This window comes from Stenotrophomonas sp. YJH_SMC_80 (genome assembly GCF_059372495.1).
Window position 1 is genome coordinate 228,210 of sequence record NZ_JCAFVP010000004.1, and the last position, 56,709, is coordinate 284,918.

Here is a 56,709-nt window from a genome sequence, read left to right on the forward strand (position 1 = left end):
CGGTGCGCCGGGGAACAGGTAGTAGTCACCGCCGCTGCTGCCGGTATCGCGCCAGTAGAAGCGGTTGAACACGTTGTCCACCGACAGGTTCCAGGTCACTGCGCGCTCGCGCAGGCGATGCTGGAAACGCAGGCCAGCGTCGAACACTGAATAGTCGGGTGCGCGCACGCCACCGTCGGCGCGGGCCACGTTGGCACCGGCATAGCGCCAGCCGCCGGTCACGTCCAGGCCCTGCACGAACGGCAGCGCATAGGCCAGGTGCACGCTGGCGCGCACCTTCGGCAGGTTCACCAGCTGATGGCCTTCATAGGCCGGCGTGCCGGTGTCGCGCGCGCGCGCCGGCAGCACGCTGGCGCTGGCCACGATCTGCAGCGCATCGGTCAGCTGGCCGTTGGCGGTCAGCTCCAGGCCGGTGTGGGTCTGCGTGCCTTCCTCGACGAAGGTGTAGCCGACGTCGCTGCTGTCCGGCTTGGCGTACTGGTACGGCTGCGAAATGCGGAACACGGCCGCGCCCAGGGTCAGCGCTTCGACCGGCACGTACTTCACGCCCACTTCCAGCTGCCGCGACTGCACGGACGGCAGGAAGGTGTCGGCGTTGCTGGTCCAGAACGGCGCTTCCTGGCCCAGCGAAATGCCGCGCACGTAGCTGGCATAGGCATTGAGCTGGTCGGTGGCCTTCCACACCACCGCAGTCTGCGGCAGGAAGCGCGACAGGCGGCTGTGCCGCTGCGGGGTGCCACGCTTGTCGTAGGCGCGCTCATCGAGGCGCACGAAGCGGCCACCGGCCAGCCACTGCCAGTCATCGCCGAAGCTCATCCGGTCCAGCGCGAAGAACGCGGTCTGGCGGCTGTCCAGGCGCCGTGCGGACGGTCCCGGCATCTTCGGCGACGGCGCGAATACCGGCACCGGTGCTTCGTGGATGTTGGTGGTGCCGACGTACTCGTTGACGCTCGGGCGCTTGTCCACGGTGCGCCGGAAGTAGTCGGCACCGACGGTCAGCTCATGGCCGACGCTGCCGGTCTCGAAGCGGCCACGCAGCTCCGCACGGGCCTGCTGGTTGCGGCGGGTGTCGTCCGGGCTGCGGTAGTCGTAGACGTCATAGTCGCCGTTGGGCGCGAAGTAGTTGCCTGGCACGCTGCCATCGGCGCACAGCACGGCGTAGTAGCAGCCGTAGGCGAAGGCGACGTTGTCATCGATCACCGAACGGCTGTGGCCGACCGAGATGCGCGACTGCCAGGCCTCGTTGAAGTCGTAGGTATGCAGCGCGGTGATGTTGGTGCTGGCGATATCCACCGGGCGCTGCCACGGCTGGTAACCCAGCAGGTGTTCGCGGTCGACGCCACGCGGCAGGTCGCGTGCGCCCAGCAGTTGGTAGCCGGACACCGAACGCTGCGAGCTGGTCTGGTAGTTGGCATCCACTTCCAGCTTGCCGCGTTCGCCAATCAGCCAGTCGGCGGCCAGCGAGTAGAAGTTGCGGCGACCGTCGGCGTGCTCGACATAGGAGTTGCTGGAATCCCATGCGGCATTCAGGCGCAGGCCGAAACGCGGGGTGATCCAGTGGCCGACATCGACGGCGACGTAGCGCGAGCCTTCCGAATCGGTACCGAGCGTGGCGGTGCGCACTTCGGCCGGGCGCTTGCCGATGTAGTTGATGATGCCGCCCGGCGCCATCACGCCTGCGGCCAGGCCGGCTTCACCCTTGAGGATCTCCACCGACTGCACGTTCTCCAGCGCCAGGCGCTGTTCGCCGGCGATGGACAGGCCGTTGAAGCGGTAGCCGGTGGCGGCGTCCAGGGCGAAGCCACGGATGGCGATGTTCTGGTAGTAACCCACCGGCGCATACGCATCACCCAGCGAGGCATCGTTGCTGGCCAGCTCGGACAGCGAACGCACCTGGCGACGGTCCAGGTAATCGCGCTCAAGCACGTTCACCGAGGCCGGCGTGTCCTTCCAGCTGCCGCCACCGAAGGCGTTCACGCGTGAGGTATCGGCCTTCGGTTTGCCGGCCTGCACGCGTACCGCCGCCAGTTCGGTGGGCGAGCGCTCGGCGCCGGTGGCAGCCGCATCAGGGGACGCATCGGCCTCGCTGGCGTGCAGTGGCAGCGCAGCGCAGAGGGCGAGGGAGAGCAGGGTGGGGCGCAGGCAGCGGTTCATTCGGTTCGTCTTCGGACAACAAGGGAGACGAAGCGACGGCGCGCAGGTGCACAGGGCCCATGATGGGGGGTGTGGCTGCGGCTCAAAGCTCCCTACGCCGGTGCAAACCGGATCAGGTTCCAAGGGACTCTCTCAGCCTGGCAGATCCAGGCACCCCCGCTTCAGGTGACCATTTCACTACAAATGGTACGGATTTGCGAGCCGGCGTTCTTCAGGCTGCGGGGTCCAGGCTGCGGGGTCAGATCCCTTTCCGCAGGAAAGGGACCTGATCCCAATGGTGCGCCAACCGGGTCACGCCGCCGCGTGCAGCGCCTGCAGCAGTGCCTGTCCCGGCGCGCTGTGGAACCACGCCGGATGCCCCAGCATGAAGGGCTGCCACGCGACGTCGGCATTGGCGGTCGAGCCGGTGACGCCTTCGAAGTACTCCACTTCGGACAGTGCGAAGTCGAAATGGACCATCGGCAGCAGGTCGGCCAGCAGGTGCACGCGTGCCGCCGACAGCGGCAGCACCTGGCGGTAGCCGTCGAGCAGGGCCAGCGCGATATCGATGCGCACCGCCTCCATGCCGCGCTCCAGTTCCAGCCACGCCACCGCGTTGCGCTCGATCGCCGTGGCGAGGTCGAACAGCGCACTGGTGGGCGAGGCCAGGCCAAAATCCAGCACGGTACTGATCTGCCCATCGCGCCACAGCAGGTTGGAAACGTGCCAGTCGTTGTGCGCCCACAATCGTGGCTCATCGCGCAGGCGCTCGGCCAGGCCGGCATGCCACGGCAGCACGTCGCGCTGCAGCTGCGCTTCCCATGGAATGCGCGCGAGATAGCGGGCCAGCCCGGGACGCTCGTGCAGCTCTGCCTTGATGGCCGCGATCGGATCGTCGGCACGGATCAGATCGTCGCGCGCGACCAGCACATGGGTGCTGCGTTGGGGCGCGTGGTAGCTGGCGGCGGCCCGGTGCAGCTGCGCGAGTGTGCGCCCGGCTTCGCGGGCCTGCGCGACATCGGTCAGCAGCGACCACGACACGGCGTCGCGGTACAGGTCCTCGCCGACGCCGATCGCATGCAGCTCGAACGTCCATTCGCCATGTTCGGCCGCAGTGTGGCCATCGGCCGCTGGCAGCACCTGCACCACCGGTACGCCCGCTGCGGCGAGATGGGCGATGAAGTGGTGCTCTTCTTCCAGGCAGGCCGCACTGCGCACGCTGTGGTGATGGCGCTTGACGAACACCGCGCCGTTCGCGCCGTTGACGATGGCGGCAGCCGACAGCGGCCGCGGGCTGTGCCAGCGCGGTTCGCTGCCGATGTGCAGCTGCGGGTAGCGCTGGCGCAGCCACGCGATGTCCGCCGCGCTGATCGGTGGCCAGTCGGCAGCGACCTCGTCGTTGTTGAGGCCCTGCACGCGGTGGGAGGAAGAAGTCATGCCGCAGCCCCAGTGGGGAAAGTCACATCCAAGGCTGCGCATTCAACGCCATGCACGCGGCCAACGCAAACGGGCGGGTCATCGACCCGCCCGTCCGTGCATCGGCATGGAAGATGCCGCGCTGCTTACCAGCCGCGATGGCGACCGCGGTCGTGGTAGTAGCGGTTGTCGTAGTAGCGCTCGCGTTGCCAGCGACGGTCATCACCGCGGTCGTAGTAGCCGCTGCGGTAGTAGCCACGGTCGTAACGGCGATCGTAGCGGTCGTCGTAACGGCGATTGTCGTAGTAACGGCGGTCGCGGCGGTCGGAGGTGGTCAGGTTGCCGATCGCGCCGCCGGCCACGGCGCCGCCGACGGTGGCAGCGGGATCGCCGTTGGAGAGCAGGTTGCCGGCCACGCCACCGACCACGGCACCGACCAGGGTGCGCTTGTCCTTCCTCGACATCGCGCTGGCATCGCTGACCACGGCGACACCGGCCACCAGTGCCAGGGCCATCGCCAGACCACGGAAGCTGAGTGTGGAAGTACTGAGCATGTTCGTTCTCCTGTGAGGTGCATGCCACGCTGGGCAGGGAGGGCGCGGGCGCCCCGGCTGCCGTGGAGACCACGCTGACGTTCCAACATTGCCGGAACATTGCCTGGTCCACCGTGCGGCTTGCGCATTCATCTAGCGGCAGGCGGCATGAAGCAAGGCTGAAAGCGGCCTCGGCCGCTCAGCTGGCAGAAAGGGAAAAGGCCACGCGGACGTGGCCCTCCCTTCTCTGCCAAGGCGTTGCGGGCTCAGACGCCCATCGCCTTCTGTGCCTGCCGGGCCTGCTCCTGCTGGGCGTCCTGCTGCTGGTGCAGCACGTTAGGCGCGCCCTGCACGGCACCGCTGCTGAGCGCGATGCTCTGCTCGCTGGCGGCTCGGGTCTCCACCGCCACGCGGCTGGCCGCCGGGTCACCGATCGTGCCCTGCACGGCAAACAGGCGTTCACCGTTCGGGCTGGGCACCACCGAGTCGATGCGCTGCAGGCCGGCGGCATGCGCCTCCTTGGTCAGGGCCGCGGCGGCGCTTTCCAGCGCGTGGCGATCCTTGAAGGTGCCGGCCGGCAACAGTTCCAGACCCTTGCTGGCCTGGATGAAGAGCGGATTGCGCGGGTGCCGTTCGTCGTTCAGCAGCGGGCGCTCGCGGGCTTCCTTGATGGCCTCCAGCGTCTTCGCCCCGACAATGCCGTCGACCACCAGGCCGTTGTCCTTCTGCAACTGGCGCACCGCCGCGTCGGTGTTGCGGCCGAAGCGGCCATCCTCGACCAGCGGTTTGCCGTCGGCACCGACATAGCCGAGGTGGCCCAGCTGCTCCTGCACCTTGCGCACGCCTTCGCTGTGCGCGCCCTGCTTGTACAGTTCGGCGTGCGGGGTGGCAGCGGCCTTGTGCTCGGCGGCAGGCTTGCCCTGGGCCTGCTCGTGCGACGGGGTGCGGTTTTCCAGCAGGTCGCGCGCCTTGGACAGCGGATCGGAGGCGTACAGCTTCCAGTTCGGGTGCTCCTTCACCTGCTTGAGGTAGTCCTCCACCGGCATGGTGTGCACGCCCTTGCTGCCGGTGGACTGGCTGATCAGCAGCTTGTCGGTGGTGGGGTCGCGCACCACCATCACGATGTGGTCGATGCCGTTCCAGTGCTCATGGCGGGTCTTGGCCGTATCCAGGCCGATGATCATGCCTTCCTTCAGCGCACCGGGCTTGAGGATCGCGTCGCGGTCAAGCAGCACGCCGGACTGGTCGAATGCCTTGCGCACGATGCCGCCGGAACCCAGGTTGCCCAGGTCGATGCGATCGGCCTTGCTGAAGACCGCATGCCCGGCCTTCTGGTTGATCTCGTCCATGGTGCGGTTCTGCAGCGTGCCGACCCAGCCGGAGCAGTCGATGTAACCCTGCTCCACGTTCTTGCCGGTCTTGCCCGGTACGTACAGCGCGTGACCCGGAATGTTGATGGCGTACTTCACGTGGTCGTACTTCACGCCGGCCTCGTAGGCGGCCTGCAGTTCGATGCCCGGCTTCGGTGTGGCAGCCGCCGTTGCGGTTGCCGCCAGCGTGGCTGCACCCGCCGCCACGGCTGCGCTGGCCTGTGCAGGCGCGGCCGGGGCCTGGCCCTGGCCCTGCGCCACCGCCTGCGGCTCGATGTTCTTTTCCGGAATGCTGATCGCCGCGTACTTGTGGATGTAGTAGCTGGAGAACGTCCGCGCCAGGTCGCCATCGTTCATGCCGCGCATCTCGGCCAGGGTGTGGCCGGTCAGCGCCTTCGCGTCGGAACCGATCTGGTTCAGCACGTTGCGGCGCATGTTGATCTCTTCGCCGTGGCCGTTGCGGACCACGCCGAAGGTGCCGGTGGCAATCGCGGTCTGCACCGAGCCATAGCCGGCGCTGCCCTGCTGGTGGGCCAGGTACAGGTCCAGGCCGGTCGGCGTACTGCCTCCGGACAGGTACGGGTGGCCGGTGCGCTCGTTGCGGCGTGCCATCGAGTCCAGGTTGTCCTGGTACATCTTTGCGGCCGCTTCGGTGTTGCGGGTCGGGTCGAACTCGTGGCCGGTCAGGTGGTACTGGCGCGCGGAGCCGGGCACGAACTGGAACAGGCCCTTGGCGCCGGACGAGGTGTTGTGGGCGCGCTCGTTGAAGGTGCCGCCGGTCTCGATGTGCGCGAAGCGCATGAAGTCATCGACCGGAAGGCCTTTCTGCCGGGCGACCTGCTCGACGATGTCCAGGACTTCCTTTCTGCTGTAGTCATGCTGTGCCATGACGTTTTCCTCGGGGTTGATGGAGCGGCGCATGCCGCGAATCGCCAACCGGACTCATCCGTGAGTCAAGAACATGTCGGTCAACAGGAAACCCGCGCGTGGGCGGGTGCTATCAGGGCGCGATGTACTGCTGGGTCGCGCTGTCGAAGGTGTAGTGCACGGCGTCGCCGGCGCCCAGTGCACGGGTCTTGCCGGGGCCTTCGATGGTGGTGCCCTTGAAGGTCACGGTCAGTCGCGGCAGGCCGTTGCCGTCGGCAGCGAAGGCCAGTTCGCCATCGCTGTCGGTGCAGGGCATCACGTTGCCTTCGTCGCAGGCGGCGCTGTTGTCCTCGCCCGTACGCACCGAGCCGACATAGCGCCAGACCTTGCTGTCCACGTCGTCTTCGCTGCGCTTGGGGTTGAACAGCAGCAGTGCATAGCCGGTGCTGCTGATGCCGCGGTCGAAGCTGCTGGTCGGCACCGCCAGCAGCAGGCGACCGTCGGCGGTGCGATGTTCAAGCGGCTTGCGCCGGGTATCGACATCGTCGGCCTTGTCGTACGCGCCCAGCGCGCCGATGGTCCATTCCTGACCACGGAACTTCCATGGCTTCTTCGCGTCGGCGCCGGCCAGCACGAAAGTGGCCTCGGCGAGGTTGGCGCGATCATCCGGGCCGGCCGGCGTCTGCTCGCCCGGCTTGCCGTAGTGCTCGCGGGTATCCCAGGAGAAACCCGTGTAATACGTGGTGCCATCGAGGGTGAAGGTGTGGCCGAACCAGAAGGTCGCCACGCTGCCGTTCTGGACCTCGTAGGAGGTCGCGCCATCACCGTCCACCTGGTAGGTGAAATACATCACGGTCGGCGCGTCGGGCGGGGTGACGGCGGTGTCGGGAGAGGTGTTCTGCATCGGGGCAACATCCTGTCGGGGCGCATCGGCAGCCTGCACGGGGGCGCCAGGCTGGGAGGACGAGGGGGCCGGATCGGCGGCGCTGCAGGCCGCAGCGGAAAGAGAGACGAGCAGGCACGCCGCGAATGCGCGCAGGGGCCGCAACGGCAGGGTCCAACATGGCTCGGGGGGGTGATGCATGCGCCTCTCCATGGTCAGCGTTGCCGGGCCAGACGGCCGGCAGGAAACCGCACCCCATCCACCTGGGACGGGAGCGAGGACATGAGCCGGTCGATTCCTTCGACCTCGCATTGAAAACCCATGCCGGGTCATCTTGGCACAGAACGGCGGCCGGTCAAAGAGGGCGGTGACAGATGCCCTTACAGTGTGATCTGGTTCTCAGATCTTGCCGTCGCGCAGGTAGTCGAACAATTCGGCGTCGCCCTTCAGGCCCAGTTTGAGCATGGCGTCGCCTTTCTGCCGGCTGATGGTGCTGACGCTCTTGTGCAGCTGCAGCGAGATCTCCTTCACCGTCATGCCGGTGCCGAGCAGCCGCAGCACTTCCACCTCGCGTGGCGACAACGGCTTGCCGTCGCCCTCGCGCATGCGCCAGCTGCCCGCAGCCTCGACCCGCTCACGCAGGCTCCGGCTGATGTAGGGCTGGCCCCGATAGACCGCCTGGATGGCCTGCGGCAGTTCGTCCATCGACGAGCTCTTGTCGACCAGGCCGAGCACGCCGCTGTCGAGCACCATGCGCAGGATCGCCAGGTTGTTGGAGACGCTGAGCATCAGCACCGGCAGGTCGGGGAAGCGGCGGCGGATCATGCCGATCATGGCGAAGCCGTCGGCCTGTGGGCTGCCTGGCATGGAATAGTCGGTCACCAGCAGGTCGCAGGGTTGGCTGCCGAGCAGGGCCATCAGCGCCTGCGCGCTGTCAGCCTCGCCGACCACGCGGCCGACCCCGCTCGATTCGATGACGGCGCGGGTACCGATACGGACCACAGGGTGGTCGTCTGCGATGATGATGCGCAAGCTCATTGCTCTAGTATGGCCACCGGGCAAGCCGGGCCGCGACCATCGCGGCCCTGTCAGGATTCTAGGAGATCGACGCCGATGCGTAGCTGGGCTGTTCGCGGGCTGGTCCTGCTGCTGGCCGTGCTGGTGCTGCCCGTGGCGCTGGCACAGGCAGTGCCCGGGCTGTTGCCGCTCAGTCCCCTGCAGCGCGAGTACCTCGCCGCCCATCCAAGCATCGTCGTGGGCCAGTATGACAGCGGCTGGCCGCCGTTCGAGTCCCTCCGTGATGGCCAGCAGGTTGGCCTGGGGCCGGATTATCTGTCGCTTCTCGCCCGTCAGCTGGGTGTGAAGGTCGAGGCGAGGCGTTATTCCGACTGGACATCCGTGCTGGATGCGGCCTGTCGTGGCGAGATCGACGTGGTAATGAATGTCGGTCTCAGTGCCGACCGCACCCAGTGCATGGTCTATACCGCTGCCTATGGCGAGGCGCCGTTGGCGCTGGTGGGGAGGCCGGGCGATCTGCGTGCTTCGAACATGCCCGACCTGGACGGATTGCGGGTGGTCATCGAGCAGGATTTCCTGACCGGCCCGCAGGTGCGGGCACGTTTCCCGCGTGCGGTGCAGCTTGTCGCAAACAGCTCGTTGGCTGCGCTGCAGATGGTCAGAGACGACAAAGCTGATGTCTACATAGGCAATGCCTACGTTGCCACCGAGCTGATCGCACGCCAGCACCTGCAGGGTGTCGTCCTGCTGCGTCCGAGCGACCTGCCTCCCGAACGGATGCACTTCGGCGTTCCCAACAGCAAGCAACCGCTGGCCGAAGCGCTGGACCTGGCGCTGGCCGCGACCAGCCAGGCCCAGCGCGATGCACTGGCACAACGCTGGCTGCCCCTGCCGCAGTGGTCGGCATCGGCGCAGCTGGCGCTCAGCCAGGCCGAGAAGCGGGTTCTGCAACAGCCGTTGAAGATCGGCTTCGCGCCGAACGCCGCCCCATTGTCGTTCGCCGACGAGGATGGCAGGCCCACCGGCCTGGCCAGCGAGTACCTGGCGCGGCTGATGCAGGCCGGTGCCAACCTGCAGGCGCAGAACAGCCATGACTGGTATGAGGTGCGCGAGAAGGCGCGCCGCGGCGAGCTGCAGGCGGTGATGGGCATTCCCGTTGATTCGCACTATCTGGGCCCGGACTGGGTGTACAGCCAACCCTTCATCAGCGTGCCGAACGTGATCGTCAGCCGCCACGACAGCCCGGCGCTGCTGGGCCTGTCCGACCTCCAGGACAAGCGCGTACTGCTGTCGGATCCGGAGCGCGTACGCGGTTACGTGCTGCAGCAGGCGCCGCAGGCCAGGATCGTCGCCGCGCGCAGCGCCGAACAGGCCATGCAACGCCTGATCGATGGTGAGGCCGACGCCTACGTGGGCAATCTGGCCCTGGTCGACCACCTGCTGCGCACGCGTTTCCCGGGACGCCTGCAGGTTGCCGCGCCCGCGGGCTTCAACGACCAGCTGGCACTGGCCGTGGAGCGCCGGCATGCGGCGCTCGCCACGACCTTCGATCGCTTGCTGCTGCAGATGACGCCACGCGAGCGCGAAGCGCTGCGCGGCGACTGGCTGGCGGTGGAGTACCACAACGGCATCGACTGGCGAAGCACGCTGCGCTGGGGTGTACCGCTGCTGCTGGTGCTGCTGACCGCGCTGCTGGTGCATGGCATCGGCTACTGGCGCCTGCGCCGCGAGGTGGCCGGGCGCCGCCAGCTGGAGCAGCGCCTGGCCGAAGTGACCGACAACCTGCCTGCCGTGGTCTACCAGGCCCGTCGCGAGGTTGATGGCACGCTCCGCTTCCCGTTCATTGCCGGTGACCTCCAGGCGCTGTTCGGGATCACCCGACAGCAGGCTGAGCAGGACGCCACGATGTTGCTGGAACGCGTCGAAGAGGACGATCGCGCGCGCATCCTGCAGGCGGTCGAACAGGCCGCGCACCAGTTCGCACCGCTCATGCTGGAATTCCGCCTGCGGGGCAATGGAGCAGGCCCGCGTTGGGTGCGCACCCAGGCGCAACCCTATGCCGCCGAAGCCGGTGTGGTGACCTGGAGTGGCTACTGGGTGGATGCCAGCGAGGCTCGTGCACAAGCGGATGCCCTGACCGCAGCCAAGGCCGAGGCCGAGCAGGCGGCCGAGGCGAAATCCCGCTTCCTGGCCACCATGAGCCATGAGATCCGCACGCCGATGAGTGGCGTGCTGGGGATGCTGGAAGTGCTCGCGCACTCACCGCTGGATGCAGAACAGAAACGCATCCTTGGCGTGATCGAGGATTCGGCGCAGATGCTCCGGCAGATCCTTGACGACATCCTTGACTACTCGCGGCTGGAGGCCAACGCATTGCGGCTGGAGCCGGTACCGCAGCCGCTGCGGCCGTTGCTGGAAAGCGTGTGCCGGTTGTTGTCGGCGCAGGCCAGCGCACGTGGGCTGGACCTGCACGTGCAGATTGATCCGCAGCTGGCAGCCGCGCACGAAGTGGATGGCGTGCGCCTGCGCCAGATCGTGTTCAACCTGCTCAGCAACGCCATCAAGTTCACCGTGCGCGGCGAAGTGCGGCTGCAGCTGGAAGTGCTGGGGCCGACCGCCGAAGACGGCAGCCAGCCGCTCTGCCTGAGCGTCACCGATACCGGCATCGGCATCGCACCGGAACAGCTGCAGCACCTGTTTGCGCCGTTCACCCAGGCCGGTGCGTACATCCAGCGCGACCATGGTGGAACCGGCCTGGGCCTGAGCATCTGCCAGCGCCTGGTGCAGATGATGGATGGCGAGCTGGAACTGCACAGCACGCTGGGCGAGGGCACCCGCGCCGAGGTGCGGCTGTCGCTGGTGGAAGCCGGCAGCAGTGATGTTGAAGCGCTGGTCGCCGAGCAGGAACAGGCGGCGCTGCTGCCGCCGGCGTTGCGCCAGGCACGCGTGCTGGTCATCGAAGATCATCCGACCAACCAGGCGATGATGGCCTGGCGGCTGCAGCAGCTGGGTGTGCCGCATGTGCTGGTCGGCGATGGCCAGCAGGGGCTGGATCGCCTGGCATCGGAGCACTTTGATCTGGTCATTACCGATTGCCGGATGCCGGTACTGGATGGTTTCGCCTTCACCCGCCTGCTGCGCGAACGCGAAGGCCGCAACGGCCAGCCGCGGCTGACCGTACTGGCGCTGACCGCCAGCGTGCTGGACGACGATGCACGTCGTTGCCGTGAAGCCGGGATGGATGAGGTGCTGGCCAAGCCATTGTCATTGGCGACACTGCGCGCGGCACTGCTGCGCTGGTTGCCGCAGGCGCAGGGGCAACGGTTCGAGGAGCCGCTGGCCGAGTCCGCTGCCGTCGATGACAGGACGCTGCCCGATCTGGACAGCCTGCAGCGGCGCTTCGGCTCACGTGCGGTCGCCGAGCAGTTGCGCGACAGCCTGCTGCAGGCCAGTGCAGGTGACCTGGCCGCTGTGCAGCGCGCGCTGGAGGCCGGCGACCGTGAGGCTGCCGCGCTGCACCTGCATCGCCAGGCCGGTGGCTTGGGCGCGGTGGGAGCGACGGTGCTGGCCGCGCAGGCCAATGCACTGGTCGAGCGCCTGCAGGATGCGGCCGAGACCGATCCGGTGCCGCTGTTCACCGCGGTGGCGGCATTCGTGGCGCGGCTGCAACAGCAGTTGCAGCGCCTGGCTCACTGAGCCGACTGCTGCTGCAGGTAGGCGATCACCAGCGCACGGCGTTCGGCGCTGGGGAAGGCGTTGTACATGCGTGTGCCCGGTACAACATGGGTGGGTGACTGCAGGAACGCATCCAGGGTCTGCGCGGACCAGGTGATGTCGGCGCGGCGCATGCCGTCGGAATAGCCGTAGTCGGGTAGGCTGCCGGCGCGACGGCCGATCACGCCGTGCAGGTTCGGGCCGAAGCGGTGGATGCCGCCAGGCTGCACGGTGTGGCAGCCGGCACACAACTCGAACGCGCGTTGCATGGCCTGCTGCTGCGCCTGTTCCGGCGTGGCGGGCGCTGCAGGCGGGCGCTGGCAGGCCGTGGCGGCCAGGGCCACGGCAACAGCGATGAGCAGGAATGATGCACGCATGGGCGGGCAGGATAGCGGTGCGTGGCAAGCGACGGGCTGCGACGCTCGGTCGCAGCCCGTGGCGTTCACATGCCCGAGTAGTTCGGGCCCCCGCCGCCCTGCGGGGTCACCCACACGATGTTCTGGGTGGGGTCCTTGATGTCGCAGGTCTTGCAGTGCACGCAGTTCTGCGCGTTGATCTGCAGGCGCGCGCTGTCGGCTTCGCCGACGAACTCGTACACGCCGGCCGGGCAGTAGCGCGCTTCCGGGCCTGCGTACTCGGCCAGGTTCACCTTCACCGGAATGCTCGGGTCCTTCAGCGTCAGGTGGCTGGGCTGGTTCTCGTCGTGGTTGGTGCTGCTCAGGAACACCGAGCTGAGCCGGTCGAAGGTCAGCACGCCATCCGGCTTCGGGTAGGCGATGCGGGTGTGCTTGGCCGCCGGTTCCAGGCAGGCGTGGTCGGGCTGGGTGCGGTGCAGGGTCCACGGCGGGTTGCGCACGCCCAGCTTGGGAAGCAGCCACTGCTCCACGCCGGTCATCAGCGTGGCCACGGTCTGGCCCTTCTTGAACCACTGCTTGAAGTTCTTGGCCTGCTGCAGTTCGGTGAACAGCCAGCTGGCTTCGAACGCCGTCGGGTAGGCACTCAGTTCATCGTGCTGGCGGTCGGCGGCCAGTGCATCGAACGCGGCGTCGGCGCACAGCATGCCGGTCTTGATCGCGGCGTGGCTGCCCTTGATGCGGCTGGCGTTGAGGTAGCCGGCCTCGCAGCCGACCAGCGCGCCACCGGGGAACACCGTCTTCGGCAGCGACAACAGGCCACCGGCGGTGATCGCACGCGCGCCGTAACCGATGCGGGTGCCACCCTCCAGGTGCTTGCGGATGGACGGATGGGTCTTGAAACGCTGGAACTCTTCAAACGGGCTCAGCCACGGGTTCCTGTAGTCCAGGCCGACCACGTAGCCGATGGCGACCTTGCCGCCGTCGGCGTGGTACAGGAACGCGCCGCCGTAGGTGTCGCTGTCCAGCGGCCAGCCGGCGGCATGCACCACCAGGCCCGGCTCATGCTTGGCCGGGTCGATCTGCCACAGTTCCTTGATGCCGATGCCGTAGGCCTGCGGGTCCTTGCCTTCGTCCAGCTTGTAGCGGGCGATCAGCTGGCGGCCCAGGTGGCCGCGTGCGCCTTCGGCGAAGATCGTGTACCTGGCGTGCAGCGCCATGCCGCGCTCGAAGGCCGGGCCGATGCTGCCGTCCTTCTCGATGCCCATGTCGCCGGTGGCCACGCCGATCACTTCGCCGGTGTCGCCGTACAGCACCTCGGCGGCGGCGAAGCCGGGGAAGATCGCCACTTCCAGCGCCTCGGCCTGCTGCGCCAGCCAGCGGGTCACTTCGCCCAGGCTGATGATGTAGTTGCCTTCGTTGTGGAAGCACTCCGGCAGCAGCGCGTTGGGCGTGCTGCGTGCGCCGGTTTCGCTGAGGAACAGGAATTCGTCGCGGGTGACCTTCTGCTTCAGCGGTGCGCCACGCTCGGCCCAGTCCGGGAACAGTTCGGTCAGCGCGCGCGGATCCATCACCGCGCCGGACAGCACGTGCGCGCCTGGTTCGGACCCCTTCTCCAGCACGCACACCGACAATTCGCGGCCGGCTTCGATCGCGCGCTGGCGCAGGCGGATCGCGGTGGCCAGGCCGGCGGGGCCGGCGCCGACGATCACCACGTCGAATTCCATTACTTCACGCGGGGGCAGGGCGTTGGCTTCAGCGCTCATCGATTGCATGACTCGTGGGTAGGGCCGGCATCGGGGCCACCGGCGGTGCCTGGGAATCGCGCGTGCGGCCACGGGCGAAACGGTTGTTTGAATGTGTCAGGGTACCGGGACGCGCGTGATCGAGCTAGATCGCCGATGTTCACGTCATGATTGCTGCAGTGCAGCGTAATGCTCGCGGCCGGGTAGGTGCCAACCTTGGTTGGCACATTGTTTCACCGCCCGGACCCGCATCCGTGGACCAAGGTCCACACCTACCAGACGCGATGCTTGCGGATGACCGACAATGGCCCGGTCCTGACTGCGCGTGAGTGCCATGGCTTTGCATCCGTACGATCTGTTCGATGTCCGTTCCCTGCTCAACGAGGAAGAGCGCGCGGTGCAGGAGAGCGTCGCCCGTTTCACCAACGAGCGCGTGCTGCCGATCATCGGCGATGCCTTCGACCAGGCCCGCTTCCCCGATGAACTGGTGCCGGAGATCGCGTCACTGGGCCTGCTCGGTGCGACCCTGCCGACCGAGTACGGCGGTGGTGGCCTCGGCGCGGTCAGCTACGGCCTGATCTGCCAGGAGCTGGAGCGCGGCGATTCGGGCCTGCGCAGCTTCGTCTCGGTGCAGAGCTCGCTGTGCATGTACCCGATCTACGCCTATGGCAGCGAGGAACAGCGCCAGCAGTGGCTGCCGGCGATGGCGCGCGGCGAACTGATCGGCTGCTTCGGCCTGACCGAGGCGCATGGGGGTTCCGATCCGGCCAGCATGAAGACCCGCGCGGTGCGCGACGGCAGCGACTGGCGCATCAGCGGCAGCAAGATGTGGATCACCAGCGGCCCGGTGGCCGACCTGGCCATCGTCTGGGCGCAGACCGAGGACGGCATCCAGGGTTTCGTGCTGGAAAAGGGCATGGCCGGCTTCACCACGCAGGAGATCAAGCACAAGATGAGCCTGCGCGCATCGCTGACCGGGGCGCTGTTCTTCGATGACGTGCGCGTGCCTGACAGCCACCGGCTGCCGAACGTGAAGGGCCTGAAGGGGCCGCTGGGCTGCCTGACCCAGGCCCGCTATGGCATCAGCTGGGGCCCCATCGGTGCGGCGATTGCCTGCCTGGATGAAGCGCTGGGTTATGCCAAGGAGCGCGTGCTGTTCGGTCGCCCGCTGGCGGCCACGCAGAGCGCGCAGATCAAGCTGGCCGAGATGGCCCGCCGCATCACCACCGCGCAGCTGCTGGCCCTGCAGCTGGGCCGCCTGAAGGAAGCCGGCCAGCTGCAGCCGCAGCAGGTCAGCCTGGCCAAGTGGAACAACTGCCGCATGGCGATCGACATCGCCCGCGAATGCCGTGACCTGCTGGGTGGCGCCGGCATCACCACCGAACACGTGGCGATCCGGCACGCGCTGAACCTGGAATCGGTGATCACCTATGAAGGCACCGAGACCGTGCACCAGCTGGTGATCGGCCGCGAACTGACCGGCATCAACGCGTTCTGAGTGCACCGGTAGTGCCGGCCGCTGGCCGGCATTGCCCAGTAGCGTATTCGCAGGCGAGCGATCGGTGTACCGAACCGCGCACCGTACCGAGATGGGTTCAAGGACAGCCTGTACCGCGCGGCTGTTGGGTCCGCCTTGAAGCGAGCCGAGGAGCGCAGGTCCGGCGGGGGCGAAGAGGCGCGGGTGTCTGAGCGCAGCGAGTTCCGCGCCGTCCCCCGGCGGGCCGAGGAGCGCAGGGCACCGGTGCGCAGCGCCGGCTCGCGGATGGCGGCGCGTTTCTTTTGGTTACTCTTCTTTCCGCGCGGAAAGAAAAGTAACGCCCATGAACGCATGCGCCCGCCACAGCAACGACCAGGCAGAAGAGAGACGCGTGGCGTTACGCGCCGCCGGCAAACCCATGCTGCCGCCACGCCTCGTACATCACCACGGCAACGGTGTTGGAAAGATTGAGGCTGCGGTTGTCCGGCCGCATCGGCAGGCGCAGGCGGCGGCCATCGGGCAAGGCATCGAGCACGTCCTGCGGCAGGCCGCGGCTTTCCGGGCCGAACAGGAAGGCATCACCGTCTTCGAACGCCACGCTGTCATAGCGGACGCTGGCACGCGTACTGAGGGCGAACAACCGCTTCGGTGCGATCCGCGCCAGCGCGGTGTCCAGGTCGGGGTGCACCTGCAGGCGCGAATACTCGTGGTAGTCCAGGCCGGCGCGCTTGAGCTGCTTGTCTTCCAGTGCGAAGCCGAGCGGCTCGACCAGGTGCAGCTGCGCGCCGGTGTTGGCGCAGAGCCGGATCACATTGCCCGTGTTGGGCGGGATTTCCGGTTGGAACAGGATCACGTGGAACTGGGGCGCGGCATTCATCGGCGCAGTGTACCTGCGACGACCGCCGCCTTTACGGCGCACGCCCTGCGCGAGGCAGGGCGGCACCGCTTACGGGCGCAGCAGGACCTGGGCGGTTTCGGTGGCCAGGGCCTGCAGGTCGGCGGCGCTCGGACGCACCTGCAGGGCCGGCAGGTTGACGATCACCTGGTTGGCGACGCTGGTGGCGGCGGCAGCCAGGGTCGCGGCGTAGCGCTGGGCTTCCAGCTCGGCGGCCAGGGCGACGCGCTGCTCCAGGCTCGGGCGCACTTCCACCGAGGCCAGGGTGGTGATCGGCATCGCGGCGGCCACCGGGGCGGCGACGTAGCCGCTGCGCTCGGCCAGCTGGTCGGCACTTGGGCGCACTTCCACGGTGGCCAGGGTCGGGATGCCGCTGGCCTGTTCCCAGGCCTGCTGGGCCAGCTGGTCGGCGGCCGGACGAACCTGCACGGTGGACAGGGTCTTGATGGATTCGGAGGCCTGCACCGACGAAACAACCGCGGTGCCGGCGATCAGGGCGATGGCGATGGCAATGGTCTTGGCGTTCATGACGGGGCCTGTTTAGTGTTGGTGATCAGTGGTGTGGTAGTAAGGTAGTACACCAATTCTGGGCTTGCAAGGAAAATTTTCGATTTCCTGCGTTTGTTCAGTCTTCAGTCAGCTTTTGTCTGAAGCCCTTCCTGGTGCAGGAACTACCAAGCAATCCCCGTGCCAACTTTTAATTATTGATTTGCAAGGGTTTTATGATCATCGAAAAGTGTCCGGCGGGCGGACACCTGTCCATTCGATGTGCTGCGGACACTGTCCGGACGTTGCTGGCGGGTGCTTGTGACGGCTCGGACAGGGCAGATCGGCGCTGCGGATGGCGCACAGGGGCAAACACCCCCAGTGACTGGCGACCGATTCCTGCCGTTGCGCGCGCACGCTAGGATCGGGGTTCACCTATGTGACCAAGGATCCGGATATGTCTCTCGCCCTTCGCCCGCGCACTGCGCTGCTGGCCGTTGCCCTCAGCACCGCCCTGGGCACGCTTGTGCCTTCCCATGCGTTGGCGGCAAAGCCGGCCGCACCGGCCAAGGTCGATATCCCGTATGAGCAGTTCACCCTGCCCAACGGCCTGCGCGTGATCGTGCACACCGATCGCAAGGCGCCGATCGTCGCGGTCAACGTCTGGTATCACGTCGGCAGCAAGGACGAACCGGCCGGCCGCACCGGCTTCGCGCACCTGTTCGAACACCTGATGTTCCAGGGCAGCGAAAATCACGACGGCGAGTTCTTCGAGCCGTTCAAGCAGGTCGGCGCCACCAACCAGAACGGCACCACCAATACCGACCGCACGAACTACTTCGAGAACGTGCCCACCACTGCGCTGGACATGGCGCTGTGGATGGAATCGGACCGCATGGGCCATCTCGTCGGTGCGATCGACCAGGCGGCGCTGGACGAGCAGCGTGGCGTGGTGCAGAACGAGAAGCGCCAGGGCGAGAACCAGCCCTACGGCCAGGCCTGGGACCAGCTCAACAAGGCGCTGTATCCAGTTGGCCACCCGTACCACCACGGCGTGATCGGTTCGATGAACGATCTGAACGCGGCGTCGCTGGATGACGTGAAGACCTGGTTCCGCACCTGGTACGGCCCGAACAACGCCGTGCTGGTACTGGCTGGCGACATCGACCTGGCCACCGCCAAGGAAAAGGTTGGCAAGTACTTCGGCAGCATCCCGGCCGGCCCGACCATGGCGCAGCCGGCGGTGAACGTGGCCAAGCGCAGCGCCGACACGCGCGAGACGATGACCGACAAGGTGCCGCAGGCGCGTATCTACCGCGCCTGGAACGTGCCGCAGGTCGGTACCACCGAGGTCGATCAGCTGCAGCTGTTCGCGCAGGTACTGGGCGGCGCCAAGTCCTCGCGGCTGAGCCAGCGCCTGCAGCACCAGGACAAGCTGGTGGACAGCATCGCGGCAGGCCTGTCGACGTCGCAGCTGGGTTCGAACTTCGTGATCATGGCGACGGTCAAGCAGGGCCAGGACCCGGCCAAGGTCGAGAAGATCATCGACGAGGAACTGGACCGGCTGATCAAGCAGGGCCCGACCGCGGCCGAGCTGGAGCGCGCCAAGACCGGTGCCCGCGCCGGTTTCATCCGTGGCATCGAACGCATCGGCGGCTTCGGCGGCAAGGCCGACGCACTGGCCGAGTGCGCGGTGTTCACCGGCGACCCGGGCTGCTTCCGCACCTCGCTGGCCAACATCGAGAAGGCCAGTGCTGCTGATCTGGGCCGTCTGGGCGCGCAGTGGCTGGACAAGGGCAGCCACACCCTGGTGATTGCACCGGGTGAGCGCGTGGCGCTGAAGGAAGACCCGAGCCAGGCGCCGAAGCCGTTCAACGTGCCGGCGGTGGACCCCAAGTACAGCACGCTGCCCGAGCAGGTGGACCGCAAGGCCGGCGTACCGCAGACCCGCGAGTTCCCGCAGCTGAAGTTCCCGGCGCTGCAGCGCGCCACGCTGAAGAACGGCACCCAGGTGATCCTGGCCGAGCGCCACGAGATTCCGGTGGTGCAGTTCAGCTACCAGTTCCCGGGTGGCTTCAGCGCCGACCAGGGCCGCAAGCCGGGCACCGCCAACTTCACCATGAGCCTGATGACCGAAGGCGCCGGCAAGCTCGGCTCGCTGGCCTTCGCCGATGCCGCTGATGCACTGGGCGCCAGCCTGGATGCCTCGGCCGGGCTGGACTCCATGAGCGTGGACCTGTCGGCGCTGAAGGAAAACCTGGCACCGTCGCTGGCGCTGTATCGGGACCTGCTGCGCGAACCGCGCTTCGAGCAGGGCGAGATCGACCGGGTCAAGGCGAGCTGGATTGCCGGCATCCAGCAGGAGAAGGTCAACCCGGGTGCGGTGGCGATGCGCGTGCTGCCGCCGCTGCTGTACGGCAAGGGCCACCCGTATGCCATTCCGTTCACTGGCAGCGGTGACGAAGCAGCGATCAACGGCCTGACCCGCGAAGACCTGGTCGACTTCCACCACGACTGGCTGCGCCCGCAGAACGGCACCCTGATCGTGGTCGGTGACACCACCCTGGCCGAGATCGTGCCGTTGCTGGACAAGCAGCTGGGCGACTGGAAGGCTGCGGGCGACGCCCCGCAGGTGAAGGCCGCCACCGACGTGGCATTGCCGAAGGGCCCGCGCGTGTTCCTGATCGACCAGCCGGGTGCGGTGCAGGCCAACCTGTTCGCAGGGCAGGTGGTGGCGCCGTCCAGCGCCACCAGCTCGACCCGCTTCGATATTGCCAACGGCGTGATCGGCGGCGACTTCACCTCGCGCCTGAACATGAACCTGCGTGAGGACAAGCACTGGTCGTACGGTGCGCGCAGCAGCGCGATCAACTCGGTGGGCCAGCGCCCGTGGATGGCCAGCGCGCCGGTGCAGATCGACAAGACCGGCCCGGCGATGGCGGAAATGCGCAAGGAAATCGCCGCGTTCGCCGATGGCAGCAAGCCGGCCACCGCCGCCGAGGTCAACCGCATCCGCAACATCCAGACCCTGAGCCTGCCCGGTGCCTACGAGACCGCCAGCGCGGTCGCCTCGACCATCGGTTCGATCGTGCAGTTCAAGCGTCCGGACGACTACGTGCTGCGCCGCAAGGCCGAGATCGAGGCGATGACCCCGGCGCAGGTGCAGCAGGCCGCCGCCGAGATCAAGCCGCAGGCGCTGACCTGGGTGGTGGTGGGTGATCTCAAGCAGACCGAAGCGGCCGTGCGTGCGCTGAACCTGGGCGAGGTGACGGTGATCGACGCCGAAGGCAACCCGGTCAAGAAATAAGGGATGCGCCTGCCCGCCCCCGCGGGCAGGCCTCCCCAGGTAGTGCCGGCCGCTGGCCGGCAACCTTGCTCTGGTAGTGCCGGCCGCTGGCCGGCAACGCCGTGACCCGAAGGCGGGGTCACAACCCCCTGCGGGGGATCCGTCCCCCCACCGGCTACCCCCGATTCAGGCGGTTCAGGCAGAATCCCTCCATACCCTTCCAGGATCTGCCCATGCGCGTTCTGCTGCTTTCCTCCCTGCTGCTCACCGTCACCGCCTGTACCTGGGTGCCGATCGAACCGGCCGGCAAGGCGACCCGCGTGCTGCCGGCAGGCCCGGTTCCCGCTGGCTGCATCGCCAAGGGCGAGGTGGTGGTGACCGTGAAGAGCAAGGTCGGCTTCTACAACCGCAACCCGCTGCGCGTGCAGGAAGAGCTGGAAACCCTGGCCCGCAACGAGGCCCCGAGCGCCGGCGCCAATGCCGTGCAGGCCGCCGCGGCCCCGGCCGATGGCAGCCAGCGCTTCGCCGCATTCCAGTGCCCGCCGCGCTGAACGCTTCACCATACGGCCAAGGCTGAATTCGTAAAGATGCGGTGAAGGCCCCGGGGGTTATAGAATAGCGCCCCCTTTTGCCTGAGCCTTGGCGCTAACCTCGATGCTCTTCAAGAATGTCTCGATCGCCGGCCTGGCACACGTCGACGCGCCGCATACGCTGACCACCAAGGAAATCAACGAACGCCTGCAGCCGACGTTGGATCGCCTGGGTATCCGCACCGACGTGCTCGGCGACATCGCCGGCATCCACGCGCGCCGCCTGTGGGACAACGGCGTGCTGGCGTCCGACGCTGCCACCATGGCAGGCCGCAAGGCACTGGAAGACGCAGGCATCAATGCGACGCAGGTTGGCCTGCTGGTCAACACCTCGGTCAGCCGCGACTACCTGGAGCCGTCCACGGCCTCCATCGTCTCGGGCAACCTCGGCGTCAGCGACGAGTGCATGACCTTCGACGTCGCCAATGCCTGCCTGGCCTTCATCAACGGCATGGACATCGCCGCGCGCATGATCGAGCGCGGCGACATCGACTACGCGCTGGTGGTGGACGGCGAGACCGCCAACCTGGTGTACGAGAAGACCCTGGAGCGCATGACCGCCCCGGACGTCACCGCTGACGATTTCCGCAACGAGCTGGCCGCCCTGACCACCGGTTCGGGTGCTGCGGCGATGGTGATGGCCCGCTCGGAGCTGGTGCCGGACGCCCCGCGCTACAAGGGCGGCGTGACGCGCTCGGCCACCGAGTGGAACCAGCTGTGCCTGGGCAACCTGGACCGCATGGTCACCGACACCCGCCTGCTGCTGATCGAAGGCATCAAGCTGGCACAGAAGACCTTCACCGCCGCCAAGATCGCCTTGGGCTGGGCCGTGGAAGAGCTGGACCAGTTCGTGATCCACCAGGTCAGCCAGCCGCACACCGCCGCGTTCATCAAGAACTTCGGCATCGACCCGAAGAAGGTCATGACCATCTTCGGCGAGCACGGCAACATCGGCCCGGCCTCGGTGCCGATCGTGCTGAGCAAGCTCAAGCAGCTGGGCAAGCTGAAGAAGGGCGATCGCATCGCGCTTCTGGGTATCGGCTCGGGCCTGAACTGCTCGATGGCTGAAGTGGTCTGGTAAAAGAGTCACCGCTGACCTGCTGCACGACGGGCAGCGATGATTTTTCCAAGTGTTCAAGGGCCGGTTTACCGGCCCTTTCTACAGGTGCGATCCGATGTCCCAGCTTCCCGGTTACCCCGCCCACCCGCAGCGCTTCGAGGTACGCCCCGGCCTGTCGATGAACTATCTCGACGAAGGCCCGCGCGACGGCGAAGTGGTGGTGATGGTGCACGGCAACCCGTCGTGGAGCTATTACTGGCGCACGCTGGTCGCCGGCCTGTCGGACACGTACCGCTGCATCGTGCCGGACCACATCGGCATGGGCCTGTCGGACAAGCCCGATGACAGCCGCTACGAGTACACGCTGCAGTCGCGCGTTGACGACCTCGATGCGCTGCTCAAGCATCTGGGCATCACCGGCCCGGTGACCCTGGCGGTGCACGACTGGGGCGGCATGATCGGTTTCGGCTGGGCGCTGTCGCACCACGACCAGGTCAAGCGCCTGGTGGTGCTCAATACCGCTGCATTCCCGATGCCGGCGGCGAAGAAGATGCCGTGGCAGATCGCGCTGGGCCGCCACTGGAAGATCGGCGAGTGGATCATCCGCACCTTCAACGCGTTCTCCTCCGGTGCCTCGTGGCTGGGCGTGGAGCGGAAGATGCCGGCCGACGTGCGCCGCGCCTACGTGTCGCCGTACAACAGCTGGGCCAACCGCATCAGCACCATCCGCTTCATGCAGGACATCCCGCTGTCGCCGGCCGACAAGGCGTGGTCGCTGCTGGAGCGTGCCGGCAAGGCGCTGCCGTCGTTCGCCGACCGGCCGGCCTTCCTCGGCTGGGGCCTGCGCGACTTCGTGTTCGACCACCACTTCCTGAAGGGCTTCCAGGCCGCGCTGCCGCGGGCCCAGGTACATGCGTTCGAGGATGCCGGGCATTACGTGCTGGAAGACAAGCACGAGGTGCTGGTGCCGGAGATCCGCGCGTTCCTGGACGCCAACCCGATCTGATCGGTGTGCCGACCAACGGTCGGCACCCACCCCTTCCTCTTCCGGTGGGTGCCGACCGTTGGTCGGCACACCCGAACGGTTGATGAGGTTGCCGGCCAGCGGCCGGCACTACCATTACGCGGCGACCGGCGCCTGCGGCGGCGAGGAAGGGCTGTTGCCGTTGTCGTCCGGATGGTCGTCGTCATTGTCGGCGTCATCGCGCCAGCGCCAGTCGGCCGGCGTCAACGGATCCAGGCCATAGGCGATGCGCGCCTTGTCGCACTGCGGGCTGGCCTTGCCGTACTCCCACGATGCATCCACCTCGCGGCACACGCTGGGCCGGTTGGGATGGATGGTGCAGCGTGAATACACGCCGATCTGCGCATCCAGCGCCACGCAGCGCACCGGCTTGGAATGGGTGCCGCGCATGCACAGGCGGTGCGGGTCCAGCACCTCGGTGAGCTGGTGCGGCACGCCGCCGGGGGTGACCTCGTCTGATTCCATCCAGTGGAAGGCCACGCGGTACTGGGTGCAGCAGGCGCCGCAGGTCATGCAGGGATGTTGCATGGGCAAGCCGCCTCGGGCGGCAGTCGGAATCAGGAACGAGGGTGCGGATTTTCCACGAAGTGGGCCGCCGCGCAAGAAATTCCGTAAGCGGCGACAATGAACGGATGAACCGACCCTGCAATATTGCCGCCCGCTTGCCTGAACTGGCGCGTGAACGGCCTGATCAGATCGCCATCCGCTGCCCTGGCCGCCGTGGCGCCGGCAACGGCATGGCCGCCTACGACGTGACCCTGGATTACCGCCAGCTGGACGCTCGCAGCGACGCCATGGCGGCCGGCCTGGCCGGCTACGGGATCGGCCGTGGAGTGCGCACGGTGGTGATGGTGCGGCCGTCGCCGGAGTTCTTCCTGCTGATGTTTGCCCTGTTCAAGCTGGGCGCGGTGCCGGTGCTGGTCGACCCGGGCATCGACAGGCGCGCGCTGAAGCAGTGCTTGGACGAGGCGCAGCCGGAGGCCTTCATCGGCATTCCGCTGGCGCACGTGGCGCGGCTGGTGCTGCGCTGGGCACCCTCGGCGGCGCGCCTGGTGACCGTGGGCCGCCGCCTCGGCTGGGGCGGGACCACGCTGGCCGCGCTGGAGCGCGCCGGCGCCAAGGGTGGGCCGATGCTGGCCGCCACCGACGGCGAGGACATGGCCGCGATCCTGTTCACCAGCGGCTCCACCGGCGTGCCCAAGGGCGTGGTCTACCGCCACCGCCACTTCGTCGGCCAGATCCAGCTGCTGGGCAGCGCCTTCGGCATGGAAGCGGGCGGGGTGGACCTGCCGACCTTCCCGCCGTTTGCCCTGTTCGACCCGGCGCTGGGCCTGACCTCGGTCATCCCGGACATGGACCCGACCCGGCCGGCGCAGGCCGACCCGGCGCGCCTGCACGACGCCATCCAGCGCTTCGGCGTGACCCAGCTGTTCGGCTCGCCGGCGCTGATGCGGGTGCTGGCGAAGCATGGCCGGCCGCTGCCGACGGTGACCCGGGTGACCTCGGCGGGTGCGCCGGTGCCGCCGGACGTGGTCGCCACCATCCGCAGCCTGCTGCCGGCCGACGCGCAGTTCTGGACGCCGTATGGCGCCACCGAGTGCCTGCCGGTGGCGGTGGTCGAAGGCCGCGAGCTGGAACGCACGCGCGCCGCCACCGAGGCCGGCGCCGGCACCTGCGTGGGCAGCGTGGTGGCGCCGAACGAAGTGCGCATCATCGCCATCGATGACGCGCCGCTGGCCGACTGGTCGCAGGCGCGCGTGCTGGCGGTTGGCGAAGTGGGAGAAATCACGGTGGCTGGCCCGACCGCCACCGACAGCTACTTCAACCGCCCGCAGGCCACGGCCGCAGCGAAGATCCGCGAGACGCTGGTCGATGGCAGCACCCGCGTGGTGCATCGCATGGGCGACGTCGGTTACTTCGATGCGCAGGGTCGCCTGTGGTTCTGCGGGCGCAAGACGCAGCGCGTGGAAACCGCGCGCGGACCGCTGTACACCGAACAGGTCGAGCCGGTGTTCAACACCGTCACAGGCGTGGCGCGCACCGCGCTGGTCGGTGTCGGCGCCGCCGGTGCGCAGGTGCCGGTGCTGTGCGTGGAACTGCTGCGCGGCCAGTCCGACAGCCCGGCGCTGCAGGAAGCGCTGCGTGCGCATGCCGCAGCGCGCACGCCTGAGGCCGGCCTGCAGCACTTCCTGGTGCATCCGGCGTTCCCCGTCGATATCCGTCACAACGCCAAGATCGGCCGCGAGAAGCTCGCCGTCTGGGCCAGCGCCGAACTGGAGAAGCGCGCATGAAGATCCTGGTCACCGGTGGTGGTGGGTTCCTTGGCCAGGCGCTGTGCCGCGGGCTGGTCGAACGTGGCCACCAGGTACTGGCGTTCAACCGCAGCCATTATCCGGAGCTGCAGGTGATGGGCGTGGGCCAGATCCGTGGCGACCTGGCCGACCCGCAGGCGGTCCTGCATGCGGTGGCCGGCGTCGATGCGGTATTCCACAACGGTGCCAAGGCCGGTGCGTGGGGCAGCTATGACAGCTACCACCAGGCCAATGTGGTCGGCACCGACAACGTCATCGCCGCCTGCCGTGCGCACGGTATCGGCCGGCTGGTCTACACCTCCACGCCCAGCGTGACGCACCGGGCCACGCACCCGGTAGAAGGCCTCGGCGCCGACGAGGTGCCGTACGGCGAAGATTTCCAGGCGCCCTATGCGGCCACCAAGGCGATTGCCGAACAGCGCGTGCTGGCGGCCAATGACGCGTCGCTGGCGACGGTGGCGCTGCGTCCGCGCCTGATCTGGGGCCCTGGCGACCAGCAGCTGGTACCGCGCCTGGCCGAACGTGCACGACAGGGCCGCCTGCGCCTGGTGGGCGATGGCAGCAACAAGGTCGATACCACCTACATCGACAACGCCGCGCTTGCCCACTTCCTCGCCTTCGAGGCACTGGCGCCCGGTGCCGCATGTGCAGGCAAGGCCTACTTCATTTCCAACGGCGAACCGCTGCCGATGCGCGAGCTGGTCAACAAGCTGCTGCAGGCGGTGGGTGCACCGACCGTGGACAAGGCGATCAGCTTCAAGACCGCGTACCGTATCGGCGCCATCTGCGAGCGGCTGTGGCCGCTGCTGCGCCTGCGCGGCGAACCGCCGTTGACCCGGTTCCTGGCCGAACAGCTGTGCACGCCGCACTGGTACAGCATGGAGCCGGCCCGCCGTGACTTCGGCTATGTGCCGCAGGTCAGCATCGAAGAAGGGCTGCGCAGGCTGAAGGCTTCATCTGCTGCTTAGATCGCCGTCACTGGTTGCACACCGCAGGATCGGGAGGATGGACCCACGCCATCCAAGGCTCGACCACCCGCGAGGAGCGCCATGCTGCATTACGCCATCATTTTCTTTGTCATCGCCATCATCGCCGCCGTTCTGGGTTTCTCCGGTATCGCCGGCGCCGCAACGAACATCGCCTGGATCCTGTTCGTGGTGTTCCTGATCCTTGCGGTGATCTCGATGTTCCGCAAGCGAGGCTAGCCGGTAGTGCCGGCCGCTGGCCGGCATCGCTTTCCGCAGAGTCGAGCCATGCTCGACTCTGCGGGCGATCACCACGTTACACAGCGCTCTGCAGCCCGCGATCGGCCTCATGGCGTTCCAGCGCCAGTTCGATCAGGCGCGTGATCAGCGCGGTGTAGTCGACACCGCTGGCGCCCCACAGCTTCGGGTACATGCTGATGCGGGTGAAGCCCGGCAGCGTGTTGACCTCGTTGATGACGATCTCGCCGTCTGCGGTGAGGAACACATCCACGCGCGCCATGCCCGCACACTCCAGCGCCTGGTAGGCCTGCCGCGCGATCTGCTGGATGCGCGCCTGGGTGGCGGCGTCGATGTCGGCCGGCACCACCACGTCAGCGCCATTGGCATTGATGTACTTGGTGTCGTAGGCGTAGAACTCGTCGTGCACCACCACCTCGCCGCATACGCTGGCCTGCGGATGCTCGTTGCCCAGCACCGCGCATTCGATCTCGCGGCCGACCACCGCCGATTCCACCAGCACCTTGTGGTCGTAGCGCAGCGCCAATGCCACTGCCTCGGCAAAGCCCGCCGCATCCTTGACCTTGCTCACACCCACCGACGAACCCTGGTTGGCCGGCTTCACGAACAGCGGCAGGCCGAGCTGGGCGATCACTGCATCGGCATCCACCTCCGCGGCCTCATGGCGGCGGATGCACAGCCACGGCGCCACCTGCAGCCCCGCGTCGCGCAGCAGGCGCTTGGTCACGTCCTTGTCCATCGCCACCGCCGAGCCCAGTACCGGCGAACCGACGAAGGGCAGATTGGCCATGCGCAGCAGGCCCTGCAGCGCCCCGTCTTCGCCGAGTGGCCCATGCACGATCGGCAACACCACATCGATCTGGCCCAGCGCACTGGCCGTATCGGACGGCTGCAGCTGCGCCTGCTCCGCACCCGGACGCACCGCCAGCGACGTGCCGGACCGATGCAGCGCGATGCGCGACGGATCATCGGCATTGATCAGGAAGGTATCCGGCTGGCTCAGATGCCACTGGCCCTGCTTGTCGATGCCGACCAGCACCGGCTCGAAGCGCTCGCGATCAAGCGCATCGAGGATGTTCTTCGCCGACTGCAGCGAAACTTCGTGCTCGGAAGACTTGCCCCCGAAAATGATGCCAACCCGGGTCCGTGCCATGGGGAGTGCGATGTCCTGTGCGTTGCGTGGCCCCATAGCATGAACCTTCATCGGCCATCCGCGTGAGGCACAGGTGAACCAGAAATCCATCCACGCATGGCGTGGATCTACCGTGTCGACCAAGCTCGACACCCACCAAGAGCAGCAGGAACCTGTCGAAGGCGGGGTGGGGCCGGTTGCGGGGGTGTCCGCGGCATGGATGCCGCGGCCAAGCCCCCACGGACGGGTTTACGGCGTCCCCCGCAACCGGACCCATCCCGCCAACCCACGGAATGCCCGCTGTTGCTTTGGCCGTTGCCGTTGCCGTTGCGTCTGCGGGTGCCGGGCGGCAGCCCGGCCCAAGCCCCCCACCCACGCAGGTAGAATGCGCACATGGCTCTCTCCCTGCTCAAGTCCCTCAAGCCGGTCGCTGGCCGCGCCCTGCAGATCGCCCTGAACCGCGCGCTGGCGCTGGATCCGGATACCCGCCATGCATTGGCCAGCCTCGACGGCCGGCATATCGACCTGACCCTGGAAGCGCCGGCGCTGGCGATGCGCATCAGCGTCGACGGCGACCAGCTGCGGGTCGGCCCGGTGGATGCACAGGAAGCCGACCTGGCCGTGCGCAGCAGCCTGGCCGGTGTGCTCGCTCAACTGCCGCTGCTGGCCAACGCGCGGCGCGGCGACAACAACGGCAAGGGCCGTGTGCGCGTGGCCGGCGATGCCGAGCTGGCGCGCCGCCTGCAGCAGCTGGCCAAGGGCTTCGATCCGGACTGGCAGCAGCCGTTCGTCAGCGTATTCGGCGAAGTACTGGGCGTGCAGGTCGCCAACACCCTGCGCAGCGCCCTGCAGCACGCGCGCCAGGGGGCGATCGACCTGGCCCACAGCGCCGCTGAGTTCATCACCGAGGAGTCGCGCGATGTGGTGCCGCGCGCCGAGCTGGATGCCTTCCACGACGACGTGGATGTGCTGCGCGATGACGTGGAGCGCCTTGGTGCACGCGTGCAGCGCCTGCGGGGTGCCGCATGAAGGCCGTGCTGCGGGCCAGCCGCATTGGCCGGGTGATCCTGCGTTACCGCCTCGACGACCTGCTGCAGGGCACGCCGGCCGAGCGCTGGCTGCGCCTGGCCAAGCCGTTCGTGCCGCGCGCCTCGGCCAGCATCGCCTCACAGTCGCGCGGTGCGCGCCTGCGCCTGGCGCTGCAGGACCTCGGCCCGATCTTCGTCAAGTTCGGCCAGATCCTGTCCACCCGCCGCGACCTGGTGCCGCCGGACGTGGCCAACGAACTGACCCTGCTGCAGGACCGGGTCAAGCCGTTCGATGGCGAGACCGCGCGCCGCATCGTCGAGGACGCGCTCGGCCTGCCGGTCAGCGAGGCCTTCGCCAGCTTCGACACCGAACCGCTGGCTTCGGCCTCGATCGCGCAGGTGCACGCGGCCACGCTGGCTGATGGTCGCCAGGTGGTGGTCAAGGTACTTCGACCGGGCATCGAGAAGCAGATCGACGCGGATATTGCCCTGCTCAATTCGCTGGCCGCGCTGGTCGAGCGCACCCACCCGCGCGCCGACAAGATCCGGCCGCGCGAAGTGGTGGCCGAGGTCGAGAACACCCTGGCCGCCGAGCTGGACCTGCAGCGCGAAGGCGCCAATGCCAGCGTGCTGCGCCGCTTCTGGGAAAACTCCGACGACCTGTACGTGCCGGAAGTGATCTGGAGCCACACCGCCGAGCGCGCGCTGACCCTGGAGCGCGTTTGGGGCATTCCGTCCGATGACATCGCTGCACTGGACAAGGCCGGCATCGACCGCAAGGCGCTGGCCGCCAAGGGCGTGCGGGTGTTCTATACCCAGGTGTTCCGCGACAACTTCTTCCATGCCGACGCGCACGCCGGCAACATCTGGGTCGACACCGATCCGGCGCGCCGTGCCAATCCGCGCTTCATCGCGCTGGACTTCGGCATCATGGGGCAGCTGTCGCAGGAAGATCAGTACTACCTGGCCGAGAATTTCATGGCCATCTTCAACCGCGATTACCGCCGCATCGCCGAGCTGCATGTGCAGGCGCGCTGGATGCCGGACAACGTGCGCATCGATGATCTGGAAGCAGCCGTGCGTTCGGTGTGCGAGCCGTACTTCACCCGCCCGCTGTCGCAGATCTCGCTGGCTGAAGTGCTGATGAAGCTGTTCCGCGTGGCCCAGCGTTACCAACTGACCCTGCAGCCGCAGCTGATCCTGCTGCAGAAGACCCTGCTGAACATCGAAGGCGTCGGCCGCCAGCTCGATCCGCAGATCGACATCTGGGCGGTGGCCAAGCCGGTGCTGGCGAAGATCCTGCGCGAGCGCTACAGCCCGCGCCGGGTGGTGCGCGAGCTGGGCAAGCGCCTGCCGGAAATCATGACCCATGCGCCGGACATGCCGCGGCTGGTGCACGCCTGGCTGACCCAGCAGGTGGAAGGCCGCCACGAACTGGCGATGCGTTCGCGCGATCTGGTCGCGCTCGACGCCAGCGTGCAGCGCCTGCAGAAGCGCGCGGTCGGCGCAATCACCGGCGTTGGCCTGCTGGCCATCGCCGCGCTGATGTACGTGCTGCAGCCGCCGGGCTGGTACTGGGGCGACGTGCCGGCGTGGAGCTGGCTGTCCGGTGCGGTCGGCGTGGTGGCGCTGGCGCGCGCGTGGTGGCGCTGACCCCGGCAGATTGAAGATCGGCGGCAAGGTACGCCGCCGATCAATTACAGGCTCACCAGTGGTAGCCCAGGCCCAGGTGCGATTGCACACTCTGGAAGCTGTCCAGGCGCGTCCTGTGCCAGGTCTTGCCGATACCCACGTCCAGCACCAGATGCTCGCCCAATGGCTGGCTGCGGCGCAGGAAGGCACGCCGTGCATCGTGCTCGCGCAGCAGCAGCGGATCGGACTCGGCGGTGTAGCCGGACGTGCCGCTGCCCAGCCACAGCTGGGTCGAACCACGGCCTTGCCCATCCTTCAGCCGCAGCGACAGTGTGGTGCCATGCCCATCCGGTCCATTGGACTGGCGGTGCCGCTCGTGGCGCAGTGAGGCAGTCACGCGCGGGAAGTAATGCGAGGCACCCACCGACCAGCCGCTCACATGGGCGCCGGCATGGTACTGGGCGTATTTGCCGCCCACGCTCAGTACGGTCTGCGGTGTCACTTTCCACTGGATGTCCTGGTTGACCTGGCGGTTGACGAACACCGGATCATCGTTGGATGCCGTGACAGCGGTGCGGGTGGACAGGCGCGGGCTCCAGCGATGGTGCAGCGAGCCCTGCATGCGGTTGCCGCTGAATCGCCTGCTGCCGTAGTCACGCTCGCCATGGGCCAACCCCAGGTGCCAGCGGCTGCCGCCACTGCGGCCGGCCACGTCCACGGTCTGTACGTCGCGCTTGCCGAAGCCATCGCTGTAGTCGGCATGGTCCAGCTGCACCGTGACACGGTCGACGCCGGCGTGGGCGCTGCAGACAGCCAGCAGCAGGGCGCATGGCAGTGCGCCACGGATGATCAATCGCATGGGGTTACTCCAGGGGTTGGGAATGCAATGACTGCAGCAGCCGGTAGCGGCCGGGCGGCAGGTTTCGTTCCACGGTGATGCGCGGCCCGAACTGGCTTCCCGGCGCGACGATGCGGCCGGGCAGGATGATCACGCCGATGCCCAGCGCGGCACCTTCGCCGATCCAGGCGCCGAGCTTGTCGCGCTGGCTGTCGATGACGGTGTCGCCGATGTGGACGGTGACCGTTGCCCCATCCAGACGATGGTTGCTGGTACGCACCAGGGCGCCGAGATAGACCCGGTCATCGATGCGGCTGTCGGCGATGAAGCACTGCGGGCCGATGCTGACCTGGTTGCCCAACCGTGTGTTCTTCAGTTCGCTGGCAAAGCCGATACGCGTGCCGTCACCGATGCACAGCGGGCCGCGCAGCAGTGCGTTGTTGCCGATCAGGCAGTCGCGGCCGATCGACACCGGACCCTGGACATGGGCGCCGTCGCAGATGCGACTGCCGGCACCGATCCGTACGGCGCCCCGCAGGGTGGCCCGTGGCGAGACCCTTGCGTCGGGATCAGTGTGGGGCGCAAGTGTCGACAGTGCCTCGGCCATCGCGGCGAGGTCATTCCACCACATGCGGGTACCTCGTCGGCTTGTCGCGCACGGGTTCGCGGCCGGTGAACAGCCCCGCCAGGCCATGAAACAGCCAGATCGCATAGGCGAGCAGTACATACAGCATCGAGAAGGCCGCCGCCGGCACCAGCCACGCGCGTCGGTGGTGGATGGCACTGATCACTGCCAGCAGCATGACGATGCCGGTCCAGAACAGCGGCATCACCGACAGGGCAAGGCCACCCGGTCCGTGCAGCCGGGCCGCGCCGAACCATACCTGCAGCGACAGCATGATGCCGGCCAGGGCGAGCAGCATCATCGGCAGGATGCTGAAAATGCCGAAGCGGGTCAGCAGCAGGCGGCGATGCAGGCGCATGCATACCGCATAGCCGACGATCCAGCGTCGCCAGCGCCGCCATTCCTCCACCAGCGTGTTGCATTCCTGCGGGTAGACCACGCAGCGGATGCTCTGGCGAACCCGATAGCCCTGCGCAACCAGCGACCAGGACATGTCGAGGTCCTCCACGCGGGTGCGATCGGAAAATCCGACCTTGCGCAGCACCGAAGTACGGAACAGGCCACATGAGCCGGAAACGATGAACGGTGCGCCGCCCAGCCATTGCTGGAAGCTGCGCTTGATCACGATCATCGGCAGTTTCAGGCTGGCGCGCACATGGGGGAGGAAGCCGGCGCCCTGCAGGCTGGACGAGGGGACCCCGCCAACCGCATCGGCGCCGCGCTCGATCTCGGCCAGCAGATAACCCAGGCCATGGCTGCGCGGATCGATATGGGTATCTGCATCGGTCAGGAACACCTGCTCGGCGGTTGCGTGCTGCAGCCCGTGCATCAGCGCACCGCCCTTGCCGGTGTTGGCCTGGTGCACGGGCACCAGGCGCCCGGGCCAGCGCGCCTGCAGCGCATCAAGCACCTGAGCCGCGTTGTCGGTGGAACCATCGTTGACACAGATCACCCGCGCCACGTACGGGTTTTCCAGCAGGCTGGCCAGCGAGCGCTCCAGGCATGGGGCTTCGTTGTAGGCCGGCACGATCGCGTCGATGCTGTACAGGCGGGTGCTGGGCCGGCGCGAGGCCTGCACGCAGATTCGTACCAGGATGAAAGCGCACATGGCCAGGAACAACAGCGTCTTCATCAAAGCACCAGACGGTAGGGCAGGAAGCCCTCGCTGGGACCGATGCCGATCTGCTGGCCACGGAACTGCGCATGGCAGCGGAGATGGCTTTCCTGCATGTAGTGGCGATCGCCCTGGCTGGCATGCTCGCGCAGCGCGTGGATCTTCAGCTCCAGCTGCGCGCTGATGTCCTCGAACACCTGCGGCGCGAACTGCGGCAGGGTGCTGGGGCTCTCATAACAGAGGATCTGCGGAATGTGGCGACAGGCGATGATCGACGCTTCGTGAACGGTGCGATGGTCCTGGTGATGATCCTCACCACACATCGTGTAGATGCGGCCTGGTTCGATCAGCGTGCAGACCTGTTCGATCGACGCAATGATGTCGTTGCGGCAGGCAGGGAATCGCGTGTCCGGGAAATCCTGCTGGATCACCTCGGCCACCCCGAGCCGGCGCAGGGCGCGATGCGATTCATCGCTGCGATCGATGCCGGCGTGGCAGCCCCGGCCGCCGCGGCTGAGTACCAGTGCATGGATGCGTGAGCCGGCGCGGGCGAGCTTTGCCAGGCTGCCACCGCAACCGAGTTCGATGTCATCTGGATGGGCACCGATTGCCAGAATGTTCAATGTCATGGCCGTGTCCTAGCGGAAGCCGGGTGCGCGGCGGCCAGGCATGCTGTCCCCGCGCGAAGGAGGCGGGAACTATCTCAGCGTGAAAATGCAGCGGCTCTAGGATTCATACGAAATTCCGGGATTCGGGTAAGAATGGACGCTGCGTCATGGCGAGCTCAGCGGAAAATGGCCCTGGAACTGTCGGAACTGAAGAACGAACTGGCCCACTTCGGTGCCGAAAACGACGCCCGTGAAGTCGAACGCGGCCGCCGCATGCTCAACATCACGCCAGATACGGGCGAATTCCTCGCGGTGCTGGTGCGCTTCGGCACTGCGCGCCGCGTACTGGAGATCGGCACCTCCAACGGCTATTCGACGCTGTGGCTGGCCGAGGCCGCCGCCGCCATCGACGGCCACGTGACTACGCTGGAATACGCCGAGGACAAGGCGGCGATGGCGCGTGACACCTTCGCGCGCAGTGGCCTGGCCGATCGCATCACGCTGGTCCACGACGATGCCGGGCCGTGGCTGGCACAGGCCGCCGATGCCAGCATTGACCTGCTGTTCCTCGATTCGGACCGCGGGCAATACGCCGGCTGGTGGCCGCAGCTGCGCCGCGTGCTGCGTCCGGGTGGCCTGCTGGTGGTGGACAACGCCACCTCGCATGCGGGAGAGATGGAACCGCTGCGCGTGCTGCTGGAGTCTGACGCGAACTTCAGCACCAGCCTGGTGCCGGTGGGCAACGGCGAGCTGCTGGCCGTACGCAACGCCTGACCGCCGCGCTGCCCGCGCCTGATCCGGTAGCGCCGGCCGCGCCTGATCTGGTAGTGCCGGCCGCTGGCCGGCAAGCCCAGCAGCCAGACGATCCGCAGGCAGCCGGCCACCGGCCGGCTCTACCGCATTCAGTGCCCAGCCCCGATAATTCCGCCGTGAGCACCGAACCTGACACCCTCGCCGCGGTCGAGACTGAAACCGCGCCCCTGCAGCTGCTGCACCTGGATGAGCGCCTGGCTGTGGTCAACAAGCCTGCCGGGCTGATGGTCCACGACAGCAAGCTGGCCCGTGGCGAAGACGACTTCCTGGCCGACCGCCTGCGCGAGCAGCTGGGCCGCCCGATCTTCCTCGTGCATCGCCTGGACCGGGCCACCAGTGGCTGCCTGCTGCTGGCCTTTGACCGCGAGACCGCCAGTGCGCTGGGCAAGGCGCTGATGGGTGGCGAGGTGCTGAAGGACTACCTGACCGTCTGCCGGGGCTGGCCGGCCGAACTCGCCTGGCAGGTCGATCATGATCTGGACGGCGGCCCGGGCAAACCGGTGAAAAAGCCGGCGGTCACCGACTTCCAGCGCTTGGCCACCGGCGAGTTGTCGGTGCCGGTCGGTGAATTCACCAGCTCGCGTTATGCGTTGCTGCGCTGCCAGCCACAGACCGGGCGCTTCCGGCAGATCCGCCGGCACCTCAAGCACCTGTCGCATCACATGATCGGCGACACCAGCCATGGTGATGGCCGCCACAACCGCATCTTCCGCATGCAGGGCGTGCACCGCATGCTGCTGCACGCCGAGCGCCTGCGCTTCCCGCATCCTGAGGGCGGCAACGTGGATGTCAGTGCGCCGCTGGATCGTGAGTTCCAGAAGGCGCTGGACCTGTTCGGCTGGCAGGTGGACCTATAGACGGTAGTGCCGGCCGCTGGCCGGCATCTGCCTGATCCCAACCGTACGAGGTTGCCGGCCAGCGGCCGGCACGACCTCACTTCTTTTCCGGCTCGTTGACGATCGCTTCCAGGTCCTTCTGCAGGTCCGCGAACAGCGGCTGCATGCGCGCCTGGATCGCCACCATCACGTTCTGCATCAGGGCCGGGGTCTTGTCCAGCAGGCTCTGGCCGGCCGCGCTCTCGTAGAACTCGGCCATCGCCAGCACGTCTTCCTTGCTGAAAGTCTTCTTGTACAGGTCCACGTACATCGGCCGCAGCTGCTGCCAGGACAGTGCCTGGCGCAGGGTCTGGCTGGTCCGTGCCTGGATCCGCTTCAGCTGCTCCTGCTGCTGGGCATTGAGCTGGCGCTGTGCGGCCACCTGCTGGAACTGCTGCTGCTGCATCGCCTCGATCTGCGGCAGCATGGTGTCGATCATGCTCTGCGCACGTGACGCGGACAGCAGACGGTTGATGTCGCCATCGGTCGGCGGCGCGGCCAGGGCGGGGACACTGGCCACGGCCAGCGCCAGCAGCAGGGCGGCGCGGCGCAGCAGGGAGGGCAGGGCGGGTGCGGAGCGGGTCATGCGAAGCTTCCTGCGGTACATGGGACGGCCAGCATACCCGCAGCCAAGGCGAAGGCGGCGTGTTCGGTACCTGATCGGCGGCATACGGCGCGCGATGCGCACTCCGACACGTGGCTGCCGCTACAATGCGCGGATGGGCAGTGGACCGGTCACCATCAACGCGCAGCTTGAAATCCCCGACGGCGAGATCGTCGAGCGGTTCGTGCGTGCCAGCGGTGCCGGTGGCCAGAACGTCAACAAGGTCTCCACTGCGGTGGAACTGCGTTTCGACGTGGCCAACTCGCCCTCGTTGCCCGAACCGTTGCGCACGCGCCTGCTGGCGCGGCGCGACCGGCGCATGACCGGCGAAGGCGTGCTGGTCATCGACGCGCAACGTTTCCGTACCCAGGATCGCAATCGCGAGGATGCGCGCGAGCGGCTGGCGGCCTTCATCCAGGCCGGGCTGAGCGTGCCCAAACCGCGCAAGGCCACCAAGCCGACCCTCGGGTCGAAACTGCGTCGTCTGGACGCCAAACGCGGGCGCGCGCAGATCAAGCGCGGGCGCTCATCACGTGACTGGGAGTGATTGCTTGAACAACCCGACTCCGCTGCTGCCGGCCGTGCCGCCGCAGATGCCACAGGTCAAACCCAACGCCTTCCTGCGCTGGCTGGCGCGCTGCACCCTGCGCATGGGCGGCTGGAAGGTGACCGGCACCCTGCCTGACATCCCGCGCCTGGTGTTCATCATCGCGCCGCATTCGTCCAACTGGGACGGCCTGTGGGGCATGGCGGCCAAGATCGCGCTGGGCATGAAGGTGAAGGTGCTGGGCAAGGCCTCGCTGTTCTGGTGGCCGCTGGGGCCGCTGCTGCACAAGCTGGGCGTGATCCCGCTGGACCGCAGCTCGCCGCAGGGCACGGTGGGCCAGGCGGTGGACCTGCTGCGCAACAACGAGAAGATGTGGTTCGCCATCACCCCCGAGGGCACCCGAAAGGCGGTGAAGGAGTGGAAGGCCGGCTTCCTGAAGATCGCCCGGATGGCCGACGTGCCGATCCTGGCCGCCTATTTCCATTACCCGGAAAAGACCATCGGCATCGGCCCGCTGTTCCAGCCGACCGGCGACGATGCTGCCGACATGGCCGCCATCCGCGAGTTCTACCGGCCGTGGATCGGCAAGACCCGCGGCACGGTCTGAGCCGGCCGCAGGCCGTCGCATAGACGCCACGTCCGGCACATGCCGGGCGAGCGCGACAGGAGTAGGGTGGAGGGCTGGTATTCCATACCGTCTGCCCAAGGAGCGTTTTACATGTCGCGTACCGTAGTCCTGGCCGCCGCCATCAGCCTGGCGCTGGCGGCCTGTTCCGGCAAGGAGTCCACCCCCGTGTCCGATGCCCAGAAAGCCCCGGCCCAGCAGCCGGCCGAAGCCTCCACCAATCCGCTGCTGAGCGCCAGCACGCTGCCGTTCCAGGCGCCGCAGTTCGACAAGATCAAGGACAGCGACTACCTGCCGGCCTTCGAAGAAGGCATGCGCCAGCACCTGGCCGACGTTCGCAAGATCGCCGACAGCAGCGAGCCGGCCACCTTCGACAACACCATCGTGGCGATGGAGCGCAGCGGCGAGACCCTGACCCGCGTGTCGCGCATCTTCTTCGGCCTGGTCCAGGCCGATACCAACGATGCGCGCCAGAAGATCCAGGAAGAAGTGGCGCCGAAGCTGGCTGCGCACCAGGACGAGATCAACCTCGACCCGAAGCTGTTCGCGCGCGTGAAGTCGATCTATGACCAGCGCGACACGCTTGAACTGGATCCGGTGCAGAAGCGCCTGGTCGAGCACTACTACGATGGCCTGGTGCGCGCCGGCGCACAGCTGTCCGACGCCGACAAGGCATCGCTGCGCAAGCTCAACGTGGAAGAAACCACCCTTTCCACCCAGTTCCACACCCGCCTGGTGGCCGCTACCGCCGCTGCGGCCGTTGTCGTTGACGACAAGGCCAAGCTGGCCGGCCTGGACGAGGATGCGATCAACAACGCCGCCAACGCAGCGAAGGAGCGCAAGCTGGATGGCAAGTTCCTGCTGCCGTTGCAGAACACCACCCAGCAGCCGGTGCTCGGCTCGCTGAGTGACCGCGACCAGCGTGCCGCCGTGCTGAAGGCTTCGGAAACCCGCGCCGAGCGTGGCGATGCCAACGACACCCGGCAGACCGTGCAGCGCCTGGCCCAGCTGCGTGCGCAGAAGGCCAAGCTGCTTGGCTTCGACACCTTCGCCGACTACCAGCTGGGCGACCAGATGGCCAAGACCCCGGCTGCCGCGCTGAAGCTGCTGACCGACACCGTGCCGGCCGCTACCGCCAAGGCGCGCGCCGAAGCCGGCGAGATCCAGAAGGTGATCGACGCGCAGAAGGGCGGCTTCCAGGTCGCCGCCTCGGACTGGGATTTCTACGCCGAGCAGGTGCGCAAGGCCAAGTACGATCTGGACGAGTCGCAGATCAAGCCGTACTTCGAACTGGACAACGTGCTGCAGAACGGCGTCTTCTACGCCGCCACCCAGCTGTACGGCATCACCTTCAAGCCGCGTACCGACATTCCGACCTACAACCCGGACATGAAGGTGTACGAAGTGTTCGACAAGGACGGCACCTCGCTGGCCCTGTTCTACACCGACTACTTCAAGCGTGACAGCAAGTCCGGTGGCGCCTGGATGGACGTGTTCGTCGAACAGGACGGCCTGACCGGTGCCAAGCCGGTGGTCTACAACGTCTGCAACTTCACCAAGCCAGCTGCCGGCCAGCCGGCGCTGATCAGCTTCGACGACGTCACCACGATGTTCCATGAGTTCGGCCATGCGCTGCACGGCATGTTCTCGAACGTGAAGTACCCGTCGATCGCCGGCACCGCCACCTCGCGTGACTTCGTCGAGTTCCCGTCGCAGTTCAACGAGCACTGGGCACTGGACCCGAAGGTGTTCGCCAACTACGCCAAGCACTACAAGACCGGCGAGGCGATGCCGCAGGAACTGGTCGACAAGATCCTCAAGGCACGCAGCTTCAACCAGGGCTATGCGACCACCGAGTACCTGTCGGCCGCACTGCTCGACCTGGCCTGGCACACGCAGAAGGCCGACGCGCCGCTGCAGGACGTCGGCGCCTTTGAAGCCAGCGCGCTGAAGAAGTTCAAGGTCGACCTGCCGCAGGTGCCGCCGCGTTACCGCACCACCTACTTCGACCACATCTGGGGTGGCGGTTACTCGGCCGGCTACTACGCCTACTTCTGGGCCGAAGTGCTGGACCATGACGCCTACCAGTGGTTCACCGAACACGGTGGCCTGACCGCCGCCAATGGCCAGGAATTCCGCGACAAGATCCTCTCGCGCGGCAACAGCGTGGAGCTGTCGACCCTGTACCGCGATTTCCGCGGCAAGGACCCGTCGGTGGAACCGCTGCTGAAGTTCCGCGGGCTGAAATAAGCGCGACCTGGAGTACGAAAGAAATAACGGCGGGGGAAACCCCGCCGTTTTTCGTTGAATCGATACCATCGATAGATTCCGCAGTTTGCTGCTCATCCACGCATGGCGTGGATCCATGTATCGACCAAGGTCGACACCCACCAAAAGCAGGCCATGCTGTTCCGACAGTTCGCGGAGATCTGTCGAAGGCGGGGGGGGGGGGCGGTTGCGGGGGTGTCCGCGGCATGGATGCCGCGGCCAAGCTCACAGGGACGTACTTGCAGCGTCCCCCGCAACCGGACCCACCCCGCCTTCCCCCAGGAAACCGGCTTTGGCTGTTGCTGTTGCTGTAGAGGTTGCCGGCCAGCGGCCGGCACTACCGGGTGCCGGGCACAGCCCGGCCATCACGTCCCCACGTGCACGCGATTGGCCTGTTCGGCCAATCCCAGGTGATCCAGCGCGATGTCCAGCGCCAGCACATAGCTCTGCGCACCGTACCCGGCGGCGATGCCCAGGCGCTGGCCGACACCGGCCGGCAGGCACGGCTCGGCCACCGCGCCGTCGTCATGTACTTCCACGTAGGCGTTGTGCAGGTAGGGCAGCAGGCGCTGAAGACGCAGGCTGTTGGCACACGCACCCGGGTCCAGCAGCGTCACCTCGCCACGGCTGTGGTCGGCCACGCGCAGGGCGTCCAGCAGTTCCTGTTCCGAGCCGCAGGCGCGTATCGCCACGCTGGTGCCGGCGTCGATCGCCCGGTGCACCAGCGACTTCAATACCGGCGCCGGCAGTGGCATCGCCGTGCGGATCAATGCACCGGCGGCTTCCGGGCCACGGATGATGAAGATCGACATCGCTCAGCCCTCCTGCGCCAGGCGGCGGCCGACGATGGCCAGCGACAACGGGTAACCGGCCTGCTGACTGCGCTGGTCGATGACCACCGCCGCGGGGCCATGCTGCAGTCGCAGGCGCGACTCCAGGCCGGGCTCGCTGGGTGCCTGCAACTCGATGTACTGCGCCGGCAGCCGTTCCAGCGCCGCCTGCAGCGCACCGCCCTCGGCCTGCCATTGCGCCTCGTCGGCCACGCCGACATCCAGCAGCACCCAGTCGGCCGAACGCGCCTGCGGCTGGCACAGGCACTGGCGCACTTCGGACAGGCTGGCGCAGTCGCTGCACAGTACGCGATGGCCGCTCAGCTGCGCCGGCAATTGCGGGCGCGGCGCGGACGAAGATGCGTGGCGGATCACCAGGAGGGTCATACAACACCTTGCGGAATGCGCCCTGTGGCGCGGTGGGCACACGATGCGCGCGCTGGCCGTAAAGGTGCGATGCCCGCGGCCGGTCCCGCGCGTAAAACCTGCGTAACCCGGCGCTACCGGGAACCTCTCCCCCCATGTGTGGTCTGATGCAGCTACCACCCACCCGGAGCCTGCCATGGACGCCGTTGCCCGCCCTCCCTTTTCTGATCGCGCGCTGGCCTGGCTGAAAAAGGAGGCGCTGCCGTTGCTGGTGATGCTCGGCCTGCTCGCCGCCGCCCGCGATACCCTCGCCAACCACTACGTGGTGCCCAGCGGTTCGATGCAGCCGACCCTGCAGCCCGGCGACCGGGTGGTGGTGGACATGCGCGCCTACGGCCTGCGCCTGCCATTCACCAGCAGGGAGCTGATGTCCACCGGCACGCCGCAGCGCGGCGAAGTGGCGGTATTCGATTCGCCAGCCGACGGCACCCGCCTGATCAAGCGCGTTGCCGCAGTGGCCGGTGACCATGTGCAGCTGCACGAAGGGCACCTGACCATCAACGGCCAGCCGCTGCAGACCGCGGACCTGCAGGATGTGGAAGCCTTCGGTGAACGCCGTGCCAGCCTCGATCTGGACATGGGGGGCGGCCCGGACATCGCCGACCTGGTGGTGCCGGACGGCAAGGTGCTGGTGCTGGGTGACCACCGTGGCAACAGCTTCGATGGCCGCTTCTTCGGCTTCGTAGATGCCGACAAGGTCTACGGCCGTGCGGTGGCGGTGTACTACCGCCGCGGCGACGGTTTCGAGTGGCAGCGCCTGTAAGCTTAATTGATACTTCTTGAGTATCAATCCTGACTTATCAGGTTATGGATCGACTGGATGGACGGGCCTAGTCTGAGGCCCGTTCCCTCCCACGCCCGGCCGTCCCCACCGGCCCTTCGATTCCATGACTGGCGAAACTGCGGCGGCCGTTGAAGGCCGTCCCTCCACTCTCGATACCGGCACCGACACCCGCATCCAGCAGGGCACCCCGGCCTTCCGCCGCACCGCGCTGGCGCTGTTCCTGGCCGGCTTCTCCACCTTCGGCCTGCTGTACACCGTGCAGCCGCTGCTGCCCGAGTTCAGCCGTCACTTCGGCGTGTCCGCCGCCGGCAGCGCGATGTCGCTGTCGTTGACCACTGGCACGCTGGCGGTGGCGATGCTGCTGGCCGGCCTGCTGTCCGACGCGGTCGGCCGTCGCCCGTTGATGATCGTTGCGCTGTTGGCGTCGGCCATGCTGTCGCTTTGCACCGCGCTGGTGGACGACTGGACCACGCTGCTGGTGCTGCGCACCCTGCTTGGCCTGGCGCTGAGCGGCGTACCGGCGGTGGCGATGACCTACCTGGTCGAGGAAATGGACAGCCGTGCGCTGGGCCTGGCGATGGGCCTGTACATCGGCGGCAACGCCATCGGTGGCATGAGCGGGCGCCTGCTGGCCGGCATCATCGCCGATCACTGGGGCTGGCGCTGGGGCATCGGCGTGGTCTCGATCATCGCCGTGGCCAGCACCGTGCTGCTGTGGCTGCAGCTGCCGCCGTCGCGTCACTTCCAGCCCCGCCGTGATGGCCTGCGCCAGTTGCCGTCGCGCTGGCGCATGCTGTTCGCCGACCCGGGCCTGCCGTGGCTGTTCGCCACCTCGTTCGTGCTGATGGGCGTGTTCGTCACCCTCTACAACTACCTGGGCTATCACCTGCTGGCGCCGCCCTACCATCTCAGCCAGACCGTGGTCGGGCTGATCTTCAGCGTCTATCTGGTGGGTACCTTCAGTTCGGCGTGGATGGGCCAGCAGGCCACGCGCTACGGACGCGGCCGCATCCTGTCGATCTCGTTCGCGCTGATCGGCGCCGGCATCGCGCTGCTGGCGATGCCGTGGCTGAGCACGATGGCGCTGGGTATCGCACTGGTGACCTTCGGCTTCTTCGGTGGTCATTCCGTGGCCAGCAGCTGGGTTGGAAGCCGCGCCGGTGCGATGCGTGCGGAAGCCTCGGCGCTGTACCTGTTCGCCTACTACCTGGGGTCCAGCGTGCTGGGCGGTGTGGGTGGCCTGGCCTATGCAGCCTGGGACTGGCTTGGCGTGTGTGCGTTCGCCGCCGCGCTGACCCTGATCGGCGGTGGCATCGTCTGGACGCTGCAGCAGCGCGCGCCACAGTCGGTCACGGCGTGACCCAACGCACGGCAGTGCCGGCCGCTGGCCGGCAACCACGGTGTGGCGGGTTTGCCGAGGTAGAGTCGACTGTTAGTCGACTGTTCTTCCATCAGATCGCGAAAACCCCGCGCTGCGCGCGATAGTCGACTAACAGTCGACTCTACCGGCGAATGCCCCGCGCAGCAGCGTGGCGAAATTGCGGATCAACGGGGTTACCCGTTCGCGATGCCACGCCAGCTGCACTTCCGAATGGGCACCGGCATCGGCCAGCGCCACGAAGCGCGATCCTTCCACCCGGATGTGATCGCACGAAGAGGGCAGGATCGCCGCACCCAGGCCTGCAGCCGCAAGACTGATCAATGTCGATGCCTCACCGGCTTCCTGCACGATGCGCGGCGTGAACCCGGCAGCCGCGCACAACGCGATCATGTGGTCGTGGATGCCGGCACCGGCACTGCGGCGGAACGCCACGAATGGCTCCTGCGCGAAGTCGCGCAGCGACAGCGTGCCCTGCTTCGACAGTCTGCGCAGGGCAGGATGGTCGGCATGCACGATCAACGCCAGCGGATCGACGAACAGGCTGTGCGCCACCAGTTCCGGCGGCAGCGCACGCTTGCGGATGATGCCCACGTCCAGTGACCCGTCGAGCAGCGCGTCGATCTGCTGCAGGGTGTTCATCTCGCTCAGCTGCAGCCGCACCTGCGGATACTGCTGGCGGTAATGCAGGATCGAACGCGGAATCTGCGACGACAGCGGCGTGGCGCGGGTCAGGCCGATGTGCAGTTCACCCTGCTCACCGCGCTGCGCGCGCTGTACCTCGTCCACCGCCGCTTCCACCTGCTGCACGATGGCGCGTGCACGTTCCTGCAGCAGCTCGCCCGCAGGCGTCAGCTGCACACGACGATGGCTGCGCACGAACAGGCGCGCACCGATCAGGTCCTCCAGCTGGCGGATCTGCTGGCTGAGCGGCGGCTGCGACATGCCCAGCCGCTCCGCCGCCTGGCCGAAGTGCAGCGTATCGGCGACAGCGAGGAAGTAACGCAGGTGGCGGAGTTCGATGGACATGCGGCCAGTTTATTCATCGTCAGCCGGAAATGAATCAGAGATGGGATCCGATCCCGTGCCGACCAACGGTCGGCACCCACCAACAGCAGCTGGCACCAACAGCAGCAACCAACTGTCGAAGGCGGGGTGGGTCCGGTTGCGGGGGTGTGAGCGGCATGGATGCCGCGACCAAGCCTCGGGGGTCACTTCATGGACGGGTTTACGGCGTCCCCCACAACCGGACCCACCCCGCCATCCCACGGAATGCCCGCTGTTGCCGTTGACGTTGCCGTTGCTTCGGCCTCTGCAGGTGCAGGGCGGCAGCCCTGCAAACCAGAACACCCCTCACCGCTCCGAATGCCCGCTCTGGTCGTAATCGCGTGGGCTGAACAACTCCGGCTGGATCAGCTCGATGAACGCCCGCGCCTGCGCCGACAACGCCTTGCCCCGGCGCACGATCACCCCGTAACTCCGCTCCGGGAACCACCGCTTCATCGACCGCGCCGCCAGCCGCTCGTGGTCGGCCTCGTTCAGGCACAGCGCCGGCACGATGGAAATGCCCATGCCCATCGCTACGTATTGCTTGATGACCTCCCAGCCACCCACTTCCAGCGCCACGGTGTAGGCGATGCGGTGGCGCTGGAACACCTGGTCGACCAGCCGGTAGGTGATCTGCCGCTTCGGCGGCAGCACCAGCGGATAGCGCGCGATGTCGGCCAGCTCCAGCTCGCCGCCACTGGCCAGCGGATGGTCGTGCGGTGCGATCAGCACCTGCTCGAAGCGGTAGGCCGGGGCGTAGGTCAGGTCGGCCGGCACATCGGTCATCGAACCGATCGCCAGGTCGGCGGCGTCCTCGCGCAGCAGGTCGGTGCCATCGGCGCTGATCGCGTTGTGCAGGGTCAGGCGCACGTCCGGGTGATGCAGGCGGAAGCGTTCGACGATCTTCGGCAGCAGGTACAGGATGGTCGAACTGTTGGCGGCGATGTTCAACTCGCCCGCGTCCAGGCCACGCACCTTGTCGCGGAAGCGCGCCTCCAGCCCATCCAGGTTCTCCACCAGTGGCTGTGCCATCTCGTACAGCAGCTGGCCCTCGCGGCTGGGCACCAGGCGGCGACCGCTGCGCTCGAACAACGGCACCCCCAGCTCCCGTTCAAGCGCCTGCAGCTGCAGGCTGATGGCCGGCTGGCTGACGAAAAGCGCCTCAGCAGCCCGTGAGACCGACCCCAGGCGTACCGTCTGGCAGAAAGCGCGCAGCGGCTTCAGCCGGTCGGATTTGTAGGAAAAACGCGGACTTGGAAGCGGGCGTGTGCTCATCGTGTCATGAGTATTAGCACAACTTATGTAGAACATTGCAAAAACTGTTTTGCCAAATACTCAGGCCCAGCGGCACCGTGGAGTCGTTCCCCCACCGCTGGAGTCGCCCCATGTCCGCCGTCGCTTCCGCTGTTCCCACCCCCGCCGCCAAGGCTACCCCCGGTATCGCCCTGGCGACCCGCGTGGCTGGCCAGGACACCCTGCTGCCGGCGCCGCTGCTGGCTCTGCTGGTGTCGCTGCACCGCGCGGTGGAACCGGGCCGGCAGGCACGGCTGCAGGCGCGTCGCGAGCGCCAGGCGTTCTTCGACCAGGGCGGCCTGCCGGACTTCCGCGAAGACACCACCGCCATCCGCAGCGGCGACTGGCGCGTTGCGCCGCTGCCGGCCGCGCTGCAGGACCGCCGCGTCGAGATCACCGGCCCGACCGACCCGAAGATGGTCATCAACGCGCTGAACTCCGGCGCCAAGGTGTTCATGGCCGACTTCGAGGATTCGACCTCGCCGACCTGGCGCAACCTGCTGGCCGGCCAGCAGTCGCTGGCGGCGGCGGTGCGCGGTGATCTGGAATTCACCGCTGCAAATGGCAAGCACTACACCCTGCGCCCGTACGACGAACAGGCGGTGCTGATCGTGCGCCCGCGTGGCTGGCACCTGGACGAGAAGCACGTGCGCATCGATGGTCAGTTCATCGCCGGCGGCCTGTTCGATGCGGCGGTGTTCGCCTTCCACAACGCCCGCACCCTGCAGGCCAAGGACCGTGGCCCGTACTTCTACCTGCCCAAGCTGCAGAGCATGGAAGAGGCTGCGCTGTGGGAGACCGCGCTGTCGCACATCGAAGGCATGCTCGGCCTGCCGCACGGCCAGATCAAGGTGACCGTGCTGATCGAAACGCTGCCGGCGGTGTTCGAGATGGACGAGATCCTGCACGCGCTGCGTGACCGCATCGTCGGCCTGAACTGCGGGCGCTGGGACTACATCTTCTCGTACCTGAAGACCTTCCGCCGCCACGCCGACCGCGTGCTGCCCGAACGCGGCCAGGTGACCATGACCCAGCCGTTCCTGAAGGCCTATTCGGAACTGCTGATCCAGACCTGCCACCGCCGCGGGGCGCATGCGATGGGCGGCATGGCCGCGCAGATTCCGATCAACAACGATGCCGCTGCCAACGAACAGGCGATGGCCCGGGTGCGCGCCGACAAGCTGCGCGAAGTCACCGCTGGCCATGACGGCACCTGGGTTGCGCACCCGGCGCTGATTCCGGTGGCGATGGCGATCTTCGACGAACACATGCCCGGTGCGAACCAGCACAGCGTGCTGCGCCAGGACGTGCGCGTCGGCCGCGACGAACTGATCGCACGGCCGCCGGGCACCATCACCCGCGCCGGTTTCGAAGGCAACGTGGAAGTCTGCGTGCGCTATCTGGCGGCGTGGCTGGATGGCAACGGCTGCGTGCCGATCCATCACCTGATGGAGGACGCGGCCACCGCCGAGATCAGCCGCAGCCAGCTGTGGCAGTGGCTGCATACGCCGGGCCAGCAGCTGGACGATGGCACTGCGATCGATCTGGCGCTGCTGGATTCCACCCTGGCACAGCTGCCAGCGCGCCTGGGCGACACCAGCGCACTGCCCGGTGGTGCACGCATCGGCGAGGCCATCACCCTGCTCGGCGAACTGAGCCGCAGCGAAGAACTGACCGATTTCCTGACCCTGCCGGCCTACGCGCGCATCGACTGACCGACTGCCCGCAAACCCGCCGTTTCCCTCCCCGCTGCACGCACGAACCGAACTGGAGAAAGACATGAGCAAGCTGCCCACTGCCGAACAGATCCAGCACGACTGGGATACCAACCCGCGTTGGGAAGGCATCCAGCGCAACTACAGCGCCGCCGACGTGGTGCGCCTGCGCGGCACCGTCCACATCGAGCATTCACTGGCCCGCCTGGGTGCGGAGAAGCTGTGGGCCTCGCTGCATGAGCGCGAGTTCGTCAACGCGCTGGGTGCACTGACCGGCAACCAGGCCATGCAGCAGGTCAAGGCCGGCCTGAAGGCGATCTACCTGTCCGGTTGGCAGGTGGCGGCCGACGCCAACCTGGCCGGGCAGATGTATCCGGACCAGTCGCTGTACCCGGCCGATTCGGTGCCGGCAGTGGTCAAGCGCATCAACAACACGCTGCTGCGTGCCGATCAGCTGCACCACGCCGAAGGCAAGGATGACATCGACTTCCTGCAGCCCATCGTGGCCGACGCAGAAGCCGGTTTCGGCGGCGTACTCAACGCCTTCGAACTGATGAAGGCGATGATCGAGGCCGGCGCCGCCGGCGTGCATTTCGAAGACCAGCTGGCGTCGGTGAAGAAGTGCGGCCACATGGGCGGCAAGGTGCTGGTGCCGACCCGCGAGGCCATCGAGAAGCTCAACGCCGCACGCCTGGCCGCCGACGTGCTGGGCGTGCCGACCCTGCTGGTCGCGCGCACCGATGCCGAGGCCGCGGATCTGCTGACCAGTGACATCGACGGCAACGACCGCCCGTTCACCACCGGCGAGCGCACCGTCGAGGGCTTCTACAAGACCCGCAATGGCCTGGACCAGGCGATCAGCCGTGGCCTGGCCTACGCGCCCTACGCCGACCTGGTGTGGTGCGAGACCGGCAAGCCGGACCTGGAATTCGCACGCAGGTTCGCCGAGGCGATCCATGCGAAGTTCCCGGGCAAGCTGCTGGCCTACAACTGCTCGCCCAGCTTCAACTGGAAGAAGAACCTGGACGACGCCACCATCGCCAAGTTCCAGCGTGAGCTGGGCAGCTATGGCTACAAGTTCCAGTTCATCACCCTGGCCGGCTTCCACGCGCTGAACTACGGCATGTTCAATCTGGCCCACGGCTACGCACGCCGCCAGATGAGCGCGTTCGTGGAACTGCAGGAAGCCGAGTTCGAAGCCGCCGAGCGTGGTTTCACCGCGGTCAAGCACCAGCGCGAGGTTGGCACCGGCTACTTCGATGCCGTGACTCAGGCGATCCAGCAGGGCCAGTCCTCGACCACCGCGTTGACCGGCTCGACCGAAGAAGAGCAGTTCCACGGCGGGCGCAGCGAACGCGCCGCGTGATGCGGTAGTGCCGGCCGCTGGCCGGCACCCACGTGCGCCTTCGGGCACTACGGAGAAGCCGGCCAGCGGCCGGCTCTACCGGGGTCGCGAATCCGATCAGGGTGGCCAGGGAAGGGCCAGGCAACGCCGGCCGGTCGGGGGACTTGCCGGCGTTGTTGTATCGATGGAAACGCGATGAACGCATGCAGCGTCAATCCAGCGCACCCCACAGTCCGGCAACTTGGCCGAAACCCTGTGAAGGTGGCCATCAGATTGATCCGGAACGACTTTTCCCTGGACCGTGGCGGGCAGAACGGCCACCGTGCGCCTTCACATCGGGAAAGCGGACTACAAGGCTCAAAATGAGATAGGGCGCACATTTTAAAGCGGTGCTATGCTCCGCGGCTCACCAGGGGACGCTGGCGGCGGGTGCAGGGAATGACCGGCAGGGGTGCGGCCGAGAACAGTGATGTGACGTCAGGTATCGCCCGGGTGGCGATGGCCGAGATCGTGCATGCGCTGCTGTCCGATGCCGAGGTCGCATTGTTCGCCAGATTTGCCCGTCCACGCAAGCTTCATGCCGGGCAGTGGCTGTTCCAGCGTGGCCACCGTGGCGAGCGCATGTACGTGATCCTGGAAGGCCAGATCGAACTGGATTTCGGCGAGGACCTGGTGATCAAGACCCTCGGGCAGCAGGAGTTCTTCGGTGAGCTGGGCCTGCTGGTGGGTGATCACCCGCGCAGCGCCAGTGCGCGCGCCCTGGTGGACTGCGAGGTGCTTGAGCTGGGGCCCGCCGACTTCCATCGTCTGGTGGAATCCGATCCGGGCCTGGTCGCCTACTTCCTGCGCCGCACGATCATGCGCGTGCTGACCAACGAACAGGCGCTGATCAGCCAGCTGCGCCGGCGCAACCATGATCTGGAAACCGCGCTGGACAATCTGTACATCACTACCCACCAGCTGACCCACACCCGTGAACTGGTGCGTACCGATGAACTGACCGGGCTGCACAACCGCCGTGGCCTCACCCTGTACCTGCAGGAATGCCGCGCCGATGGCAGTGGGCTGCCGCAGGCGCTGCTGCTCATCGACTGCGACCGCTTCAAGCAGATCAATGACCGCCATGGCCACCAGGCCGGCGATCGCGTGCTGCAGAGCATGGGCAACATCCTGCGCTCGATGGCCGGTGAGCAGGACCTGGCCTGCCGGCTCGGCGGTGACGAGTTCTGCCTGATCCTGCGTCGTGGCAACCACGAGATCGTGCAGCACGCGGCAGAGTTCATCCTCAGCGCGGTACACGGCCTGCTCGAGCGCAGCCACGGCACGCCGCACGTCAGCCTGGTCAGCATCGGTGCCAGCCTGCTGGACCCGGATGCGGGCTGGAGCGAGTGGTACGCCAGCGCGGATCGTGCGCTGTACCAGGCCAAGCGTGATGGTGGCAACTGCCTGCGTTGGGCAGACGCAGTGGACTCACCCTAGATCGGGAGACAGAGGCGATGAATGGCGACAACGGAACGTCGGCGCCGCACAACCAGCAACTGCGCGCCCTGCTGTTCACCGACCTGTGTGACTCGCTGCTGCTGGTCGAACGCATCGGCGATGTCGCTGCCGCCGAACTGTTCCAGGAACACGACCGGCTGGTGCTGGCGCTGCAGCAGCGCTGGAACGGCCAGCTGATCGATCGCTCCGACGGGCTGTTCATGCTGTTCGAGCGCCCGATCGACGCGCTTGGCTTCGCATTGGATTACCAGCGTGGGCTGCAGCCGCTGGGGCAGAGACACGAGATCCATCTGCAGGCGCGGGCCGGTCTGCATGTGGGCGATGTGCTGACCTGGGAGAACAGCGCCGAGGCAGTGCGGGCTGGCGCCAAGGCGATTGAAGTCGAAGGCCTGGCCAAGCCGACGGCGGCGCGCCTGATGCAGTTGGCACGTCCGGGCCAGATCCTGCTTTCGGCGGTGGCCGAATCCATCGTGCGTCGCTCCAGTGGGTCGCTGGGCGCGATGGCTGAAGGCCTGCAATGGCGATCGTTCGGGCGATGGCGCTTCAAGGGCGTGAGCCAGCCAGCCGAAGTCTACGGCGTGCAGGCGGCGGGCATGCCCACGCCGGGGCGGCTGCGGCACACGGCCAAGGCCCGGCGTGATCTTCCGTTGTGGCGCCGTCCGCTGGCGATGGCGGCGCAGGCCGCCGTACTGCTGGCCGCGGTGCTTGGCGTCTGGTTGCTGACCCGGCCACAGCCGGCCATCGCGTTCGCCGAACGCGACTGGGTGGTGCTCGGCGGGCTGCATAACCTCACCGGCAATCGACTGCTCGATGACGCCCTGGACCAGGCGTTCCGGATCAGTCTCGAGCAGTCCCGCTACGTCAACGTCGTCAGTGACGACCGCGTCGGCCGCACCCTTGAGATGATGCGGAAACCGCCGGATCGCGGCGTCCGCGAACGTGGCGATGCCGCCGCTGTGGCGGTGCGCACGGGCGCCCGCCTGGTGTTCGTGCCATCGGCGACCGATGTCGGCGGCCGAACCCGCTTCAGCGTGGAGGTGGTCGAGCCGTCGACGCTGCGCACCCTGGCCGTGGTATCCGCCGATGCGAAGGCGGGTGCGGTACTGGCGGCGGTGGACGATGTTTCGCGCCAGCTGCGCGATCGCCTGGGCGAAGAGCCCGCATTGATCCAGCGCGACAGCCAATCCCTGCCGGAGGTGACCACGGGCAGCATGGATGCGTTGCGTGCGTTTGCCTTGGGCCAGAAGCGCTACGTGCGCGGTGACTACAAGGGAGCATTGGCGTTTTACCAGCAGGCCACGGAAATCGATCCAGAATTCGCACTGGCATGGCTGGGACAGACTCGCAGCCATTTCGCGGATGCGGATTTCTCCCGTGCCGCCAGCGTGTTGAAGAAGGCACAGCGATGGTCCCGGCATCTGACCACACGTGAAGCGCTCTACGTGCGCAACTGGACCCTTCATCTGGGCGACCCGGACCGCGCAACCGATGGATGGATGCAGATGGCCGAGTTGTATCCAGACTATCTGCCGGCTGCGAACAATGCTGCGATCAGCCTCTATTGCGAGAACCGTTTCAGCGAAGCACTGCCGCTGGCGCAACGCGTTGCGATGAGCCAGGTCGATCTATTGGGCGTTGGCCAGGATCAGTACGGCCGCATCCTGCTGGCAATGGGGCGGTTCGATGAAGCAGACCGCGCGCTTTCCGTTGCAGCGGCCAGCGGCTGGCAGGGAGCACTGATGCGACAGGCGACCGTTGCAGCGGCGCGAGGCGACCTGGCACGGTCCCTGGGCTTGTTGCAGAAGATCGACGCCAGCGACTATCACGCCGACAACATCCGCATTTCCGTCCAGCTGGACAAGGGTGACATCCAGGCCGCGCTGTGGAATGCCGAGCGCGGCATGCAGCGGAGCTACGCCATGCCCGGTGTTGACCGCTTCAACTTCTATGTTCCCCTGGCCGTCGCGCGATTGCAGGCGGGCCAGCATTCAAGCGTCGGACCGCTGCTGGATGAGGCGATCCACCGGACATTCGAAGGCATCGAATCAGTTCCCGTGGTCGATGCCGTTGATCGTATCGTCACCGCCCAGGCCGCGGCACTTGTAGGGTTGCGCATGGGGGACGCCCGCTACGCCAGGCAGGTCGAGCGTCGCTGGGCTTCGTTGCAGAGAAAGCCGGAAAGCGCCGTCATCCGCGAATTCGATGCTGTGCTGGGCGCGGAGAGGCTGCGCGCATCAGGTAAACCGCTGCAGGCACTCCAGCTGCTCGAACCCTATCTGGGTGCTCGCTCGCGGGTGCAATCGCGGGTCGCGGCGATGAAGGCGGCCCGCGATGCGGGCTTGGATGCCCAGATGCTCGACCAGAAGCGTTGGCTGGCCTCCAACCCCGGCCTTGCGTACGCAGAGATCGAATGCAGTTACTGCCTGCAGGCGATGAACGTGCTGGATGTGCGCGAGGCTGCCCGGCCTTTGCCCGCAGCGGAGACCAGGCCCGAAGGGTGAGCGGTTCTCAGCGGAGCGTACGCGGGGAATTACCTGTGTTGCCGTTCTCGAGCATTGGCACGGTGTAGGCCGTTCCACTGGACAGCATCGCGACGATCTGCGCGTGTGCCTGCTCGATGACGGCTTTGTCCGCCAGCTCGATGGAGGCACAGCACATGGCGACGAACTGGCTCAGCTCGGCCGGATCTGCAGGAACGTGGCCGGCTTCCAGCAACGCCGCCTCCGGCGACTGGGTGAAACGGCCGCGGAATGCGTCATCGGTGGCGAGCAGGTTCACAAGATTCTGCGCGACGGCAGGTTCCAGCTGCAGGGTGGGCATGGTGGGGTCCGGAAACGTCGATATGGAACCTTGATGTCGGCGCAGGGGAGCGCTTCTTGAGTGACCGCCGCGCTGCCATCAAGGAATCGCGGTATCGCTCGATAACGTGGCAGGAATATCCAAAGGAAAGAACATGCAGGTCAGGCGCTGTTCGGTACTGATGATGGAGCTGCGGGAAACGGCAACGTTCGACCTGCAGGGCCTGATGCAGGGCGGTGATGGGCTTCGTCGCAGGCAGGCCTGGCTTGCGCTCGCGCCGCACTTGCCCGAACCGGTCGAACTGGATGCCAGGCAGCAGGCCTGGCTGGGTCGGCTCAGCCCCAGCGCATGGCAGGAGGTCGCGGTGGACAGCGAGGAGGCGGGCATGGTGTCGCCCCTGCAGCAGGCAGGGCTGGTGTTTGTCCAGGGCAGCGCGACGGATGCAGCGTCGATTGCCGACGAGGCATTGCGCTCGACCTACTGGCACCCGCTTGCTGCCGTGCTGCACGCATTCTCGCGCTGGGATGGGGTGGATGCCGTCGGCAACATGCGCGCGTCCAGGACCGAGACGGCCGTGCAGATGCGTGAAACACTGGGAGCGCCGCCTGCGACCACGGTGTCACGTTGCAGCGAAGGCGCCATTGCGCTGCCCAGGGCCGAGCCGGCAGCCTTCGACACGCTGCTGGCCCGTCGCGCAACCTGTCGCAACTTCGACTGGCAGCGACCGCTGCCGCTGCCGATGCTGGCGCGGATGTTGCAGCGGACCTTCGGCAGTACCGGAGAACACCGTGTCGGCGAGGACCTGGTGTTCATGAAGAAGAACGTGCCCTCCGGTGGCGGGCTGCATCCCATCGAGGCCTATCTGGTGGTGCAGCACGTCGAAGGGCTGCCGGCGGGCCTGTACCACTATCGCGGCGATACCCATGTGCTGGAGCCGGTGGCCTCGGACAGCGAGGTGGACCGTGACTTCGTGATGGATGTTGTGGGCCAGCAGCACTGGTTTGCCGATGCGCACGTGCTGGTGATCCTGGCGCCGCGCTTCGACCGTACATTCTGGAAGTATCGCCAGCACGCGAAAAGCTACCGCGTCATCGCCCTTGAGGCGGGCCATCTGTCCCAGACACTGTATCTGGCCGCGACCGACGATGGCCTGGGTGCGTTCATCACTGCGGCAATCAACGAGAAAGCAATCGAGCGTGCCCTTTCCTTGGATCCCGTCACCGATGGCGTGCTCGCTGTGTGCGGCTTCGGCTGGCGCGCCGCGACCATGACCACGACCGAGCTGGACCCTGCAGGCACGATCTGGAACCTTGAAGACCGCGCGGGCTGACCCCGCGCGGCCTCTGCTGCATCACGCCGCTTCGAAGTCCACCAGTACCGCGCCATCACCCACCTGGTCGCCGGCCTTGGCGCGATAGCCCTTCACCGTCCCATCCGCCGGTGCCTGCAGGGTGTGCTCCATCTTCATCGCTTCCAGCACCACCAGCGGCGTGCCGCGCTTGACCTCGGTGCCGGCCGCGACCAGTGTCGCGACGATCTTGCCCGGCATCGGCGCCAGCAGACTGCCGGCATCCGCCACGGCGTGGTCCGATTCGCCCACCGGATCGTGCAGGGTGAAGCGGTGCTGGCCGTCGGCGCCGAACAGGTACAGCTGGTCACCGTCGCGCAGCAGCTGCAGCGACCAGCGGCGTTCGCCCAGCTGCACGGTAAGATGCTGCGCATCGGCTGTGCCGATCACCTGAACCGGCGCGGCGTCATCGCGCTGCACGCGCCAGCCATCGGCCTGTGCCCACACTTTGAGCGTGTGCTTGCGTTCGCCCTGCTGCAGCGGCAGCACGCGCGGTGCCGATGCGCCGAGGCGCCAGCCATCCTGGGCCTGCCATGGCGAATGCGGGTCGCGCGCGTCGGTGCTGGCACCGGCAGTGCCAGCAACCGCGGCCACGGCGGCCAGCTGCCACAGGGCATCATCCGTGTCGCCCACTGCACTCAATGCCGCCTGTTCGCGTTCGATCAGCGCGGTATCCAGCTTGGCGTGCGCGAACGAATCGGTGTTCACCAGCCGGCGCAGGAAGCCGGCATTGGTGGTCACGCCCACCACCTGGCAGCCGGCCAGCGCCTGGCTCATGCGGCGCAGCGCGGCGTCGCGGTCCACGTCCCAGACGATCAGCTTGGCGATCATCGGGTCGTAGTACGGGGTGATGCTGTCGCCTTCCTCCACGCCGGTATCCACGCGCACATGGGCCGACGGGATTGGCAGGCGCAGGCGGCGCAGGGTGCCGGTGGAGGGCAGGAAGCCACGGTCGGCATCTTCGGCATACAGGCGCGCTTCGATCGCGTGGCCGTGGATGGCCAGCTGCTCCTGGCGCAGCGGCAGCGGCTGGCCCGAGGCCACGCGCAGCTGCCATTCCACCAGGTCGGTACCGGTGATGTACTCGGTGACCGGGTGCTCGACCTGCAGGCGGGTGTTCATTTCCATGAAGTAGAAATCGCCGTCCGGGCCGGCGATGAACTCCACCGTGCCCGCACCTTCATACCCCACCGCGCGCGCGGCATCGACCGCCGCCTTGCCCATCGCAGCACGACGTTCCGCGCTCATGCCCGGGGCCGGCGCTTCTTCCAGCACCTTCTGGTGGCGGCGCTGCACCGAGCAGTCGCGCTCGAACAGGTACACCGCGTCACCGTGGCTGTCGCCGAATACCTGGATCTCGATATGGCGCGGGCGCTCGACATACTTCTCGACCAGAACGTGGTCGTTGCCGAACGCCGAGGCCGCCTCGCGCTGGCAGCTGGCCAGCGCATCGACGAAGTCCTCGCTGCGCTCGACCTTGCGCATGCCCTTGCCACCGCCACCGGCGCTGGCCTTGATCAGTACCGGGTAGCCGATGGCGTCGGCCTGCGTGCGCAGGAAGTCCGGTGCCTGCTGGTCGCCGTGGTAGCCCGGGGTCAGCGGTACGCCGGCCTTGGCCATCAGCGCCTTGGCCGCGCTCTTGTCGCCCATCGCGCGGATCGCGCTGGCCGGCGGCCCGATGAAGGTGATGCCGGCGGCGGCGCAGGCATCGGCGAAGTCGGCATTCTCGGACAGGAAGCCGTAGCCGGGGTGGATGGCCTGCGCGCCGGTCGCGCGTGCCGCGTCGAGCAGCGCATCGCCGCGCAGGTAGCTCTCACGCGCGGCGGCCGGACCAATGCGGATGGCTTCGTCGGCCAGGCGCACGTGACGCGCGTTGCGGTCGGCATCGGAATACACCGCCACGGTGGCGATGCCGAGGCGGCGGCAGGTGGCGATGACGCGACAGGCGATTTCGCCACGGTTGGCGATCAGGACTTTGGTGAACATGGCAACGGGCTTCATGGGAGCGTGCTCGGTCATGGCATGGATTACATGCGGAACACGCCGAAGCGCGTCTGCTGCGGGGCGGCGTTGAGGCTGGCCGACAGCGCCAGGGCCAGCATCCGGCGGGTGTCGGCCGGATCGATCACGCCGTCGTCCCACAGGCGCGCGCTGGCGTAGTACGGGTGGCCCTGCTGCTCGAACTGGTCGCGGATCGGCGCCTTGAACGCGTCTTCCTCCGCAGCCGGCCACTGGCCGCCCTTGGCTTCGATGCCATCGCGCTTGACCGTGGCCAGCACGCTGGCGGCCTGCTCGCCGCCCATCACGCCGATGCGTGCGTTCGGCCACATCCACAGGAAGTTCGGCGAGTACGCGCGGCCGCACATGCCGTAGTTGCCGGCGCCGAACGAACCGCCGATCACCACGGTGAACTTGGGAACCTTGGCGCAGGCCACCGCCATCACCAGCTTGGCGCCGTCCTTGGCGATGCCGCCCTGTTCGTACTTGCGGCCGACCATGAAGCCGGTGATGTTCTGCAGGAACACCAGCGGAATGTTGCGCTGGGTGCACAGCTCGATGAAGTGCGCGCCCTTCAGCGCCGACTCGGAGAACAGGATGCCGTTGTTGGCGATGATGCCGATCGGGTAGCCATTCAGATGGGCGAAACCGGTGACCAGCGTTGCGCCATAGCGCGGCTTGAATTCGTCGAAGCGCGAGCCATCGACCAGGCGCGCGATCACTTCGCGCACGTCGTAGGGCTTGCGCGTATCGGCCGGGATCACGCCGTACAGTTCGTGTGCCGGCAGCAGCGGTTCTTCGCTGGCCTGCACCGCCATCGCCGGTTCCGGCTTGCGCCAGTTCAGCTGCGCGATGATCGCACGCACCCGTGCCAGTGCCTGCAGATCGTTGTCAGCCATGTGGTCGGCCACGCCGGATATGCGGGTGTGCACGTCGGCGCCGCCCAGTTCCTCGGCGGTCACTACTTCACCGGTGGCCGCCTTCACCAGCGGCGGGCCGCCGAGGAAGATCGTGCCCTGCTCGCGCACGATCACCGTCTCGTCGCTCATCGCCGGCACGTAGGCGCCACCGGCGGTGCAGCTGCCCATCACGCAGGCGATCTGCGGAATGCCCTGCGCCGACAGGTTGGCCTGGTTGTAGAAGATGCGGCCGA

The 56,709-nt window shown here is 67.2% G+C and carries 47 protein-coding genes and 1 riboswitch (2 of these 48 running past the window's edge); of the genes, 23 read left to right on the plus strand and 24 right to left on the minus strand.

What is annotated here, in order from left to right:
• The 6 genes from AC5P99_RS09305 to AC5P99_RS09330 form a co-directional block, all read right to left on the minus strand.
• Positions 1 to 2,154 carry the 5' portion of a TonB-dependent receptor gene (locus AC5P99_RS09305; protein ID WP_495213070.1) on the minus strand. It extends 36 nt beyond the left edge of the window, so only the first 2,154 of its 2,190 coding nucleotides appear in the window; the start codon lies at positions 2,152 to 2,154; the stop codon falls past the left edge of the window.
• 72 nt (positions 2,155 to 2,226) lie between these two features.
• Positions 2,227 to 2,322, minus strand: a riboswitch (TPP riboswitch).
• A gap of 123 nt (positions 2,323 to 2,445) precedes the next feature.
• On the minus strand, positions 2,446 to 3,570 hold the full coding sequence (locus AC5P99_RS09310) for a phosphotransferase enzyme family protein (RefSeq protein WP_049449304.1): 1,125 nt from the start codon (positions 3,568 to 3,570) through the stop codon (positions 2,446 to 2,448).
• Positions 3,571 to 3,695: 125 nt separating this feature from the next.
• Positions 3,696 to 4,103, minus strand: coding sequence for a glycine zipper 2TM domain-containing protein (locus AC5P99_RS09315; RefSeq protein WP_014645533.1), 408 nt, complete (start codon positions 4,101 to 4,103; stop codon positions 3,696 to 3,698).
• Positions 4,104 to 4,348: 245 nt separating this feature from the next.
• A complete protein-coding gene (locus AC5P99_RS09320; RefSeq protein WP_049449557.1) occupies positions 4,349 to 6,340 on the minus strand; it encodes a peptidoglycan-binding protein in 1,992 nt (663 codons plus the stop codon).
• 112 nt (positions 6,341 to 6,452) lie between these two features.
• A complete protein-coding gene (locus tag AC5P99_RS09325; protein ID WP_049449306.1) occupies positions 6,453 to 7,223 on the minus strand; it encodes a hypothetical protein in 771 nt (256 codons plus the stop codon).
• A gap of 378 nt (positions 7,224 to 7,601) precedes the next feature.
• On the minus strand, positions 7,602 to 8,240 hold the full coding sequence (locus tag AC5P99_RS09330; protein ID WP_005407620.1) for a response regulator: 639 nt from the start codon (positions 8,238 to 8,240) through the stop codon (positions 7,602 to 7,604).
• Between the two features lie 75 nt (positions 8,241 to 8,315).
• Here AC5P99_RS09330 and AC5P99_RS09335 point away from each other — a divergent pair, with 75 nt between their 5' ends.
• Positions 8,316 to 11,915: an ATP-binding protein gene (locus AC5P99_RS09335; RefSeq protein WP_495213071.1), complete on the plus strand. Its 3,600-nt coding sequence runs from the start codon at positions 8,316 to 8,318 to the stop codon at positions 11,913 to 11,915.
• On the opposite strand, the gene AC5P99_RS09340 is transcribed toward AC5P99_RS09335, so the two are convergent.
• Positions 11,909 to 12,310 (minus strand): c-type cytochrome, encoded by a 402-nt coding sequence (locus AC5P99_RS09340; protein ID WP_005407622.1) that lies wholly within the window; start codon positions 12,308 to 12,310, stop codon positions 11,909 to 11,911. The genes AC5P99_RS09335 and AC5P99_RS09340 overlap by 7 nt on opposite strands.
• A gap of 65 nt (positions 12,311 to 12,375) precedes the next feature.
• Positions 12,376 to 14,052 carry an electron transfer flavoprotein-ubiquinone oxidoreductase gene (locus AC5P99_RS09345; RefSeq protein ID WP_099605675.1) on the minus strand — a complete coding sequence of 559 codons (1,677 nt, stop codon included), beginning with the start codon at positions 14,050 to 14,052 and terminating at the stop codon, positions 12,376 to 12,378.
• Between the two features lie 313 nt (positions 14,053 to 14,365).
• Between AC5P99_RS09345 and AC5P99_RS09350 the strand changes: the two genes are divergently transcribed.
• Positions 14,366 to 15,529, plus strand: a complete 1,164-nt coding sequence (locus AC5P99_RS09350; protein WP_024956299.1) for an acyl-CoA dehydrogenase family protein — start codon at positions 14,366 to 14,368, stop codon at positions 15,527 to 15,529.
• A 376-nt stretch (positions 15,530 to 15,905) separates the two neighbouring features.
• Here the strand turns inward: AC5P99_RS09350 and AC5P99_RS09355 are convergent, their stop codons facing one another.
• Positions 15,906 to 16,385 (minus strand): tRNA (cytidine(34)-2'-O)-methyltransferase, encoded by a 480-nt coding sequence (locus tag AC5P99_RS09355; protein ID WP_005407625.1) that lies wholly within the window; start codon positions 16,383 to 16,385, stop codon positions 15,906 to 15,908.
• 69 nt (positions 16,386 to 16,454) lie between these two features.
• Positions 16,455 to 16,931: an XAC0231 family protein gene (locus AC5P99_RS09360; protein ID WP_005407626.1), complete on the minus strand. Its 477-nt coding sequence runs from the start codon at positions 16,929 to 16,931 to the stop codon at positions 16,455 to 16,457.
• Between the two features lie 415 nt (positions 16,932 to 17,346).
• On the opposite strand from AC5P99_RS09360, the gene AC5P99_RS09365 reads away from it, so the two are divergent.
• The 4 genes from AC5P99_RS09365 to AC5P99_RS09380 all read left to right on the plus strand — a co-directional run bounded on the left by AC5P99_RS09365 (position 17,347) and on the right by AC5P99_RS09380 (position 22,831).
• Positions 17,347 to 20,196 (plus strand): M16 family metallopeptidase, encoded by a 2,850-nt coding sequence (locus AC5P99_RS09365; protein ID WP_049449313.1) that lies wholly within the window; start codon positions 17,347 to 17,349, stop codon positions 20,194 to 20,196.
• A gap of 212 nt (positions 20,197 to 20,408) precedes the next feature.
• Complete coding sequence (locus tag AC5P99_RS09370; protein ID WP_005407628.1) at positions 20,409 to 20,726, plus strand: DUF4156 domain-containing protein; 318 nt, start codon at positions 20,409 to 20,411, stop codon at positions 20,724 to 20,726.
• 103 nt (positions 20,727 to 20,829) lie between these two features.
• Positions 20,830 to 21,846 (plus strand): 3-oxoacyl-ACP synthase III, encoded by a 1,017-nt coding sequence (locus AC5P99_RS09375; protein ID WP_004135358.1) that lies wholly within the window; start codon positions 20,830 to 20,832, stop codon positions 21,844 to 21,846.
• A 94-nt stretch (positions 21,847 to 21,940) separates the two neighbouring features.
• Positions 21,941 to 22,831 carry an alpha/beta fold hydrolase gene (locus tag AC5P99_RS09380; RefSeq protein WP_088435791.1) on the plus strand — a complete coding sequence of 297 codons (891 nt, stop codon included), beginning with the start codon at positions 21,941 to 21,943 and terminating at the stop codon, positions 22,829 to 22,831.
• A gap of 114 nt (positions 22,832 to 22,945) precedes the next feature.
• On the opposite strand, the gene AC5P99_RS09385 is transcribed toward AC5P99_RS09380, so the two are convergent.
• Positions 22,946 to 23,377 (minus strand): YkgJ family cysteine cluster protein, encoded by a 432-nt coding sequence (locus AC5P99_RS09385; RefSeq protein WP_005407630.1) that lies wholly within the window; start codon positions 23,375 to 23,377, stop codon positions 22,946 to 22,948.
• A 104-nt stretch (positions 23,378 to 23,481) separates the two neighbouring features.
• Between AC5P99_RS09385 and oleC the strand changes: the two genes are divergently transcribed.
• The 3 genes from oleC (at position 23,482) to AC5P99_RS09400 (ending at position 26,366) form a co-directional block, all read left to right on the plus strand.
• Positions 23,482 to 25,140 carry an olefin beta-lactone synthetase gene (gene oleC / locus AC5P99_RS09390; protein ID WP_088435790.1) on the plus strand — a complete coding sequence of 553 codons (1,659 nt, stop codon included), beginning with the start codon at positions 23,482 to 23,484 and terminating at the stop codon, positions 25,138 to 25,140.
• Complete coding sequence (gene oleD, locus AC5P99_RS09395; RefSeq protein ID WP_005407632.1) at positions 25,137 to 26,129, plus strand: 2-alkyl-3-oxoalkanoate reductase; 993 nt, start codon at positions 25,137 to 25,139, stop codon at positions 26,127 to 26,129. Before oleC ends, oleD begins: the two co-directional genes overlap by 4 nt.
• 81 nt (positions 26,130 to 26,210) lie before the next feature.
• On the plus strand, positions 26,211 to 26,366 hold the full coding sequence (locus AC5P99_RS09400; protein WP_005407633.1) for a DUF1328 domain-containing protein: 156 nt from the start codon (positions 26,211 to 26,213) through the stop codon (positions 26,364 to 26,366).
• A 76-nt stretch (positions 26,367 to 26,442) separates the two neighbouring features.
• On the opposite strand, the gene ddlA is transcribed toward AC5P99_RS09400, so the two are convergent.
• Entirely contained in the window at positions 26,443 to 27,537 is a 1,095-nt protein-coding gene (ddlA, locus tag AC5P99_RS09405; RefSeq protein ID WP_495213072.1) for a D-alanine--D-alanine ligase, read from the minus strand.
• Between the two features lie 372 nt (positions 27,538 to 27,909).
• Between ddlA and AC5P99_RS09410 the strand changes: the two genes are divergently transcribed.
• Together AC5P99_RS09410 and ubiB are read left to right on the plus strand one after the other, a co-directional pair.
• Complete coding sequence (locus AC5P99_RS09410) at positions 27,910 to 28,545, plus strand: ubiquinone biosynthesis accessory factor UbiJ (RefSeq protein WP_049449322.1); 636 nt, start codon at positions 27,910 to 27,912, stop codon at positions 28,543 to 28,545.
• A complete protein-coding gene (ubiB, locus tag AC5P99_RS09415; protein ID WP_049449324.1) occupies positions 28,542 to 30,197 on the plus strand; it encodes a ubiquinone biosynthesis regulatory protein kinase UbiB in 1,656 nt (551 codons plus the stop codon). Before AC5P99_RS09410 ends, ubiB begins: the two co-directional genes overlap by 4 nt.
• A 52-nt stretch (positions 30,198 to 30,249) precedes the next feature.
• Here ubiB and AC5P99_RS09420 read toward each other — a convergent pair whose 3' ends face one another.
• From AC5P99_RS09420 to AC5P99_RS09435, 4 genes are read right to left on the minus strand one after another with little or no spacing between them, the layout of a single operon-like run.
• The gene (locus AC5P99_RS09420) at positions 30,250 to 31,035 is read right to left on the minus strand and encodes a YaiO family outer membrane beta-barrel protein (protein WP_012478775.1); all 786 of its coding nucleotides are present in this window, start codon (positions 31,033 to 31,035) and stop codon (positions 30,250 to 30,252) included.
• Between the two features lie 4 nt (positions 31,036 to 31,039).
• A complete protein-coding gene (locus AC5P99_RS09425; RefSeq protein WP_495213073.1) occupies positions 31,040 to 31,645 on the minus strand; it encodes an LbetaH domain-containing protein in 606 nt (201 codons plus the stop codon).
• Positions 31,632 to 32,771, minus strand: coding sequence for a glycosyltransferase family 2 protein (locus AC5P99_RS09430; protein WP_495213074.1), 1,140 nt, complete (start codon positions 32,769 to 32,771; stop codon positions 31,632 to 31,634). The genes AC5P99_RS09425 and AC5P99_RS09430 overlap by 14 nt, the downstream gene beginning before the upstream one ends.
• Complete coding sequence (locus tag AC5P99_RS09435; RefSeq protein WP_043035697.1) at positions 32,771 to 33,382, minus strand: PIG-L deacetylase family protein; 612 nt, start codon at positions 33,380 to 33,382, stop codon at positions 32,771 to 32,773. The genes AC5P99_RS09430 and AC5P99_RS09435 overlap by 1 nt, the downstream gene beginning before the upstream one ends.
• A 165-nt stretch (positions 33,383 to 33,547) precedes the next feature.
• Here AC5P99_RS09435 and AC5P99_RS09440 point away from each other — a divergent pair, with 165 nt between their 5' ends.
• A complete protein-coding gene (locus AC5P99_RS09440) occupies positions 33,548 to 34,135 on the plus strand; it encodes an O-methyltransferase (RefSeq protein WP_483723710.1) in 588 nt (195 codons plus the stop codon).
• A gap of 155 nt (positions 34,136 to 34,290) precedes the next feature.
• Complete coding sequence (locus AC5P99_RS09445; protein WP_005411909.1) at positions 34,291 to 35,031, plus strand: pseudouridine synthase; 741 nt, start codon at positions 34,291 to 34,293, stop codon at positions 35,029 to 35,031.
• Between the two features lie 76 nt (positions 35,032 to 35,107).
• On the opposite strand, the gene AC5P99_RS09450 is transcribed toward AC5P99_RS09445, so the two are convergent.
• On the minus strand, positions 35,108 to 35,635 hold the full coding sequence (locus tag AC5P99_RS09450; protein WP_005407643.1) for a DUF2059 domain-containing protein: 528 nt from the start codon (positions 35,633 to 35,635) through the stop codon (positions 35,108 to 35,110).
• Positions 35,636 to 35,768: 133 nt separating this feature from the next.
• On the opposite strand from AC5P99_RS09450, the gene arfB reads away from it, so the two are divergent.
• From arfB to dcp, 3 genes are all read left to right on the plus strand, one after another.
• Positions 35,769 to 36,200, plus strand: coding sequence for an alternative ribosome rescue aminoacyl-tRNA hydrolase ArfB (gene arfB / locus AC5P99_RS09455; protein WP_005407644.1), 432 nt, complete (start codon positions 35,769 to 35,771; stop codon positions 36,198 to 36,200).
• A gap of 4 nt (positions 36,201 to 36,204) precedes the next feature.
• Positions 36,205 to 36,807: a lysophospholipid acyltransferase family protein gene (locus AC5P99_RS09460; RefSeq protein ID WP_005407645.1), complete on the plus strand. Its 603-nt coding sequence runs from the start codon at positions 36,205 to 36,207 to the stop codon at positions 36,805 to 36,807.
• Positions 36,808 to 36,918: 111 nt separating this feature from the next.
• A complete protein-coding gene (gene dcp, locus AC5P99_RS09465) occupies positions 36,919 to 39,075 on the plus strand; it encodes a peptidyl-dipeptidase Dcp (RefSeq protein WP_012478784.1) in 2,157 nt (718 codons plus the stop codon).
• 383 nt (positions 39,076 to 39,458) lie between these two features.
• Here dcp and AC5P99_RS09470 read toward each other — a convergent pair whose 3' ends face one another.
• Both AC5P99_RS09470 and AC5P99_RS09475 read right to left on the minus strand, forming a co-directional pair.
• Positions 39,459 to 39,905, minus strand: coding sequence for a 3-dehydroquinate dehydratase (locus AC5P99_RS09470; protein ID WP_004153636.1), 447 nt, complete (start codon positions 39,903 to 39,905; stop codon positions 39,459 to 39,461).
• A gap of 3 nt (positions 39,906 to 39,908) precedes the next feature.
• Entirely contained in the window at positions 39,909 to 40,310 is a 402-nt protein-coding gene (locus tag AC5P99_RS09475; protein ID WP_033835527.1) for a hypothetical protein, read from the minus strand.
• Between the two features lie 175 nt (positions 40,311 to 40,485).
• On the opposite strand from AC5P99_RS09475, the gene lepB reads away from it, so the two are divergent.
• A complete protein-coding gene (gene lepB, locus AC5P99_RS09480; RefSeq protein WP_005407648.1) occupies positions 40,486 to 41,112 on the plus strand; it encodes a signal peptidase I in 627 nt (208 codons plus the stop codon).
• A 124-nt stretch (positions 41,113 to 41,236) separates the two neighbouring features.
• Complete coding sequence (locus tag AC5P99_RS09485) at positions 41,237 to 42,493, plus strand: MFS transporter (protein ID WP_049449336.1); 1,257 nt, start codon at positions 41,237 to 41,239, stop codon at positions 42,491 to 42,493.
• Between the two features lie 129 nt (positions 42,494 to 42,622).
• On the opposite strand, the gene AC5P99_RS09490 is transcribed toward AC5P99_RS09485, so the two are convergent.
• Together AC5P99_RS09490 and AC5P99_RS09495 are read right to left on the minus strand one after the other, a co-directional pair.
• Entirely contained in the window at positions 42,623 to 43,540 is a 918-nt protein-coding gene (locus AC5P99_RS09490; RefSeq protein ID WP_495213075.1) for a LysR family transcriptional regulator, read from the minus strand.
• Between the two features lie 324 nt (positions 43,541 to 43,864).
• Positions 43,865 to 44,833 carry a LysR family transcriptional regulator gene (locus AC5P99_RS09495; protein WP_057500059.1) on the minus strand — a complete coding sequence of 323 codons (969 nt, stop codon included), beginning with the start codon at positions 44,831 to 44,833 and terminating at the stop codon, positions 43,865 to 43,867.
• A gap of 110 nt (positions 44,834 to 44,943) precedes the next feature.
• On the opposite strand from AC5P99_RS09495, the gene aceB reads away from it, so the two are divergent.
• From aceB to AC5P99_RS09515, 4 genes are all read left to right on the plus strand, one after another.
• Positions 44,944 to 46,566 (plus strand): malate synthase A, encoded by a 1,623-nt coding sequence (gene aceB / locus AC5P99_RS09500; protein WP_123959375.1) that lies wholly within the window; start codon positions 44,944 to 44,946, stop codon positions 46,564 to 46,566.
• 64 nt (positions 46,567 to 46,630) lie between these two features.
• Entirely contained in the window at positions 46,631 to 47,932 is a 1,302-nt protein-coding gene (gene aceA, locus AC5P99_RS09505; RefSeq protein WP_005407653.1) for an isocitrate lyase, read from the plus strand.
• Between the two features lie 417 nt (positions 47,933 to 48,349).
• Positions 48,350 to 49,390 carry a GGDEF domain-containing protein gene (locus AC5P99_RS09510; protein WP_024956231.1) on the plus strand — a complete coding sequence of 347 codons (1,041 nt, stop codon included), beginning with the start codon at positions 48,350 to 48,352 and terminating at the stop codon, positions 49,388 to 49,390.
• 17 nt (positions 49,391 to 49,407) lie between these two features.
• Positions 49,408 to 51,912, plus strand: coding sequence for a putative peptide modification system cyclase (locus tag AC5P99_RS09515; protein WP_231522690.1), 2,505 nt, complete (start codon positions 49,408 to 49,410; stop codon positions 51,910 to 51,912).
• Positions 51,913 to 51,919: 7 nt separating this feature from the next.
• On the opposite strand, the gene AC5P99_RS09520 is transcribed toward AC5P99_RS09515, so the two are convergent.
• A complete protein-coding gene (locus AC5P99_RS09520; RefSeq protein ID WP_049452942.1) occupies positions 51,920 to 52,231 on the minus strand; it encodes an NHLP-related RiPP peptide in 312 nt (103 codons plus the stop codon).
• 133 nt (positions 52,232 to 52,364) lie between these two features.
• Here AC5P99_RS09520 and AC5P99_RS09525 point away from each other — a divergent pair, with 133 nt between their 5' ends.
• The gene (locus AC5P99_RS09525) at positions 52,365 to 53,540 is read left to right on the plus strand and encodes a putative peptide maturation dehydrogenase (RefSeq protein ID WP_088430670.1); all 1,176 of its coding nucleotides are present in this window, start codon (positions 52,365 to 52,367) and stop codon (positions 53,538 to 53,540) included.
• Positions 53,541 to 53,561: 21 nt separating this feature from the next.
• Here the strand turns inward: AC5P99_RS09525 and AC5P99_RS09530 are convergent, their stop codons facing one another.
• On the minus strand, positions 53,562 to 55,577 hold the full coding sequence (locus AC5P99_RS09530) for an acetyl/propionyl/methylcrotonyl-CoA carboxylase subunit alpha (RefSeq protein WP_495213076.1): 2,016 nt from the start codon (positions 55,575 to 55,577) through the stop codon (positions 53,562 to 53,564).
• 8 nt (positions 55,578 to 55,585) lie between these two features.
• Positions 55,586 to 56,709: the 3' portion of a carboxyl transferase domain-containing protein gene (locus AC5P99_RS09535; protein WP_099606037.1), read on the minus strand. 487 nt of this gene lie beyond the right edge of the window; 1,124 of the gene's 1,611 nt are visible here — the last part of the coding sequence; its start codon lies off the right edge, out of view — the gene reads right to left on this strand; its stop codon occupies positions 55,586 to 55,588.

What these genes read in the sequence shown, in the direction of transcription:
- AC5P99_RS09330 (WP_005407620.1), bottom strand. Translation starts at nt 8,240, where the DNA reads ATGAGCTTGCGCATCATCATCGCAGACGACCACCCTGTGGTCCGTATC.
- AC5P99_RS09495 (WP_057500059.1), bottom strand. Translation starts at nt 44,833, where the DNA reads ATGAGCACACGCCCGCTTCCAAGTCCGCGTTTTTCCTACAAATCCGAC.
- AC5P99_RS09510 (WP_024956231.1), top strand. Translation starts at nt 48,350, where the DNA reads ATGACCGGCAGGGGTGCGGCCGAGAACAGTGATGTGACGTCAGGTATC.
- AC5P99_RS09320 (WP_049449557.1), bottom strand. Translation starts at nt 6,340, where the DNA reads ATGGCACAGCATGACTACAGCAGAAAGGAAGTCCTGGACATCGTCGAG.
- AC5P99_RS09385 (WP_005407630.1), bottom strand. Translation starts at nt 23,377, where the DNA reads ATGCAACATCCCTGCATGACCTGCGGCGCCTGCTGCACCCAGTACCGC.
- AC5P99_RS09355 (WP_005407625.1), bottom strand. Translation starts at nt 16,385, where the DNA reads ATGAATGCCGCGCCCCAGTTCCACGTGATCCTGTTCCAACCGGAAATC.
- AC5P99_RS09470 (WP_004153636.1), bottom strand. Translation starts at nt 39,905, where the DNA reads ATGTCGATCTTCATCATCCGTGGCCCGGAAGCCGCCGGTGCATTGATC.
- aceB (WP_123959375.1), top strand. Translation starts at nt 44,944, where the DNA reads ATGTCCGCCGTCGCTTCCGCTGTTCCCACCCCCGCCGCCAAGGCTACC.
- AC5P99_RS09475 (WP_033835527.1), bottom strand. Translation starts at nt 40,310, where the DNA reads ATGACCCTCCTGGTGATCCGCCACGCATCTTCGTCCGCGCCGCGCCCG.
- AC5P99_RS09345 (WP_099605675.1), bottom strand. Translation starts at nt 14,052, where the DNA reads ATGAGCGCTGAAGCCAACGCCCTGCCCCCGCGTGAAGTAATGGAATTC.
- ddlA (WP_495213072.1), bottom strand. Translation starts at nt 27,537, where the DNA reads ATGGCACGGACCCGGGTTGGCATCATTTTCGGGGGCAAGTCTTCCGAG.
- AC5P99_RS09315 (WP_014645533.1), bottom strand. Translation starts at nt 4,103, where the DNA reads ATGCTCAGTACTTCCACACTCAGCTTCCGTGGTCTGGCGATGGCCCTG.
- AC5P99_RS09380 (WP_088435791.1), top strand. Translation starts at nt 21,941, where the DNA reads ATGTCCCAGCTTCCCGGTTACCCCGCCCACCCGCAGCGCTTCGAGGTA.
- AC5P99_RS09350 (WP_024956299.1), top strand. Translation starts at nt 14,366, where the DNA reads ATGGCTTTGCATCCGTACGATCTGTTCGATGTCCGTTCCCTGCTCAAC.
- AC5P99_RS09425 (WP_495213073.1), bottom strand. Translation starts at nt 31,645, where the DNA reads ATGTGGTGGAATGACCTCGCCGCGATGGCCGAGGCACTGTCGACACTT.
- AC5P99_RS09335 (WP_495213071.1), top strand. Translation starts at nt 8,316, where the DNA reads ATGCGTAGCTGGGCTGTTCGCGGGCTGGTCCTGCTGCTGGCCGTGCTG.
- arfB (WP_005407644.1), top strand. Translation starts at nt 35,769, where the DNA reads ATGGGCAGTGGACCGGTCACCATCAACGCGCAGCTTGAAATCCCCGAC.
- AC5P99_RS09375 (WP_004135358.1), top strand. Translation starts at nt 20,830, where the DNA reads ATGCTCTTCAAGAATGTCTCGATCGCCGGCCTGGCACACGTCGACGCG.
- AC5P99_RS09360 (WP_005407626.1), bottom strand. Translation starts at nt 16,931, where the DNA reads ATGAACGCCAAGACCATTGCCATCGCCATCGCCCTGATCGCCGGCACC.
- AC5P99_RS09365 (WP_049449313.1), top strand. Translation starts at nt 17,347, where the DNA reads ATGTCTCTCGCCCTTCGCCCGCGCACTGCGCTGCTGGCCGTTGCCCTC.
- AC5P99_RS09515 (WP_231522690.1), top strand. Translation starts at nt 49,408, where the DNA reads ATGAATGGCGACAACGGAACGTCGGCGCCGCACAACCAGCAACTGCGC.
- AC5P99_RS09340 (WP_005407622.1), bottom strand. Translation starts at nt 12,310, where the DNA reads ATGCGTGCATCATTCCTGCTCATCGCTGTTGCCGTGGCCCTGGCCGCC.
- ubiB (WP_049449324.1), top strand. Translation starts at nt 28,542, where the DNA reads ATGAAGGCCGTGCTGCGGGCCAGCCGCATTGGCCGGGTGATCCTGCGT.
- aceA (WP_005407653.1), top strand. Translation starts at nt 46,631, where the DNA reads ATGAGCAAGCTGCCCACTGCCGAACAGATCCAGCACGACTGGGATACC.
- AC5P99_RS09440 (WP_483723710.1), top strand. Translation starts at nt 33,548, where the DNA reads ATGGCCCTGGAACTGTCGGAACTGAAGAACGAACTGGCCCACTTCGGT.
- AC5P99_RS09430 (WP_495213074.1), bottom strand. Translation starts at nt 32,771, where the DNA reads ATGAAGACGCTGTTGTTCCTGGCCATGTGCGCTTTCATCCTGGTACGA.
- oleD (WP_005407632.1), top strand. Translation starts at nt 25,137, where the DNA reads ATGAAGATCCTGGTCACCGGTGGTGGTGGGTTCCTTGGCCAGGCGCTG.
- AC5P99_RS09490 (WP_495213075.1), bottom strand. Translation starts at nt 43,540, where the DNA reads ATGTCCATCGAACTCCGCCACCTGCGTTACTTCCTCGCTGTCGCCGAT.
- AC5P99_RS09325 (WP_049449306.1), bottom strand. Translation starts at nt 7,223, where the DNA reads ATGCAGAACACCTCTCCCGACACCGCCGTCACCCCGCCCGACGCGCCG.
- oleC (WP_088435790.1), top strand. Translation starts at nt 23,482, where the DNA reads ATGAACCGACCCTGCAATATTGCCGCCCGCTTGCCTGAACTGGCGCGT.
- AC5P99_RS09530 (WP_495213076.1), bottom strand. Translation starts at nt 55,577, where the DNA reads ATGACCGAGCACGCTCCCATGAAGCCCGTTGCCATGTTCACCAAAGTC.
- AC5P99_RS09400 (WP_005407633.1), top strand. Translation starts at nt 26,211, where the DNA reads ATGCTGCATTACGCCATCATTTTCTTTGTCATCGCCATCATCGCCGCC.
- AC5P99_RS09370 (WP_005407628.1), top strand. Translation starts at nt 20,409, where the DNA reads ATGCGCGTTCTGCTGCTTTCCTCCCTGCTGCTCACCGTCACCGCCTGT.
- dcp (WP_012478784.1), top strand. Translation starts at nt 36,919, where the DNA reads ATGTCGCGTACCGTAGTCCTGGCCGCCGCCATCAGCCTGGCGCTGGCG.
- AC5P99_RS09420 (WP_012478775.1), bottom strand. Translation starts at nt 31,035, where the DNA reads ATGCGATTGATCATCCGTGGCGCACTGCCATGCGCCCTGCTGCTGGCT.
- AC5P99_RS09410 (WP_049449322.1), top strand. Translation starts at nt 27,910, where the DNA reads ATGGCTCTCTCCCTGCTCAAGTCCCTCAAGCCGGTCGCTGGCCGCGCC.
- AC5P99_RS09520 (WP_049452942.1), bottom strand. Translation starts at nt 52,231, where the DNA reads ATGCCCACCCTGCAGCTGGAACCTGCCGTCGCGCAGAATCTTGTGAAC.
- AC5P99_RS09485 (WP_049449336.1), top strand. Translation starts at nt 41,237, where the DNA reads ATGACTGGCGAAACTGCGGCGGCCGTTGAAGGCCGTCCCTCCACTCTC.
- lepB (WP_005407648.1), top strand. Translation starts at nt 40,486, where the DNA reads ATGGACGCCGTTGCCCGCCCTCCCTTTTCTGATCGCGCGCTGGCCTGG.
- AC5P99_RS09310 (WP_049449304.1), bottom strand. Translation starts at nt 3,570, where the DNA reads ATGACTTCTTCCTCCCACCGCGTGCAGGGCCTCAACAACGACGAGGTC.
- AC5P99_RS09450 (WP_005407643.1), bottom strand. Translation starts at nt 35,635, where the DNA reads ATGACCCGCTCCGCACCCGCCCTGCCCTCCCTGCTGCGCCGCGCCGCC.
- AC5P99_RS09525 (WP_088430670.1), top strand. Translation starts at nt 52,365, where the DNA reads ATGCAGGTCAGGCGCTGTTCGGTACTGATGATGGAGCTGCGGGAAACG.
- AC5P99_RS09435 (WP_043035697.1), bottom strand. Translation starts at nt 33,382, where the DNA reads ATGACATTGAACATTCTGGCAATCGGTGCCCATCCAGATGACATCGAA.